Genomic DNA, 57,671 nt, shown 5'->3' on the forward strand with positions numbered 1-57,671 from the left:
GGATAGACGAACACGATTGGCAGCGTTGTGACAACCATGGTTGCCAGCTTGATGGACTGGGAGGTTACCGATCTTGTGGCCGCGCTGCCCTGGACAGCAACCATCATCGTATTCGAGCTGGACTGGGCCACAACCCGGAACAGATAGGTCTGAATCGGCTGCAGGTCCACATTGTTCACATAGATGATGCCGGCAAAATAATCATTCCATTGATACACGCCGTGGAACAGCGCGATGGTGGCAATAACCGGCATGGAGACCGGAAGCACGATCCGCAGTAAGATGGACCAGTCATTGGCTCCGTCAATCCGCGCTGCTTCTTCCAGACCCTCGGGGATCTCCCGGAAGAAGGTCATGAAGATAATAAGATCGAAGAAGCTGAACATGACAGGAATGATAAAGACCATGAAGTTATCGAGTAAATGCAGATCACGCATCAGCAGGAAGGTTGGGATCAGGCCGCCGTTAAAGAATAATGTAATGGTGCCGATCAGAATGTAGAGCTTGCCGCCAACCAGATCCTTGCGGGACAAGGCATAAGCTACCATCGCTGTAAAGAATACATGCAGAGCCACACCAAGGACTGTCTTGAGTACGGTAACCCCCATCGCCAGCATAATCCCCGGACTTGCAAATACTGCATCGAAGTTCTTCAGTGTGAACATCCGCGGCCACCAGTAAATCCCGCCCAGCATGGCGTCATTACCGTCATTGAAAGCGTTGACGAGCACATACCAGATCGGATACAGCGTCAGGAAGCAGACGCAGAGCATAACCAGATTATTGACGATATCGAAAATTGCTTCGCCTTTGGTTTTACGTTTAAGAGCAAACATATATAGGTCCTCCTTGTCCTAGAACAGCGACGTGTCGTTGATTTTTTTGGATACCTGATTGGCAATCAGCAGCAGAATCAGTGCAATGACCGCTTTGACCAGGGTGACCGCCGCAGAATAGGAGAAGCGGTTGGAGACAATACCTGTCTGATAGATATAGTAATCAATTACATTGGAAGTGCTGTCGTTAAGCGAATTCCGCAGCACCAGAATCTGGTCGAAGTTCGAGTTCAGTACACCGCTGACTGCCAGAACGAACAGGATGCTGATCGTGGCCCGGATAGCCGGCAGAGTAACAAACCACATTTTCTGGAAACGTCCTGCGCCGTCAATCGTTGCTGCTTCATACATTTCCGGAGACACGCCGGCAATCGCCGCGAGGTAGATAATCGCTGACCAGCCAAGCTCCTTCCAAATGTCGGAGGTGATGATTATCGTCCAGAAGTAACTCGGTTCAGCCAGGTAAGTGATCGGTTTGTCAATCAGATTGAGTGCAAGCAGAATATTATTGATAATCCCTATATCCGCGAGCCAGGTGGCCAGAATGCCGCCAAGCACAACCCAGGAGAGGAAATGCGGCAGATAGGAGATCGTCTGAATTGTCTTCTTGAATCTGATGGAACGGACCTCATTGAGGAACAGGGCGAATATGATCGGCAGCGGGAACCCGATAAGCAGCTTGATCAAGCTGATCCCGAGAGTATTGCGGATAACATTCGGCAGATCCTCATCTGCGAACAGTTCCCTGAAATGCTCCAGGCCCACCCAAGGGGCTTCGGCGATCGACTTGACGATATTATATTCCTTGAAAGAAATAATCAAGCCGTAGATCGGGATGTAGTTGAATATGATCATCCACACTACACCAAGCAGTGCCATGGTCTGCAGATGACGCTGGGCTACAAATTTCCTCCAGAGCGTATTTTTGCGAACTGAACCGGTTTCGATTGACGCCGGAATGAGCGGCCCCATTACCGGATTTGGTTTGGTGCTTTGTTTGTTCTCCATCGTATGGACCTCCAAAATCCCCAACTTTAATGTGTGAAGCGTTTTCATCTCTATGTATTTATTGTATGCGTTTTAGTATTTGGGCGTAAGGTCCCAGATTTCGTATTTGGGGGCTCATTTTTCGGCTTGGCTCAAAAACTCAACCGCCATCGGAGATCGGCTGCCGGAAGCCCTGAACTTCCGGCAGCCATTGTCTCTTCCCGATCGAAACCCCTTCCGCGCTTGCATGGGTGAGTGCTACTCTGCCCGTTTGGGACAAATTCAAAGCTGCCAATCCCTCGGGGCTGCTGGTTTTGCCTACTTTTAGAGGAATGAGGGGCACTTCTGCTCCTCATTCCTCCCTATCGCCCACTTCCGGCGGATTCAGGGGCACTTCTGCTCCTCATTTCACCCTATCGCCTACTTCTGGCGGATTCAGGGGCACTTCTGCTCCTCATTTCACCCTATCGCCTACTTCCGGGGGATTTAGAGGGATTTATCCCTTTAATTTGCTCATTCCGCCTACTTCTGGCGGGTTTAGAGGGATTTATCCCTTTAATTTGCTCATTCCGCCTGTTTCCGGCGGATTTAGAGGGATTTATCCCTTTAATTTGCTCATTCCGCCTACTTCCGGGGGATTTAGAGGGATTTATCCCTTTAATTTGCTCATTCCGCCTACTTCCGGGGGATTTAGAGGGATTTATCCCTCTAATTTGCTCATTCCGCCTGCTTCCGGCGGATTTAGAGGGATTTATCCCTTTGATTTGCTCATTCCGCCTACTTCCGGCGGAATCAGAGGGATTTATCCCTCTGATTTGCTCATTCCGCCCACTTACGGCGGATTTAGAGGGATTTATCCCTCTAATTTGCTCATTCCGCCTACTTCCGGCGGAATCAGAGGGCTTAAGAGCTTCTGCTCCTCATTCCCCGTATCGCCGACAACTGGCGGATTCAAGAGTATTCACCTTTAATCCACCTAACCCCGGGCAATTAAAAGGAGGCCCAACCGGGCCTCCTTCCTGTACCTTTATCAACTTGAATGAATATATAGATTGAACTTGTATTTTTGCTATTATGGGATTGCCGTGGCTCCAAAGAATATTTGGCCCTCCAGCCGCTGTTGTCTACAAATTTCTTGAATTTAACCCGCTGTTTCGCGGTGGAAATCCGCCTGATTATTCCATTACCGCACGGATGGCGGCAATCTCTCCGCGCCGCAATGCCTCGGCATCCCCGCCGCGCAGCAGGCCGTCGGCAATCAGGCGTTCCTCGCCGCTGCGGAATTGCAGCGTCAGATTCTGAATGACCGCCTTGCTGCCGCCGAAGGTATCGGCATGACGCGGATTATAATACGTTACTTCCGTACTTCCCAGCAACGTGAAGGATACATGCCCCTGCTCATCGAACAGCCAGCCGGGAAGGGCCGGATTCAGCTGCAGGGTTAACTCGCCGTCTTCCACAGAGAACAGCCGGCTGCCGGCCATCATCGTTCTCCACATGCTCAGGAACTCCGCCGTAGAGCCGCTCAGCCGGGCAACAAACCCCCTGCCATGCGTTGCAGGATCGGGATTGCCGCCTGTTGAGATGAACGAGGAATTCTCCAGTGTACTGCGACCGTAGACCTCAGGGTCAAGGAACGGAATCAGCGAGGTTTTCAGCTCGCTGTAGAATTCTTCGTACAGCCCCGCCTTCAGCAGCTCAAGCAAATATTTGTACGACATGTGCAAGAAGTTGGACTCCCGCTCCTGCCAGCCCGGTGTGAAGGCACGGATGCGGCCGATCTCATGCGATTCTTCTTCCAGCGACACTGAAGTCCGGTACATCGATGTAACCGGATCAAAGAGCCCGCTCTGTTTCACTTTGCTGTAGATTCCCTTGGCGGTTCCCTTGCTGTCCAGCGTTTTGAGCCAGCGGGCAGGGCCTTCCAGGAAATACGGCAGGGCAGCAGCTTCGAACTCTTCGACCAGAGCCTTCGGCAGCCCGTAGCCGCTGATGACCGGCTCTCCGGCTTCATCCGTTACAGGCTGGAAACGTGTTGCCTCGAAGCGGAAATAGGTCGGAACCAGTCCGCCGCCAATCCCTACCGCGCGCTCAATACCCTGATCCACCTTACGCAGCCATTTGCCCAGTGCCTCGCGGATGACCGCAAGGGAGATTTCGGCGGTCTCGCCTGTAATTCCGAAGCGGATCTCTGCCCGGTAAGCCTCGCGCGCCGAAGCTACGCGGTCCCAATACGGGAATTGGGCCAGTGAACCGTCAAGCACTTCAGTTACAGCACGGTTCACCTGCTCAAGCAGCGAAGCCATCTCTAACGGAAGCGCTACTGTTGAAGGAAGATCCGCGCCGCTCTCCAGCGCTTCCAGCATGAACACAAGCATCCGCTTGAGTTCAAAGGTCTCGCTCATTCCGGAGCCGACCAGTCCCGGCAGACCGTTCATAGCATCATTCCAGCCCGGCTTGTTGCCTTCCATCTCTACACCCATCCCGTAAGGATCAAGCGTGGCAAATTTGTTCATGGCAAGCGACAGCATCTTCACAAACAGGCTGGTCCGGTAGATCTCCCCGTGCCCGCCTTGTGTGCGCAGCCACTGGGTATCGCTGGCCTTGCGCTTCAGCTTGTGCAGCTTCTCCTCATCCTCCAGCAGCGCTCCGAATTGCCGCACCTGCCCGCCGCTGATTACATATTTCTCGCTGCGCGGCAGCACATAAGCCGGGCTGTCATAGAACGTATAAGTCTCGTCCCCGAACAGCAGCGCCTCCTGCCGTTCCGGATAAATATCCAGATAACCTTCCACCAGATCAAGATTGTAGGTCCAGTGATCGGACCAGAAGCCTTCTCCGAAGGCGGCTTCAATGTTCTGCTGCGACAGGGCAAGCACACCGCTGAGGAATTCCTGCTCACTGATGTTCAAAGCAAGATTGTGATCCGCAATGTAGTTAATCAGGCTGCCTGGTGTGAAGCGTCCGGCCAGTAGCCGCTCAAATCCGGCATGATGCTCCACAAGCGCCCCGGTAACCCATGCTTTAAGCTTCTCTCCCTCACCCGGCAGAATTTCAAAGCTGGTACCCTGCACGCTAAGCGGATTGTAGCCGTCAGCCTGAATCAGACTGTAGAACATCTTGATGTTGAAGCTGCCCACCTTCGGGTGGAAAAACACATCGCTGCGCCGGTTCTGGTTCATATCTCGGAAATTGCCGTTGCCCTGCGAATAATATTCAGGCGCCAGCGAGAAGAAGTTGTAATCCCGTTCCATATCACCATGCTTGCGCGAGTATAGATGTACAACAAAGCCTTCACCGCCGTTATCAAAAATAAACGGATAGCCCCCGCGCAGAAAATTGTCGAGATAAGACTGGCGGCAATAAGCATCGAACAGCGGCGAGGAGGTATGCGTAGCAATATCAGCCGTTAAATCCTCGGTCAAACTGGCCGCTTCCTGTGCCTTGGCGGTAAAATAATCTTCCCGGCAGAGCTCAGCCGCCCGATGATTGATTCTGGCAATATCATTTACATGCCCAATGATTGTATTCAGCTTCAGCGAAGTTCCCGGTGCAAGTGTTCTGGATACGCCGCTGAAGCCGCACGGCACCTTGTTGGTTGGGTATTGGGCCTGTGCAAGCAGCTCCGCCAGCGGAAGCTCCGCGAAGCGGTCGGGATACGTCAGCGAAGTATTGCCGCCGAAGATTACTTCATAATCTACGACCGGATACAGCTGTTCTCCTTCCGCTGTGGAGGAGAGATAGAAGTGCCCGCTCTCAATCAGGCTCATTTCCGCATCGTCATTCGTGCTGGAGCGCAGCTTGTAGAACGGAATTCCGTTCTCCAGGTTATACACATCCATCCAGCTGCGCAGCAGGTTGCCCATCTCTTTGTAGCCCCCGTTCGCTACGCCGAAGGGAAGAACCTCCGGAAGACCGTCGAGCAGCTCCAGCTCCAGCTCTGTCCCGCTGATATTCTCGATCTCCACCTGCCGGATCAGCGCGGCATAATCATCACCCGGCAGGTTGAAGTAGTGGACCGTCGTCTTCAGCCCATGTCCTGCATGTGACTCCTCAATGGTCAGTCCGTTCGGCAGGATCGTCATGATCCGCTTGGCCGCCGGGTCAGGGCGTGCCGACTGGAACGGCTCATAGACTTCTGCTGTACCCTTCAGCTTGATGAAGGTGCGGAATCCGGTGGAGGCTACATTCTTATACGAAATATTGGCCGGAGAGAACTCCATAATCGGCGAATTTTTGTCCCGTACTCCGAAGCTGCTGATTCCTTGACCCCGGTTCACGTAGAACGTCCACATCGGGATCCCCTTCAATCCGGCAAGTCCGGGCAGGAAGCTGGCGAACGGTTTGCCTTCGTGGAACTGCTCTATGACAAATTTACCTGAATCGAAATAATAATGGTTCATGCTTAAGTCCTCCTAAAAGTTTGTTGATATATGCTTTTGTTGCTCTGTTGCGGCAAGTTTGCTCAAGGCAGCCTCTGCTTCCTATGCAGTTCCTGAATGATTGCACTTCCTGCATTAGAAATTGCTTTATTATGCCCTGAACATCATTCTGTTGTATTTCATACATTTGATTTCCGTTTTTTTGCGGCGGATTTAGGCGACATCTGCTGTAGATAGTACAATAGACGGCCTCAAGCAAGAGTGTCTCAACTCGCGCTGAATCAGCCTTTGAATCGATCCCATCCGCTTCGTTTCTGTTCATCTTCTTCATGTCTGCTGCCAGCTGGCTTAACCTTGCGAAATCAGATGTGTGGCAATGGAATGTGCAGGCAATGTGCACTCAGCGATTTCGCCGCCGAGGCCAAGCGTCAGGGAGCGTTCTGCTTCGCCTTCGTTCATCAATACAACAGCGATGCTGCCGTCCGGATTGCGGAACGCCGCTGACAGCACGCCTTCCGCAGCCGACTGCAGCCCGATCCGCACAGCACCCGGTGCAATGAATTTGCTGAAATGCCCGATGTAATAATACGAGCTGTTATAGTGAACCTCGTCCGTAGCCGTATCCGCAATCACCGGAGCATCGCAGAGATTCCCCACATGATTCGGTCCGCCCGTCTCATCCAGCACCAGATTCCAGTCCAGATAGCCCTCTGTCCAGGCATTCAGATCGCCGATCATATTCCGGCCGTAGCGCTCACCCGTGAACCATTCCCCCAGACGCACGCCGCCTTCCTGGCAGCCTTCGGTGAAGAGCACATGCTTATCCGGGAAAAGCTCATGCACCTTCTCCACCTTGTCGAACTCCTCACCGCCGTACCAGTGGATTCCGGTTCCCCATACATACTGCGCTGCTTCCGGATCGGATAGAATCGGTGTCACGCGTTCGATCATAATATCCCGGTTGTGATCCCAGATGACGATGTTCACATCCTCCATTCCGGCCTCGCGCATCACCGGGCCGAGGTGGTTTTTGACGAAATCGCGTTCTTCTTCAGCAGTGTATACACAGGAGTCCCAAGTCTGGACTGCCGCCGGCTCATTCTGCACCGATACCGCCCAGACCGGAACGCCCTCTTTACGGTAAGCCTCGATGAATTTGGTATAATAGCGCGCCCAGACTGCAGCATATTCCGGCTTCAGCGAACCGCCGTTATTCATCTCCCCGTTCGTTTTCATCCAGGCCGGCGGGCTCCAAGGCGAAGCCAGCATCGTGAAAGGCCCGCCTTTGACCTCCATAGCATCCTTAATGAGCGGCAGGACCCACTGGTGATCATGCGAGATATCAAAGGTCGTAAGCTCCGTATCCTCATCCTGTACATAGGTATAGTTGCCGAGCGCGAAGTCACAGCTATGAATATGCACGCGGCCCATACTGTAATTCAGCCCGTCCACCGGGTGAAAATAACACCGGATGACCTCTGCCCGTTTCTCCGGACTCATCCGGGACAAGGTATACGCAGCCGCTTCAGTGAAAGCGCCGCCAAAACCAATGATTGTTTGATACTCCTGCTCCGGCTGCAGCAGTATATCTGCTGTGGTACCGGGAATTCCCGCCTTGAACTGAATACCTTCCCTGGAGCTCAGACGATCTGCTGTATCTTTGGCGGTTACTACGGTTTGAACGGTTGGCATGTGGGTTCACTCCTTCATCATTTGAATTCGAAATAAAACGAAAGAAATCGAAACCGGTTTCGATTTTGCTGAAAAAAAATGCATTCCCGGTTGAACGCACTTTTATCTCTTGACCGGCGGTGCACAGGAATCTCTGACGATGATCTCTACAGGCAGAACCAGCGCCTCCTGATTTGTACGCGGCCCGTTCATCGAAGCCAGTAAAAGCTCCGCCGCCCGGGTACCCAGCAGCTCCGTGTTCTGGCGGACGGTGGTCAGCGCAGGGGTAACATATCCCGCAAGCTCAATATCATCATAACCCATGACTGAAATATCCTCCGGTACAGACAGGCCCTGATCCTTGGCAGCCATTACGGCACCCAGTGCAAGCAAGTCACCTGAAGCAAACACGGCAGTTGGCCGTTCCGGCAGCTCCAGCAAAGACTTCATTGCGCCGTAACCGTTCTCCAGAGAGTAGAATGCTCCCTCGGCAACATATTCGTCCGGCACCTCAAGACCCTGCTGCTCCATCGCCGCTCTGTACCCCAGCTCCCGCTGTTGTCCCGGATACGTATTCCCGCCTCCCGAAATATGGGCAATTCTGCGGTGTCCGAGCGATACCAGATATTCCACTGCCTGCAGTGCACCGGTCATATTATCCGAGCAGACCGTATGCGACAACGCCGTTTCGAAATCGAGAACCACTGTAGGAATATCACTCTCCAGAAGCTCCCGGAAATAAGGATCCTCATAATCGGAAAGGAACACTACAACCCCATCGACTCCGCGAATCCGGCAGTTCTCCAGATATCCGCTCTGCTTGCCGCCGACATCCTTCGAGATAAACATGAGGGCGTAACCCTTGGCTACGGCAACCTGCTTGAAGCTCTCAATAACCGCACTGAAGAAAGGATGGCGGATACCCGCTCCCGTGTTCTCCACAAACAGCACACCGATCGTCCAGGATTTCTTGGTCGTTAGTGTACGCGCATGCGCATTAGGAAGATATCCCATTTCCTGGGCGGTACGCAGTATTTCCTGCCGCGTCTTCTCCCGCACGTCAGAGTAGTTATTGAACGCCTTGGATACCGTGGTTGGTGAATAGCCGGTTCTTTTGGCAATATCGTATATGGTAGTCACTTCCGGTTCACTCCCGCGGCCCAAATGAAAGCCCTTTTATGTTCACTGTCATTCTAACTTCTTTCAGAACGGCCGTCCAGCATAAAATATCTCTGTACCGCAGGCAGCAGCGTAACGATCTGAACCAGCATGCCCAGAGACATGTAGAAAACATGAACAATACTGACTGTATCCATCATATACGTCTGCACCATAATCCAGATAATCTGGCCAAAGCCGATATAAAGCGAGAAGCTCCATGCTGCATGCAGCGCCTTAAACGGAGTGAGCGCATAGCCCCAAGACCACTCAGGCTGCTTAAAAAGACCATAGAGCACCATTAGCGGCAGCAGCCCAAAAATGACCAGCAGCAGAATGCCGGGAATTGCATAACTGTCAAAGGGCGATCTTTCCAGTATGGACGCCGGCATTCCAATCATTTCACCACTGGGATCGGCGAGCAGGACCAGCCCTCCGGCGACAGCTCCAAGGCCTAAGAATGCCTGAAGCACAAATAGCAGTCTTACGGCCCCGGGCTTTTTTTCACTAACGGTCATTCAGCTTCCTCCTCTCTGGTTCATAATTATTGTATTCCTATACAAGCCTCATCATCGATTTACGGCCTTACTTTGCGAGTTTACGGGTTTTTCCTCAAGACTGCGAAGAAGGATGTCACAGCCCTGGAGATTTGCGGCTTTTGGCGCATGCTGTGTGAATACCTGTGCTTTACGCTATACTATTATCAAATCAATGAAATCACATGGCGGTATACCGTAAATAAGTTTCTATTTCAAAATACAGAAGGGATTGGACAGTTGCGGCTGAGGGCCGTCCTGCCAAGTATACTTATGACTGAAACTATTCTTACTCCATCCAAACAATGTGCCTATTGCCATCAGCTTAAGCCGCTCTCCGAATTCCGCAGACGTACAGGCAAGCGCTCCAAGGGTATCTCCCGGCGCGGAGCCTGCCGGGAATGCCGCAAGCTACGTGAAGCAGGGGCTGCGGCTGCGCCGCCGCGTGCAAGCGCGGCACCCGCACTGCCGGAGCGTCCGCCCGGCACAGGGACTGCCAAGCGGGATAAGACACTGGTCTCGATCTCTGCAGCGGGCTCCGGAGCTGCCAAACCGCCTGCTGCCTTGGGCCGTCAGCCTTCCTTGCCCGAACGTGCCAAGGAAGGCCGCGGCAGCGCGGGTACCTCCGGCCTCAAGGGCAAGTCCCGTCCGCGCAGTGCGGAAACGGGACGCACGATCCCCCAGCAGCGCGGACCGAAGCCCGATCCCCAGGATGCCTCTGCGCTCATCCCTTCAGGCAAGGGTATGATTCTGATGCGCGGGCACAGCGACAAAGGCCGGCGCTGGCATCAGGAGATTGATCTTGCGCTTGCGGTAACGCTTGTCCGGGAGCATGCCGCAGTTGTCGTGAACCGCCGTACAATCCGCCGCTTATACAGCAATAAGGATTTCCGCGCCTATATTCTGACCCGGGACCAGTATATCTGCTATTTCTGCGGCTTATACGGGGATACCATTGACCATCTGCTGCCCCGTGCCAAGGGCGGGCACACTACGCCGGACAACTGTGTCTGCGCCTGCAATTTATGTAATCAGACCAAGGCCGACCAGTATGTAGAGGAGTTCATGGGCCGTTAAGCAGGCTCATGATCCTGTACGCAAATCAAAAGGCGCCTCTTACCCCGGCGGCTGCCCAAGGGACACAGCCGCCCCGGCTCGCGGCGCTTCTTCATTCTTCTGTATACTGCTTAACCTGTAATGTTCTTGACCCGTCCTACCTGTCCGTCAGTCAGCCGCACTTTGATTCCGTGCGGATGGCGGGGCGAATTGGTCAGAATGTCTTTAACCGCGCCATGTGTGAGTTTGCCGGTCGCCTGATCCTGCTTCAGTACAATATCAACCTGAAGTCCGGGGCGGATATCCGCTCTAACTTGCCCGTTCATGTTCTTCTCCCCTTTCCGGAAATATCTTATATTCTTGTATTTAATCAATTCACTATGATCAATAAGGATGATGACAGCTATGGCCTTTGGCATTAACAGAGCAGAACTAGCCCGCTGGAAACAAGCGGTCTCCGCTGGTGAAATCGCGTTCCTTACGCATTACTGGCTGGACAAGCGTTTTCCTGACATCACCACAGTGACCAAGGTCGGGTGCAGTGATCTCCCCCGCCTGAGGGAGTGGTGCAGGAAGAACGGTCTTCCGCCGCAATATATTCATAACCGCCAGCCGTTTCCCCACTTCGACCTGATGGGACCGAAGCAGGAGGAAATCCTCCGGCGTGAGGGGCTGTGGGATCAGCTTGAACGGTTCCGTATGCTATAGCCCCGCAAAAATGGCTGACGTCCGAAAGCTCCCGCAGCTTATTTCTTGTTCCGTAAATCCTTCATAATCCGGCGGCCGGTTGGCGTCTGCGCCAGTCCGCCCCCCGCCGTCTCGCGGTGCTTCTCGGGCATGGCGGAGCCTACCTCCAGCATGACCTTGATCACTTCATCGGACGGTATCACACTGCGGACACCGGCCAGTGCCATATCGGCCGCAGCAAGTGCCGTGACGGCACCGAAGCCGTTACGGACAATACATGGAATCTCCACAAGTCCGCCTACCGGATCACAGATCAGCCCCAGTGTATTCTTCAGTGCCAGCCCTACGGCATGCACGGCTTGCGCCGGTGTGCCGCCGCGCATTTCAGTCAAGGCCCCTGCCGCCATCCCGATGGCTGAGCCGACCTCGGCCTGACAGCCGCCTTCCGCTCCCGATACAAAGGAATTGTTGGCAATAACATACCCGATGGCTCCAGCCGCGAACAGGCCGGTAACCATATAGTCATCATCCCAGCCGAAGCGCTCCTGACAGCTCAGGAACACCCCGGGAATGATTCCGCAGGAGCCTGCGGTCGGCGTAGCGATAATCCGCCCCATGGAAGCATTCACTTCCGAAACCGCAAGAGCATACGCCATGGCCTGGCCGGCAGGACCGCCAAGGCAAGGTTCATCCGCTGCATTGTAAGCAGCCACACGCTGGGCGTCAAGTCCTGTCAGGCCGCTGCGCGAGGTGGTGTCTTCATGCATGCCGCGGTGCACCGCTTCCTTCATTACGCCGTAATACTGGCTCATGGTAGCGAACTCCTGCTCCTTGGAACGTCCAGACTCCGCGCTCTGCTCCTCAAGCATCAGAGCGCCGATTCCCAGACCCCGCTCTTCACATAATACAGCCAGCTGGCTGAGTGTTTGAAAATTCATGATGTAATGTCCTTTCCTTTCTGCTCATGTGCCTGTTCATTCAAATCGACGACTTTCACGGACTTCACAGCCGGCAGCGCCCGCAAATTCCGCAGCAGCTCCGGTGTAGCGGCTTCATCCAGCTCCAGCACCGTCAAGGCTGCTCCGCTGCGGTTCTTGCGGTCCAGCGACATATGTCCAATATTGCACTGGCCCTGCCGCATTACATCCGTAACGCTGGCCAGTACGCCCAGATAGTCCATATGATTAATCAGCACGGTTGGATACATGCCGGTAAGCTTCACGCCAAATCCGTCAATATCAACAATTTCGATATTGCCGCCGCCGATCGAAATCCCGGTAAGCATCAGCTCTGTGCCGCTCTCGCTGCCGGTAAGCCGCAAGCGGACCGTATTGGGATGGGGGAACAAGCCCGTCCCCTGACCGAAGGAAACCTCCATTCCGGCTTCGGCAGCAAGCTCTATGGAATCCGGCAGCCGGTGGTCATCGGTCGTAAAGTCCAGCAGACCTCCGGCGATAGCCCGGTCTGTTCCATGTCCCTGATACGTGGCCGCAAAAGAACCGAAGAACGTGACTTCTGCCGTACGCGGCAATTCACCGAGCACCTGGCGTGCCGCTCTGCCGATCCGCGCCGCCCCCGCTGTATGCGAACTGGAAGGTCCGACCATCGCCGGACCGATAATTGAGAATACATCTTTAAACCGCATCGCTCAGGTCTCCCGCTATCAAAATTCGACATTGCACATAGAATAGTGCAAGTCATTTGTAAAGCTCCTATATATTATACTGCGTCCGGACAAAAGCTACACTATTACATTGTTTGTGACCTATCAGCTGTTCCGCGAGAACAGCACAAGGCCATCCCGCTCCTGCCAGCCGGTGCCTGACCAGAAGCTGCGGCCCAGAGCGTTATGCCCGATGACCATCAGATGGCATTTACTGATGCCTTCCTCCCGCAGTCTCTCCAGGCAGCGTGTGACCATCTCACGCCCAGCACCCTTACCCCGGCTGCTGCTGCTGACAGCCACATGATACATATATCCTCTGCGTCCGTCATGTCCGCACACCGCTGTACCCGCAAGTGTACCGTCCTCATCCACACACACCTGGCTGATTCCCGGATTACGCTCCAGATAACGGATAATTTCCCCGCGCGAGTCCGCTTCACTAAGACCCATCCCGTCCGTATTCTTCCATAATTGATAAGCTGCCTCGTAATCATCGGCTGTCATTGGTCTGTATAGCATTAGTTATTCTCTCCATTTCTAAGTTTTTAGTATGTAAAGTTAAGAGCGTCTTAAGGATCACCCAGAAGAGGACTGCGGCGCACGCTTTTCTGGGCGCATGCATACCAATATACGGAGAGCCAACAGGCAAGGAGGAGTATCACCCGATGAATCCCGTTTACCCCTATTACGGAGAAAAGACGGTATGCCGCGTGCAGCCTATCGCCTTCCCCCCACAGCATCAGGACCGCCAGCCGGGTCTGGAGAGTCTGATGAATCCGCGTCCGATCAGCGAGAGTCCCGAGGGCAGCAGCCGCAGGCTCAAAGGAAAGGTTGCCCTGATTACCGGCGGAGACAGCGGCATTGGAAGAGCAGCCGCCATCGCTTTTGCCAAAGAAGGGGCAGATATTGCCATCGCTTACTTGGACGAAGCTTCTGATGCCGCAGCTACGCAGCACCGGATAGAAGAGCTTGGACGCCGCTGCCTGCGGATTGAGACGGATCTGCGCTATAAAGAGTGCTGCTTCGAAGCGGTGGAGCACACCGTGCGGACCTTCGGCAAGCTCGACATTCTGGTGAATAACCACGCCGTCCAATATCCGCAGAAGAGCATTCTGGATATCACAGAGGAGCAGCTGTACCAGACCTACCGCACCAATATCTTCCCTTTCTTCTTCCTGACCCAGGCCGCACTCCCGCATCTGCACAAAGGAAGCTGCATTATTAACACCGCCTCCATTACCGCTTATCAGGGCAACAAGGAGCTCATTGACTATTCCTCCACCAAAGGCGCCGTTGTCTCGTTCACCCGCTCTCTGGCTCTTTCACTGGCGGACAGCGGCATCCGCGTCAACAGTGTAGCTCCCGGTCCGGTATGGACACCGCTGATTCCTTCCAGCTATTCCGCTGAAGAGGTCAGTGTATTCGGCACAGACACCCCGTTCAAGCGGGCGGCACAGCCCTATGAGCTGGCAGGAGCCTATGTCTATCTGGCCAGCCCTGATGCTTCCTATGTAACAGGCACCTGTATTCATGTTAACGGAAGGGACATGGTTACAAGCTGATTCATGCGCCGGATTCGTCCGGTCATTCCGGCCGTGCTCTTCACCCACCCCGAAAGGATGTTAAGCGATGACCACACATAAGGATTATGATCTGCCTTCTGTCCGCCTGACTGCGGGCATGTACGCACTGACCAAGCTGTCGGCCGCCGGACTGACCTTTATTCTCGTTTCCCTGTTTATGCTCGGCCATGGCTACGAAGGCGGAGTGCCGGATGGCTGGCCGGTATCGGTGCCGTATGCCATCTACGCTTACGGCTTACCGGCAGCGATACTTGCCGATGCCCTGCTGCGCATGTTCCGGTCCACTTCGCTCAGTCCGGCCCTGGTGTTATACGCCGTAGCCGGCTTTGGAGCCGGCCTGTGGCTGGCTTCTGAGCAAGGCGGCGATGCAATGACCAGCGGTCTTGCCGGACTTGTAGTGCTGCTGTTGTTCCGGTTCGCCCAGATTGCCGGCGAACGCTACCCGCTCCTGCTTCCCTTCTTCGCCTTGTTTATTCCGCTGCTCTGCCTGGTCTTGTTCTGATACAGTGCTTCCGCTGGCAGAGCTGTAACACTAATCCATTCAGGGCAGAGCAGTGCTACCCTTAGACTCGCACTGGCGCAGCAGAAGCGGCAGGATCACGGGTATGGTGTATAGATAATGAGCCGCAGCAGCTCCGGAGTTACGGTTCACAGCGCCTCAATAATATCCCCGGCGATCAAGGCCGCCGGGTTATCCCGTTTCCGGGCGGCCCGTTCTCCGGCCAGCCCATGGAGATAGACCCCAAAGGCTACCGCCTGTGCAGCATCCAGGCCCTGGGCCAGCAGGCCGGAGATGATTCCGGTCAGCACATCACCCGCACCGCCGGTTCCCATACCCGGATGACCCGTGATGTTCACATAAGCCTGTCCTTCGGGCGTTGCTATGACTGTATGGGCTCCCTTGAGCACCAGGATTACGCCGTGCGCTGCGGCATAAGACAGCGCCAGTCCGATCCGGTCACGCTGCACCCGGGCTGTAGAAGTCCCTGCCAGCCGGGCCATCTCCCCGGGATGCGGGGTCAGAATTACCGGATGGCGGCGGGTCCAGGACCCGTAATCGGCATCCGCCAGTATATTCAGCGCATCCGCATCGAGAATCAGGGGAGACTCCGTCTCCTCCCAAAGCCTGCGGAGCCAATCCGTATCTCCTTCGAACCGGCCAAGACCGGGGCCGACAGCTATACAATCGCGGCTTCCGCTTAGCTGCAGCACTTCAGCCGCCGTACCGGCATTCCATTCCCCGTCGCCGCCGGATACCGGGGCCAGCATCAGCTCAGGTGCGCAGCCGATCACATAGGGCAGCAGCTTATCCGGCAGCGCCCACGTCACCAGCCCGCAGCCGGCGCGCAGCGCAGCGCGGGCGCACAGCAGGCCGGCGCCGCTCATGCGCAGGCTTCCTGCTGCCAGCAGGACATGCCCGTAAGTGCCCTTGTGGCCTTCGGGCGAACGGCGGCGCGACACGTCGACCTGCAGACGTGTCCGCAGCACTTCCGGCGTCAGCAGGCTGACCGGGACGCCGCTCTCACGCGCCAGGGCAGCGGGGATGCCGATGGAGCGGACCACCACCTGCCCGGCTGCTCCGGCGCCGGGATACTGCAGCAGCCCGCGTTTGAGGAACGCGAGGCAGACGGTTACCGACGCATGAATGCAGGGCTCATGCGTCTCGCCCGTGTCCGCGTCCAGCCCGCTGGGGATGTCCGCGGATACAATAGGCCTGCCGCTGGCGTTCGCAGCGGCAATCAGCTCCGCATAGGCACCGCGCGGGGCGCCCGCGCTGCCTGTGCCGAGCAGCGCATCTACGATGCCGCTGCATGCGGCAAGGTCCACAGCATCCCTGCCGTAGACTGCGGCAGGGATGCCCATGGCTGCAGCGGCATCCCGCTGCAGCGCGGCTTCGCCGGCCAGCGACTCCGGCGCGGCCGCATACACCAGCGTGACGGCGATGCCGGCCTCACGCAGGTGCCTGGCGGCGGCGAGCCCGTCGCCGCCGTTGTTGCCTTTGCCGGCGAGGATGAGCCACTGCTCGCCGCCGGCAGCGGTAAGCGTCAGCGCCGGGTCGGCGCTGACAGAGAAGCCCGGCGGCTGGACCGCCGGCCCGCCGGCCGCATAGCTCCGCGTTCCTTCGCCTCCGCCGCCCACCGCGCCCGCTCCATAGCTCTGCGTTCCTCCTCTTCCACCGCCCGCGCTGCCCACGGATCCTGCCCCGTAGCATCGCCCCTCTGCATCCGTGCTCCCTATGCCGCCGCCCACGCCGGCCGCATAGCTCTGCGTTCCTTCGCTTTCACCACCGGCCAGGCCCGCTCCATAGCTCTGCGTTCCTCTGCCTCCGCCGCCCACCACGCCCGCTCCATAGCTCTGCCTTCCTCCGCCCACGCCGCCCACGGCTCCTGCACCGAAGCTTCGCTCCTCTGCGTCTGCACTCCCTGTGCCACCGCCCGCGCCTGCCCCCCGCCGCCGGCACAATACGATGACCTCCTCGGCAATCGCCCGCCCGGCGTTCTCCATCAGCGCAATTGCCGGAATTCCCAGCCGCTCAATCGTCTCGCGGTCGAATGCCCGCATCTCCTCCGCAGTTACCACATCCATAGCCAAGCCCCCCTTTAGTTGCTTCGATTGTACCCAGTACTATAGAATCAGGCAAATTGCAGACTTTGACACATCCTCATCCGGCTAAGGTGCCCGGAATGACAGCAAAAAGCCCTCCTGAGCGTTCAAGAGGACGGGCTTTAAGCTTACGAAGCCTGCATTCTAGGCCGCTTTATTTCCTGACAAGCTTAATCTGCATCTATTAATACCCCACTGTAAAACGGGTCTTGCTGAAATTGCCTTCCTCCAGCTCATCGATAACCGCTACCGCGAAATCCTGGATGCTGATGCTGCTCCGCCCGTTCTCGTCCACAATCAGCCGGTCCAGACCAATCCGGAACTGGCCGGTCCGGCGTCCGGCGATAATGGCAGCAGGCGGACTCAGGTACGTGTAATCCAGCTCTGACCCTCTGTAGATTTCATAGGCATTGGCGTGAGCCGACGCAAGCGGACGGAAGTTCTCCGGGAAATCAGCCGTGTCCATCAGCCACTCCCCCGTTTCCGTCTTCAGGCTGCCTGCCCCGCCGATAACGATCAGGCGCTGGAGCCCGGCGGCACGCATCCCTGTCAGCAGGGAATCCGCCGCCTGCAGCAGATCATTCTCATGCCCCGGCGCCGGTCCGAATGCGCTGATAACCTCTTCATGTCCGTGCAGAGCTGCCGTTACCGTGGCGGGGTCCAGCAGGTCGGCTGCAACAACCTTAAGCCGGTCATGCTGAATACTGAAGGCTTCCGGTTTGCGGACGGCAGCGGTAACCTCATGTTTTCTTTTTAACGCTTCTTCTACAATCGCACTTCCGATCTTACCCGATGCACCAAATACTACGATATCCATTCTCTTGTTGCCTCACTTTCGTATTTGTTTGCAGCCCTGATCCTCTTTTCATCATGAACGCCGCAGGAACATCCCCTGAGAATCCGGCAGGACCGGTGCGAATCCATATTGGGCATACAGCCTTGAGGCTTCCCCGTCAGCAATGAGACTAATATACGCCTTGTCCGGCACGGTATCCAGAAACCGGCGGATTTCCCGCATAATTATTTTCCCCAGACCCTGCCCCTGAAAGGAAGGCTTCACGGCAATATCGGTCACCTGAAAAAAACAGCCCCCGTCCCCGATTACCCGTCCCATTCCAGCCAATATATCTCCTTCATACAAGGTTACAGCAAACGCGGAGCGGGGCAGCCCGATTCCGGCTCCCTCCACACTCATGGGACTAAGCCCGGCTTCCAGCCGCAGGGCCAGGTATTGCTCCACTGTTGGCAGCTCATGCCGGATATCCGGCTGCAATGTCTTGTCCATACATTATCCCCTCTTGTCATGATTATCCGCCTGCACGCGGACACTCCTGTTAACCTGTTACCAATATATATGACTGCAAGGTTTCGAGGCAAGGCAGCGCCTATCTTATCCGGAAAAATGAAACGTCCCGCCTCCCCCCGGCGTACAATTACTCAGAAATACAAACGGTTCTGCATCTGTTGCCGGCACAGGGTTATTCTTAGCCCGTATCCTTGGGTAAACTGTGGAATAGGATCTTTATAAGACTACTTGGAAGGCTGGTGGAGTTATTATGTCTCCGATAGGGAAATTATTCAAATGGGGAACTTTCGCTTATGAGGCTTTTCTGGCACTGCCGTTCATCGGCGGGGCATTTGTCGTAGCCAATGCCTGGGTACCGCTGGGGGTTGCTTTTCTGCTCCATGCCGTAGCTGTAATTATTCTGCTGAGAGAACGCGGATCTATCATCGGTAACGCAGTTGGTATCGTCACCTCGGTGGTCGGTTTGATTCCTTTTGTCGGCTGGATTATGCATGCCATCACTGCCCTCATCCTGCTGGTGGAGGGAATCAGCGGATCACGGCGCAACACACGCTACTAAAGTAAAGCTTACACTAATGTCCCGGCATACAAAAGGGGTACCTCATTCAGTCATTTCCAGGCTTGTGAGATACCCCTTTTTTCTGTTCACGGAAATGTATGATCATTTATCAGTGCACTACAGATTGCTATCCTCGTCCCGCAGAACGGGAATCGGTCCGCCGGCTTCCGGTTTCTCCACTATAACGTGCATTTGCTGTGCTGTTCTCGAAACGTTTGCGCTCTGTGCGCTCCATCTGTACGATTTGACCTTCATGCACCACAATATGCAATGAGCCGAACTCCATATCGTCGAGAAGTTCCGTTATCCGCGCAAGCCATACCTCATCCACTTTCAGTGGTTTAGCCATTCTCCAGCCTCCCTTTCCCCGGACAGGGGAGTATCTCCGCCTAAATCCCGTTATTCCGTAATTACCACCTTGTATACTATGAATTAACTTAGCACGGACCCCAAGGACTGTCAATGAGCATTTTTACGTAAAAGCAGGCTCTTGACCATCATCGTCACTAGGGCCAGCAGGAGCAACAGGGAGGCAACGGCGAAGGATGCCGAAAATTGATATTCGTTGTACAGAATCTCGACATGAAGCGGCAGGGTATTCGTCTCTCCCCGGATATGCCCGGATACCACGGATACCGCGCCGAACTCCCCCATTGCCCGTGCATTACAGAGAATAATGCCGTACAGCAGACCCCACTTGATATTGGGCAGCGTCACGCGCCAGAAAATCTGCCAGCCGTGCGCACCTAGCGTAATGGCCGCTTCCTCCTCCTGTGTGCCCTGCTCCTCCATCAGCGGAATCAGCTCGCGCGCCACAAAAGGGAAGGTGATAAACAGCGTAGCCAGCACAATACCCGGCAAAGCAAAAACAATCTTGATATCGTGATTGCTCAGCCAAGGACCGAACCAGCCATGCGAGCCGAATACCAGAATAAAGATCAACCCGCCAATTACCGGCGATACGGCAAATGGCAGATCGATCAGCGTAATCAGAAAGCCCTTGCCGCGAAAACGGAACTTGGTCACTGCCCACGCCGCCGTTACACCAAAGATCGTATTCAGCGGAACGGTAATGGCCGCGACCAGCAGGGTCAGCTTCAGCGCCGAGGCGGCATCCGGATCGGTCAGCGCAGCCCAGTAGACATCCAGCCCCCGCTTCAGCGACTCCACCAGCACGATAATCAGCGGCAGGGCAATCAGCCAGAGCAATACAAGTCCGGCAAGGGAAATGAGCACCCATTTCACCGCTTTGGATTCAGTCGTCCGGGGGGACGACACGCTTTTTCGCGGTGCGGGGACATGTAAGGGAACCGTACCGGCCATTTTTATTCCTCCTAAAGTTTTGTTAGCTTAGGCATCCTGAATCTGCTTCGTACAAAACTAACTTCGGAAGCATTCGCTTAGGTTTTATGGAGCCTCCGCTCCTCGATAAACATCGCAATAAAACTCGCTTCGGAAGCATTCACTTAAGTTTTGTTAGCATAGGCATCTTGAATGGCCGCCGTTGTCCAGATTTCCTGAATCCTTAACGCGAGCTCTTCCGCGCCCAGTGCTGGAGGCTGTTGATGACCAGCAGCATCAGGAAGGAGATTAGCAGCAGCAGCAGCGCCACCGCTGTTGCTCCGGCATAATCGAACTGCTCCAGCTTGGACATGATGAGAAGCGGAGCAATCTCCGTACGCATTGGCATATTGCCGGAGATAAATACAACGGAGCCGTATTCGCCGATGCCCCGGGCAAAAGCCAGTGCAAAGCCCGTAAGCAGCGGCGGGAACAGCTCCGGCATAACGATCCGCACGAAGGTCCGCCAGCGTCCCGCTCCCAGTGTGGCCGATGCCTCTTCCATATCCCTGTCCAGATCCTCCAGCACGGGCTGAACCGTGCGGACCACAAAGGGAATGCCGATAAACATCAGCGCCAGCGTAATGCCAAGCGGCGTGAAGGCTACCCGGAGGCCCAGCGGCTCCAGCAGGGAGCCGATCCAGCCGTTCTGGGAATAAAGTGCTGTCAGTGACACACCCGCTACAGCTGTAGGGAGCGCGAACGGCAGATCGATCAGGGCGTCGAATAGCCTTTTGCCCGGAAATTCATAGCGTACCAGCACCCAGGCCAGCAGCAGCCCCAGAACAGCATCGATCAGGGCTGCAGCTGCCGCTGTACTCAGACTGACCCGATAGGAGGCCAGGACACGGGCATCCGTAGCCACATCCCAGAACTTAGCCCAGCTGAGTCCCGTCGAATTGAAGAGCAGCGCTGACAGCGGCAGCAGAACGACAAGACTCAGATACAATACGCTGAACCCCATCGTAATTCCGAAACCCGGCAGAAGCCTGCGCCGTGACACAGCCCCCGCAGCAGCTTTAGTGGTGACATTCATTTGCCCATTCATCCTTTCCTGCCTTCGGCTCGTTGGCCGATCAGCAACCGGGCGGGACCCCGCCTGCAAAATTCGCCTTACCTGTTCTGCTCAGCTCCATCCCGGAACTGGCTATCAGCTGCCCGGCACGTAGATTTTGTCGAAGATTCCGCCATCATTAAAGTGCTTCTCCTGGGTTTCCTTCCAGGTTCCGAATTTGTCCGCCAGTGTGAACAGCTTGATCTCAGGGAATTGGTCCTTGTACTGTTCCTTCACACTTTCCAGAGTCGGGCGGTAATAGTTCTCGGCGGCGATTTCCTGGCCTTCCTCGGTGTACAGGTATTTCAGATAAGCATCTGCGACCTCACGGGTGCCTCTCTTGTCGACAACTTTATCCACCACGGCTACCGGCGGCTCGGCCAGAATGCTCTCCGACGGATTTACAATCTCGAATTTATCCGGACCCAGCTCCTTGATCGACAGGTAGGCTTCATTCTCCCAGGCGATCAGCACGTCACCGATTCCGCGTTCCACGAAGGTAGTTGTAGAGCCGCGCGCCCCGGTGTCCAGTACGGGTACATTTTTGAACAGCTTCTGTACGAACTCCTGAGCCTTGGCTTCATCGTTATTATTCTGGTCAAGCGCATATCCCCAGGCTGCCAGGTAGTTCCAGCGCGCACCGCCGGAAGTCTTAGGGTTCGGAGTGATCACTTCTACATCGTCCTTGAGCAGATCCGGCCAGTCCTTGATGCCTTTCGGGTTGCCTTTACGCACAAGGAATACGATGGTGGAAGTATACGGGGAGCTGTTATGCTCATATTTACTCTGCCAGTCCGCGCCGATAAGACCCGTTTCCTGAAGAGCATCAATGTCATATCCGAGCGCCAGCGTAACTACATCTGCTTCCAGACCGTCGAGTACAGCCCGGCTCTGCTTGCCTGATCCGCCATGCGATTGCTTGATCGTAACCTTCTGGCCTGTCTCCTGCTCCCAGTAAGCGGCGAATGCCTTGTTATAATTCTCATATAGTTCACGTGTAGGGTCGTAGGACACATTCAGCAGCTCGACCGGATCTTTGGCTGGGGCCTTTGTTGCCTCCGGTGTAGCCGCCGTATTCGCAGCCGCCTCTGTTGCTGCCGGAGCTTCTGTTGCCGCGCCTGCACTGTTCCCTCCATTGTTGTTGCCGCAAGCAGTAAGCCCTGCCGTCAATAATAGTGTGAAACCGGCGATAAGCCCCTTCTTGATCCCTTTCTTCATCACAAACCACTCCCCCATAATGTTCTTGTAATTGCATTATCATTGTGAATTTCTTGTTGGTTGGATTTCCGTCAAAAAAAGACGCAGGAAAGCCCACTTGCGGCTGGTCAAACCGGTCCTATGGACGCGTATCTGCGAGCCTGAAGCAGGCGTTCCTCCGTCTGTACGGTAAGAACTTATTTGATTATTCCTACCCATTTAGTAGGTTATACAGACATAATACTGAATGCCCTGCGCGCTGTCAAACCTTTTTTTCAATTTGGATGAAAGATGGCTCTATTCCGCCCGGCGGCAGCAAGTGGCGGCCGTTCCTGTAAGACCCACTTGTTATTGATGTCTTAAAGTAATATTATTGCTACATCTTATAGGTCGAATTACTAGATATAAGTTGAATTACTAGAGATGAGTTCTGCCGGATTTCTGCAGCCTCTATTTGCCACAAATTGTCGGGGGAAACTATTATGGGAATGGATTTGGAGTATGTACCCGCACCGCAGGGACCACGCCTGCACAGGCGCATACTCAGGGAAATGGGAAGACGCAGCTTAGAAACGTACCGGTATGATACAGCATTATGGAGGATTGCACTCTGCGGTCCTTGGATTCTATGCATTCTGGCCTTTACTATAGCGGTTATGGGCATTCCTACAGGGCTTGGGAGCGCAGCGGATATTATACTGGCTGCCGGTGCGGGAACCCTTGTAATGGCGCTGGCCGGCAACCTGCTGGCTCTACTGCTCTCATTAACCGGACTGCGCATTCCGCGGCTGTTCACGGGCTCTTGGCTCAGTGCACTGAGCGCCGTGCTGCTTATTCTGTATTACGCCGATCTGGAGCTTGAGGCTGCAGCAGCCATCGCTGGTATCACAGCTGTGGCCGGGGGGCTGGGAGGTCTTGCAGCCGGTCTGCTGCGGACGCGGAGAACCCTCACCGGCGGGCTTCTGGCAGCGGTTCTTGTCCTGACCCCCTTGGCATTGGCCTATGGGACGGGAAGCAGCCCTGCTCCCTCCCCATCGGTTAAGACATTGGCTGCGGATGGAGAGGTTCTTCCTGCGGCGGCGGCTGATCCCGGACAGCCGGGGGACTATACGTTCCACAGCTTCACCTATGGGAGCGGCCAGGACCTGCACCGTACAGAGTATGGCGCGGATGCCGCGCTCCTCTCTGCTTCTGTGGATGCTACGGAATTCATCAAATCATGGCCTGCGCTGCGTACCTTATTCTGGGGATTCGATCCCGGAGCGCTTCCTCTGAATGCCCGGGTCTGGATGCCTGACGGTGACGGGCCTTATCCCCTCGTGCTTATGGTGCATGGCAACCATATGATGGAGGATTATTCCGAGGGCGGATACGCCTATCTCGGGGAACTGCTGGCCAGCCGGGGATTTATCGCCGTCTCGCTGGATGAGAACTTCCTGAATTATTCTGCGTGGTCCGGCATTCCGGATAATGACTTCCAGGTGCGGACCTGGATGATTCTGAAGCATCTGCAGCAGATCGCAAGCTTCGCGGAGCAATCCGGCACACCCTTCTATCAGAAGGTCGATTATGACCAGACTGCATTGCTGGGCCATAGCCGCGGCGGTCAGGCTGTAGCCATGGCTGCGGATGCCTCGCGCTGGTTCACCGGTGATCCGGCACTGGCGGCAACGAAGCAGTTCAACATCACTTCCGTTATTGCGCTGGCTCCTACGGATAAAGCCATTGACAGCAAACAGGCCAGTCTGGTGGATGTGAACTATCTGACGCTGCAGGGCGCCCGTGACGGCGATGTGCATGACTTCTACGGGGACCGGCAGTATATGCGTGCTTCCTACACCGGCAGCACTCCGGCTTTCAAAAGCTCGCTCTACATTGCCGATGCCAATCACAGCCAGTTCAACACAGACTGGGGGCTGTTTGACCAGGCACTGCCGACGGGGCTGTTCCTGAAACGTACAGATATAATGGATGGTGGTGACCAGCGGCAGATTGCCAAGATCTATGTCTCTGCATTTCTGGAGACTACGCTGCACGGGAAGAAGGAATATCAGCAATTGTTCCGTGATTACCGCAGCGGTGCGCAGTGGCTGCCGGATACCGCCTATTATAACCGGTTCCAGAGCGGGACTTACCTTACGGTAGCGAACTACGAGGAAGACCGCAAAAGAAATACGGTGAAGGGCGGCACTGCCACTGCTGAAGGCCTCACCTGGAGCGAAGAAGCAGCCAAGGACCGCGAGTCCAAGAATAAACCTTCATACGGTATTCTGCTGGAGCGCGGCAGCACCGCTCAGAACCAGGCTGGAGCTGGTGATGCGGATGCTGGTGCGGATGCGGTTGAAGCCTCCTACAAGATTAAGCTTAGTGAATCACTCACCCGTAATCTTGCCGCTTCCGCCGCAGAGGGCTTAGCCTTCTCCTTGGCTAACCTTAATTCCGACGCTGATGACGCAGAGGATGCGGCTGCACCCTCTGCGGGCGCTCTCTCCCCCGATGTGGAGGTGGAGCTGACCGACAGCAATGAGGTCACGGCACGGCTGCCCCTGGATGAGGTAATGGAGATTCTGCCATTGCCCCAGACCGAATTCACGATCAGCCCATGGCTGGAGGAGCGGATCAGCGACGGCAAGTTCGGCGACCGCTCGGAAGCCGTCTTCCAGACCTATGAGCTGCCCTTTGAGCTGTTCCTTGAAGAAGAGCCAGCGCTTGATCCGGACAAGCTGACCGAAATCACCTTCTACCTGCAAGGGGAAGATGACAAGATTATGCTGGATGACATCGGCTTCTATGAGCGGGATGACCAGCTGGGGATGCAGTAAAGAGCATGCTCAGATGATAAAATTACTGTTCCGTGTGACTTGTGCCACAAGGGTATATAATGAGCCCAAACGAAGAACGTCCCAGACTGCCAGCGGGCAGAGGGACGTTCTTTTGGCGTGAACCCGGAAAAGGCAAATCCTTATTCTTATTCTTAAGCCCACTTTCTATAGATAAGTCCATTGGCTTAAATGTTGTATGAATTACAACTTAGATCTACAGATGGCGGCGTAATCCGCTCTATCAAACAGCCACTACACAGACCGGAGACGGAATCTCCAGTTCATTACCTGTAGGAATCAGCCGGCCGCTCTCACTGTCGATCCTGAAGGATACGATATTGCCGCTGTTCTGGTTAGCAGCGAGCAGCATGCCGCTGATAATGGCGAAATTCCGCGGTGTCCGGCCGCCGGAGATGACCCAATCCTCCGCTTCCAGCAGACCTGTCGCATTATCAATATGGAACAGGGCGATGCTGTCATGTCCCCGGTTCGATACGTACAGGTATCTTCCGCATGGGGAGACGTGAATATCCGCCGCTGTATCATCACTTCCGGCCGTGTAATGCTCAGGAAGCGAGCTGACATTCTGCAGGATCTTGAGGTTGCCCTGCTGCTCGTCATCCGCAAATACGGTAACCGTATTATTCAATTCATTCACCAGATAGATCCATTGCCGTGAAGGATGTACAGCCAGATGACGCGGCCCCGAGCCCGGCGGCAGATCCACTTCGCGGTGGGTGACCAGCTTGCCCTCCTCCACGCGGTAGAACACAATCTGATCCAGTCCGAGATCGCAGACCAGCACATGATCCCCGGTTTTATCGGGAATAACGGAATGCGGATGAGGCGCATCCTGACGGTCTGCACGGATTCCTGAACCTTCATGCTTAACCTGGGAGGACATGTCCTGCAGCGAGCCGTCACTGTTCAGCGGGAATACATTCACATTTCCTCCCGTATAATTAGATACGAATATGTAATCTCCTTGCGGAGCCACGGAAACATAACACGGCGCACCGCCTCCGGTAGCTCTGCTGCCCAGCGGGCGCAGCGCTTTGCTGCCGGATTCAATGGCGTAGGCGTGCACCTGGCCTTCATCCTGTTCACTTACCGCATATAATACGGTTCCCGCTGCATTTACAGCCAGATAGGAGGGATTCTCAATTCCGCGGGTGCCGCCCATAATTCTCATTTCGCCCGTTTCCTTATCCAGCGCCCCCAACAGGATGGCTTCTTCCTTCTCACTACTATAGGTTCCGATATAGAACAACACTTCATTAGGCTGGTGCATGGCAACGGCTCCTTTATTGTATAGTGTACAAATATATAACCTGCACAGCGGTGTTTTCACTCAGCTGATCTCCGCAAAATTTACTATAACATGTTTATGTACCCAAGACATTACCAGGCTTAAACAGCATAAATATGGATACAATAGAATACTAATTCTAAGTGTGCAAGCAATATTTGACACTTGGTTTAAACGTCTTGCAGAAGGTTAATAGTAACCATCGAAGATAACAAACACAAAGGAGCTGAAGAATAATGAGTTTATTATGGATGTTGATTGTTGGTGGCGTGATTGGTTGGCTGGCTGGCCTGATTATGGGCAGAGATATTCCGGGTGGCATTATCGGCAACATTATCGCCGGTATTCTGGGTTCATGGCTCGGCGGCATGCTGCTGGGAAGCTGGGGACCTAAGATCAGCGACTACTATGTCTTCCCTTCATTGATTGGTGCCGTAGTTCTGATCTTCATCGTCAGCCTGATCCTGCGTTCGGTTGGCGGACGTAGCCGTTCTTAAGCCCTATGGCAGCATTCATAGCTGAAGCTGCTGAAATACACTTATCAAGCAAACCCGCCAGGGTTAACCCTGGCGGGTTTGCTGTGTGGGCCATCCAGGGGCCGCCTTCACCACGGCCGGTGATCCATTCTGAATTGGATCTTTTTTCTGCTATAATGAAGAAATAAGTGACCCAAATCACAGAGAGGAAAGTGAATCATGGGCAATATCAACCCCTCACTTCTGCATGTGGGCTCCACGCTGGGAGCCGTGTTCATGGCGCTGATGGTTATTTTTATCCGCCTGAAGGCTAGTGCCCGTCCGGTAACCGTCCGCAAAATATGGATTCCGCCGCTTGGCATGTCCACCGGATTCGCCATGTTTGTAGTCCCGGAAGTCAGATTTCCCTGGTGGTGGGCTGTTGCAGCTTTCCTGGTCGGCTGGTTTATCTTCGCCTATCCGCTAATGCGCAGCACCCGGTTCGAGGAACGGGAAGGACAGATTTATGCCCAGCGCTCCAAGAGCTTCGCCTTCATTCTGCTTGGACTGCTGCTGATCCGCACCCTTCTCCATGAGTTTATCAATCAATATGTATCCGTCCCGCAATCCGGCGGATTATTCTTTATTCTGGCCTTTGGCATGATTCTCCACTGGAGAGTGTTCATGTATAAGCACTACACCCGGATGCTGCCTGCAGAGGCCCAAATACCACAGACCAGAGGGTAAGCAGGATACATACATCCTGGACAGCAGGGTGGAAACGGCTTTGCCGTCTTGTTCAAAGAGCGGCCACGTTTCAGCGGGAAGTATAAGGATGATTCGTGGAATGACACTTATACATCCTTATATTCACAAACAGGGGGTGTCCCAAACAGCCATGATCATGACTGCTTGGGACATCCCCTTTCATATTTAATAGGCGCCGGGCTTTCTGCATGGTTCTTAACAGCCCGGATCACATAATAATTATAGCAGTGAAGCAGTATAAGGCTAGACCGCCATATTTCTAACCTCCGATGTCAATTGTGTCGAAAAACGGGCAGGCGACGCATGACTTTTTCAACTTCATGTCAGGTAACTTCCGATAAGATCAGTTAGAATAAAAGCATACTTCTAGAGAGTGGGGACAAGGCAATTGAAAAGTAAATCGAGAAAAGTGGCAATCGTCGGCTCTGGTATGGTAGGTTCCAGCTGCGCCTACTCCATGGTTAATCAGGCCATCTGCGATGAGATCATGATGATCGACCGCACCTACGACCGTGCCATGGCACAAGCGCTTGACCTCTCGCACTGCATGGATTTCACCGGAACACGTACTAAGGTGTACGCAGGCACCTCCAGCGATTGCGCCGGGATGGATGTCGTCATTCTGACGGCAGGCGCCAATCCCAAACCAGGGCAGACCCGGCTGGATGTGCTGGATGCCGCCGCTGTTATTACCAGGGAGATTGTTACCGAAATTATGGCTGGAGGTTTCGACGGTATCTTTGTCGTAGCCGCGAACCCCGTTGATATTGTCACCTATATGGTATGGAAAATATCCGGCCTGCCGCGGCACCGGATCATCGGCACCGGTACCTCGATTGATTCTTCCCGCCTGAAGACGCTGCTGTCCGAGGTATTCACCATCGATCCGCGCAGCGTCAACGGATACGCACTCGGCGAGCACGGGGAATCCCAGTTCGTGGCCTGGTCTCATGTAACGATCGGCGGCAAGCCGCTTCTGCAGATCATGGAACAGCACCGCGAGCGTTTCAGCAGCCTGGACCTTGAGGATATCGCCCGCAAGACGAAGGATGCCGGCTGGGAGATCTTCACCCGCAAAGGCTCCACGCATTTCGGGATCGGCAGTGCACTGGCCTACATCACGCGCTCCATTCTGAATGATGAGCACAAAATCATCGCCGTTTCGGCGATTCTGGACGGCGAGTACGGGCAAAGTGGCGTCTGCGCAGGTGCACCGGCCATTATTGGCAGCGGCGGTATCCAGGAACTGCTGGAGCTGAACCTCAGCGATGCTGAAATGGCGAAATTCGCAGCCTCATGCAGCATTATCCGCGGCGGAATTGAGAGTCTGCAGCTGGAAGAAAAGCTGTAAGCCTGACCTTGCGTCTGCGGATTGATTCATTAAACAGCAAACACCCTTCTGCTTCACACACGGTAACCCGTGCGGCAGAGGGGTGTTTTTTTATTGCAACCAGCCCTTAATGGAACTTCTCAATCTCGCTCCGCAATTCGGACATCAGCCCATTTAGAGATTCAGCCGAGGTTACAACCTTACCCATCAGATTCCGCTGTTCAGTTGAAGCCTCTGCAACCATCTCGGCACTTTCCGCAGAATCCCTTGCAATGATCAGCATATCAGAGATGGAAGCCGTAATCTCTTCCGTCCCGGCCGACATTTGCTCGTTGATGGCAGATACATCCTGAATCTGCAAGGAAACCTCGCGGATGGAAGAACGGATATGGTTGAACGATTCGCCCACATTTTTCATTTTCCCCATACCGTCACCGATTTCAACTACGCTCTTCTCCATAGAGACCGCAGCATTCTTGGTGGATTCTTGAATCTGGCGGATCAGTTCAACAATGTTCACGATGGCTCCGCCCGTGCGCTCAGCCAGCTTCTTCACTTCGTTCGCTACAACTCCGAAGCCGCGCCCGTGCTCGCCTGCTCTGGCAGCTTCAATAGAAGCATTAAGCGATAATAACCCCGTCTGATTGGAGATTTCCGAGATCACATCCACGATCTGTCCAATCTGCTCTGATTGACCGGTCAGGTTGTTGATCAGCTCTGAAGTCTTCCCCGCAGTAGTGCTGATTACTGTCATCTGCTCAAGTGTAGCCTGGATCTCCAGATAACCGTTCTCTACCTCGGTACTGACCGTTTCCGCCTGATCTGATACACTGACCGAGGATTCGGCAATTCTCTGCAGTCCGATAGCCATCTCTTCTGTGGCTCTTGCCGCCTGCTCCGAACCTCTGAATTGCTCCTCCATGCCCCTTGCTACTTCCTGGACCACGGTCTCGATCTCCGCCGAAGTATTGGAGGTCTGATTGGCATACTTCAGCACACCTTCTCCAGAGACAGCCACTTGGGCGACTGTAGCATCGATTTTGCCGACAATTCCGGCCAGGCTTGCAATCATATCATTGATGCTCTGGCTCATCTGGCCAATCTCATCCCCGGAACGCACTGCCACCCGATCACTCAGATGACCCTCTGCCACCCGTCTCATTACACCGGAGATCGCTACTATCGGCTTCACAATCAAGCGGGTAAGATATAGGGAAATACCGATAACAACGAGCATAACTATAACAACGAATATCAGGGAGATGGTCTGGGCCGAAGTTACTTTGGCTGTAATCTCACTCTTTGGAACGCTGATCAGCAGCTTCCAGTCTGTGCTGGGGATCGTACGGAAATAGGTGATGACCTGCTTCCCGTCTTCGCCCTTGTAGGTCTCCGAACCCTTGTCGTTTGCCAGTATATTCTTGTAGGCTTCCTTCATTTCCGGCGTTCCGGCATAGTCCGCAATGTTCTTCCCGATCCGGTCCGGATCCGAAGAGGTATAATAATTACCTTGTCCTGAAATCACATATCCATAACCGGTTTCGGCTACATGGATGTTCTTGCTCATCTCCGTCAGAATATCAGGTGTTACCGAGAAGGCGATGCCTCCGGCGAATTGATTGTCTTTGTCCACTGCCGGAACGAAGACCGGAATGATATTTTTATTCAGCTGCTCCAAAAAAGACATATCGGCTACAGCCGGTGCATGGCTCGTCTTGGCTTCCTGGAAATACGCCTCTCCGCTGACATCGGCGGTAAGATTAAGGGAATTCGACAATATCCCTTCCTTATTAATGACACTGTAGCCTTCGGACTGTCTGTCGCTGTCTTCCAGCACCTTGACTACCGGGAATATAGTGGCCGGCTGTGCAGTGTCGAATTCAGGATGCATGGCCATCAGTTCCTGTACCGCAGATGTTTTGGAGTTTATCCATTCATCGATCCGTGTAGTATTCATCTCCAGGATACTCTCAGCCAGCTCCTCACTGTCCGCCCGGGTCACGCCCCCAAAGTATTGCATGAAAAAGAGGGTCGCTCCCAGCAGAGGTACAATGGCCACTGCTAAAATGACCAACGACCACTTTTTCTGCAGAGAACCAGTTTTTCCATTGTTTGCATTCATTTTCATTTTTGACCACAAGCCTGCCTTCTTCACCGAATGTCCCCCCAGAAAACCGTTGTAATCTTCCATATGCTGTAAATATATAATGATATATCGGCATAAATAGACAAAAAACATTATACATCCAATAAAAAATAAGCCTCAGGACCCAAAATTTAGGATCATGATGACTTATTTTTTCATAATTATTTCGTAATTTATAAATCAGAATCCGGCAATAGTAGTGAATTTATAAATATGGCAGCTGAGCATTATCCTGATTTCGGAGGCTGCAATGCACGCATACTGTTGAGCACGGCAAGCACGGTTACCCCGACATCGGAGAATACGGCCTCCCACATGGTGGCAATTCCGAACGCTCCCAGCAGCAGGAAGACGGCCTTGACCCCCAGCGCAAAAATAATATTCTGCCACACAATGGTCCGCGTGCGCTTGGCAATGCCGATAGCGGCGGCAATCTTCGAGGGTTCATCCGTCATTATTACAATGTCTGCCGCTTCAATGGCCGCATCGGAGCCAAGTCCGCCCATGGCGATCCCGACATCGGCTCTAGCCAGCACCGGAGTATCATTAATCCCGTCTCCGACAAAAATAATCTTCTCCTTCGGTCCCTTCTCCCGCTCCAGCCGTTCAATCGCTTCGACCTTATCTCCGGGCAGCAGCTCCGCATGAATCTCCTGAATGCCCAGCTGTCTGCCGACGGACTCGGCTACAGATGCAGCATCGCCGGTCAGCATGACGGTCTTGCGGATTCCCAGCGCGCTCAGCTCCTGGATGGCCCGCTGTGCATCCTCTTTCACTTCATCCGCAATAACGATATAACCTGCATACTGCTTATCGACAGCAATATGAACCACTGTGCCGCTCTGCTGCGGGATAGGGCTTGCAATCCCCTCCCGTTCCATCAGCCTTGCATTCCCGGCGAGTACTGCCTTGCCTTCGACTGTGACAGCAATGCCGTGGCCGGAAATTTCATTATAGTCCGTGATGGCTTCTCCAGGGATTACCTCCCCGTAAGCAGAGCGGATCGATTCGGCAATCGGATGACTGGAATGGCTCTCGGCATAAGCGGCAATCCGCAGCAATTCCTGCGGGGTGAATCCTTCCGCCGGATAATTCCCGGTCACGCTGAATTGCCCTTTGGTCAAGGTTCCCGTCTTATCAAATACAACAACCTTCACATCATTTAATGCTTCCAGGAAATTGCTGCCCTTGACCAGAATCCCGTTCCGCGAAGCGGCCCCGATACCGCCGAAGAATCCGAGCGGGATCGATACCACAAGCGCACAGGGACAAGAAATAACAAGAAAGACGAGCGCACGGTATATCCAGTCCGAGAACGTGGCTCCGCTGAGTACCAGCGGTGGAACCACCGCCAGCAGCAGGGCTGTTATCACTACTACCGGCGTATAGGCACGGGCGAATTTCGTGATGAAGTTCTCTGTCTTCGCTTTATTATTGGTCGCATTCTGCACCAGCTCCAGAATCTGCGAGACTGCCGATTCGCCGAAATCCTTGGTCACCTCAATGGTAACCACACCATTGCGGTTAATGAATCCGCTCAGCACTTGGCTGCCCGGCTGGGTTGACCGGGGTACGGATTCACCGGTCAGCGCCGAGGTATCCATCATCGCGCTGCCTTCCAGAATGATGCCATCCAGCGGTACCTTCTCGCCCGGCTTAACCACGATGCTGTCTCCAACTGCTACCTCTTCCGGCGAGACCTTGCGCAGATTACCGCCTTCCTTCAAGTAGGCAAATTCCGGCCGGATATCCATCAGCGCTGTAATCGAACGGCGTGAACGGTTCACCGCCATCCCCTGGAACAGCTCACCTACCTGATAGAAGAGCATAACCGCAACGCCTTCCGGATACTCTCCGATGGCAAAAGCCCCGATGGTCGCCAGCGCCATCAGGAAATTCTCATCAAACACCTGGCCGCGGATAATATTCCGCGCGGCAGACCAGACTACCTCACCGCCCACGATAAGATACGCTGCCAGGAAGATTAACAGTTCCGCGATTCCACTGACCGGGAGGAACATCCCGGCAGCAGCCAGAACGGCTCCACCGGCCAAACGCAGCAGGATTCTGCGCGTACCGCCTTCCCCGTGCTCATGGCTGTGGCCGTGACTGTGGTCATGACCGTGCTCAGCGGCAGAGGGATGACTATGGGTATGCTCCGCAGCCGCATGGGCATGACCGTGTATGTCATCCTGGGCATGACTATGCGGCTCTCCGCCCGGATGGTCATGCTCTTGACCCTGAGTAGCTACGCGGCGTACCTGGCCTGGGCTGCCAGCAGCCAGCGGCTTCTTGACCGCCCGCGAAGCGGTGACTTCACGCAGCTTCACATGCGGTTCAAGTGCAGTGACAGTATGCTGCGCCTGTTCAGCTACTTCTTCTGCAGCAGAAGCAGCGGTCTCCAGCGTCATGGTCTTCATCGCAAAGTTCACGGAACAGGAAGATACCCCTTCGATCTTCTTGACCTTATTCTCAATCTTCATGGCGCAATTCGCGCAGTCCAGACCCTCGAGTACCCATTTACGCTTCACATTACCTTGTACCGTATTCAAATGACTCATCTCCCTTGGTAAAACCTATATATGAGTATTTGTTCATATGTTAACTTACACATATTATATTCCCCTGAAACTTACAGTGTCAATGCACCTCGCGCATAGTTTTTGGCTTTTTCATGAAAAATAACAATTCAAACAACGTTAAATAAAACTTATATAGCTTGAATTGGAGAAGATGCGGCATACCTGTAATTGAAGCGATAGGGATTTATTGCGACAACTAGCTCTGAAACGAAAATAAACTTGCTGCAAACCCTTGTAAATTACCTTCAGCCGTCATAATATTAACATATGAGCAATCATTCATATGTTAACTGAAAAGAGGTTTTACCCATGAATCATTCTAAAAATTCCGGCACGACAACGCAGAATGGGGCACCTGATGGTAAGGATGCGGGGCATTCGGGGCATTCGGGGCATTCGGGGCATTCGGGGCATTCGGGGCATTCAACCCACTCAAACTACTCAGATCAATCAGAGCAGCATCAGCACAGTGAGCATGGAAATGGCGGACAGCTGCACAATGGACATCAGCACAGTGAGCATGAGAACGGCGGAGACCTGCACAACGGGCATCAGCACAGCGAGCATGGGAACGGCAAAGACCCGCACAACGGGCACAAGGCTGCGGATCATTCCCATTCACACCCACACTCACACTCACACTCACACTCACACTCACACTCTCATTCTCATGCACCGGATAATAAGAAAGGTCTGCTGATCGCCTTAATTATCACCGGCGGCATTATGTTTCTCGAATTCTTCGGCGGCCTTGTCACCGGCAGTCTGGCCCTGTTATCTGACTCCGGGCATATGCTTAGCGATACCGCCTCGCTGGCACTGAGTCTGGTTGCGATGATTATTGCCGCGAAGCCGCCGTCATCGAAGAACTCCTACGGGTTCTTCCGGTTTGAGATTATGGCAGCCTTGTTCAACGGGGTGACGCTGTTTGTTATCGCCGGCTTTATTATGTGGGAGGCGTACCAGCGCTTCTTCTCGCCTCCGGCTGTTGCCAGCGGAACCATGATGGTGATTGCCGCTGTCGGACTGCTGGCCAATCTCATCAGCGCCTGGTCGCTGATGCGCAAGAGCGAAGCTAAAGACAACATCAATATCCGGAGCGCTTATCTGCATATTATGGGCGATGCCCTCGGCTCCGTCGGCGCCCTGATTGCCGGCCTTATCATGAATCTGTTCTCCTGGTACGTCGCAGATCCTATCATCAGCGTGCTGGTTGCCCTTCTCATCCTGCGCAGCGCCTGGGGCGTTATCAGACAGGCCTTTCATATTCTTATGGAAGGTACTCCGCTCACGGTGAATATACGTGATGTGCAGGAAACATTGCTGGGAATCGAAGGGGTCCTTGATGTGCATGACCTGCATATCTGGACGATTACCTCCGGATTGGATGCACTCAGCGGCCATCTGCTGATCGGGGATCATACTGACCACCAGCAGGTGCTGCAGCAGGCACTTAAGGTTGTGGAAGACAAATTCGGCATTCACCACACTACCCTGCAGATTGAGAATACTTCCTTGAAGCATAGGGAGCTTCCTGTGTAATTGGGAGGCTTTTGCCGGACAGGGCATAATTGTTGTACATATTGCAACTTGGGTTCATAGAGACCAGGGTGTAGGGGACTAATGTTGTATGAAATGCAAGAATATTCCCGCTAATCCGCCTGGAAGAGGAAGAATCCTGCATTATGTACAACAATTTTCAATTAGCGCCGTTTTACTGAGCGGAATGTTGTATTTCATACAGGATTTAGCTCGAAGCAGTTCATTCATTCACCCCGTAATACAAGAAGGGAATGTCACCGAGCAGCATATCACAGCTGCCGGGACATTCCCTTGTTCATGTTCAGGGTCATCTATTCATGCCGGATATGCTCATGGGTCTGCAGGAAGATCTGCTCCACATGTGCATCATTCAGCGAGTAAAATACAGTCTTGCCTTCCTTGCGGCGTTTCACAATCCGCAGATTGCGCAAGTAACGGAGCTGGTGGGAAACAGCGGACTGTCCCATATCCAGGATCGACGACAAGTCATGGACACATAACTCTTGTTGGGATAAAGCGTAAATGAGCCTTACTCTGGTCGGATCGCCGAGTGCCTTGAACATCTCCGCCATCTTGTCTGTAGTCCCGCGGTCAGGCAGGATCAATGCCATAGATTCCGGTTCCAGCTCGGAACCATTGCATGTGTTGTCGCATTCTTCAAGTGCCGCTGGCTCCATGCTCTCGCCCTCCTCCATATGCTTATCCGGCTTCACCGGCCGTTAATAGTTACTTCTACGATTAATTATAGAAAAAACTGCGGTCAATGTCCATGGAGAGAAATGTAGAACAGGAGAGACAGCACATAACTCGTATAAGCAGAAGCAAACTATAAGTTAGAAATATCAGCATACTCACACGCACAAATATTATATCCTACTCCGTAATACCCCGGCCTTTATACCGCTTTACGCCAAAAGAAGAACAACCCCGCTCCCAGAAATAACGCCAGGCTTCCGGACACTACAATCATCAAGCTCTCCAAAGGTAGGTTGAAGGCGCCGAACCGGTCCTCCCCGAAAGGCGACATGGCAAGCATCGGCTGCACCCATGGATAATACGGCCCGTATGCAGCTGAGTTCGCGATCAGGATATTGGGGATGGTGAAGCAGACATTCAGTGCAAGCGGCGCGCCAAAGCTGCTCCAGCCCTGGGATACGGCCAGCTGCAGCGCAGCCAGCGGCAGGCAGGCGAACCAGCCGCCGAACAGGCTGGTCAGCAACAGTTCCCAGGGAATCGCTCCTTCTGCACCGCGGTACAATCCCATCCCTAGCAGAGCTGCAAGAAACAACAGCTGCACAGCAGCCAGGAGCGCCATAACCATTGTATATTTGGCCAGGTATACCGAGGTCCGTCTAACCGGCAAGGCAAGCAGCAGCTTCCAGCCGCCGTCACTATGCTCATTACGGCAGATCAGAGCCGCAAAGATGCCCGAGAGCACCGGAAGGAATAACATGGCGTGAATAACCGACATGGCACTGAGCAACACCTGCCAGGTGAATACCCCGTCCGGCTGCCGGTCTGCGACAGCCCCGACGGCCAAAGCGATCAGCGGGCTGATCAGCACCAGCAGCCAGACCCAGGACCCCGACATCTTCAGCCGCTCCGCAGACATAATCCGCATGAATGGTCTCATCTTCAGGCCACATCCTTTCGGGCGAAATGCAGGGCTCCCGGCAGCAGCACTATGACTCCAAGGAGCAGGCCTGCTCCGCTGAATAACCAAGGGTGCTTAGCATTCCAGGCCAGGGAAGGCCAGGATAACGGAATCCACTCGGAGAGGAATACCGAGAACAGGCTGAGCAGCGACAATGTCATACCCAGAGATACAGGAAGCGTCTGGTTACGGCTGGACAAGGACAGCCACAGCTGCAGCACAATGACAGGCATAGCCGCTGCGTAAGAAGCAAATCCTATCCGCAGGACATCCGTATAAGGAATGGGCTGCATACTGAATCCGAGCAGCAGACCCAGGAAGACGGTCCCTGCCGACAGCAGGAGACAAGACACCACAAGCAGCATCAGGCAGATCAGCAGCTTGGACATGAACACAGCCGTACGCGAGACAGGCAACGCCAGCAGCTGCTTCCACGAACTCGTCTGATGCTCGATATTTGCAATCAGCGAGCAGACCAGTGTCCCGCCGAGATACAAGGCTACCGGTACGAAATCGGAGACATTGCGAAGCAGGCCTCCCCACAAATCCGCCTGGTATTGTTCCCGCAGATAATCATAGCGGAGCCCGAAATTCACTCCCTGCATGGCAATCAGGCCGACCGGTCCGAGGAACACCAGGAACCATAAGCCTTTGCCGCGGATCTTGAGCCAGTCCGCCGACAGCGCACGCCACATCATGATTGCCCTCCCCCCACCACCTGCAGGAAGAATTCCTCCAGCGATTGTCTGTGCTCTTCCACTCTGTAGACCGCATGGCCGTCTTCGACCAGCTCTTTGACCAGGAGCGATACTCTGGCATCACTCATCCGGGGCAGGATCAGCCTTCCCTCCTGCAGCTCACCGCCGCACCCGCGCCGCAGTGCAGTCACCAGCGCAGCTTCCGGCTCCGATACCGCCAGGCTCAGATTGCCTGCCGCCTGCTCCTGCAGATGGGCAATCGTATCCTGATAGACCATCTGCCCCTCACGGATAATGCCGACGGTTCCGGCCATTTGCTCGATTTCGCTCAGCAGATGGCTGGATACCAGGACCGTAATTCCCTGCTCTTCCGGCAACCGCTTAATCAGTGAGCGGATTTCCTGAATGCCCGACGGGTCCAGCCCGTTGGTCGGTTCATCCAGAATCAGCAGCTCCGGACTGCCGAGCAGCGCAGCGGCAATGCCCAGCCGCTGCTTCATGCCCAGCGAGAAGCCTTTGACCGGCCGTTTCTCTTCCCCGGTAAGCGAGACAATATCCAGCACCTCGGCAATGCGCGGCTTCGGCACATCCAGAATCCGGCGGATTGCCTCCAGGTTGTCCAGGGCACTCAGATGCCCGTAATAGGAAGGGGACTCCACCAGAGAGCCTACTTTGCGCAGGATTTGCAGTTTGTTCCGGCGCAGCTCCCGGCCAAAAATTTCGATACTGCCGGAGGTCGGCTTAATCAGACCCAGCAGCATACGGATCGTTGTTGTTTTGCCGGCGCCGTTCGGACCGAGGAATCCATAGATTTCCCCTTGTCTGATATTCAGATTCAGTTCCTTCACGGCCGCACGGCCACGGTATTCCTTAAGCAGAGCTCTTGTTTCTATTACTGTATCCTTCATTCTCTTCACCTCGGTATTCAGCATAACGTCCCAAGGTTAAAAGCGCGGAAGCAGCAAGTTTAAATTTTGTTTAAATTTTCCGGTCCGGCAGCCGCTTCCAGATTGTAATCTCGGTGCCCTGCCCCGTACTCTCCATACTCCATTCCAGCTCCATCCGCTTCAGCAGCAGATCAACAATGGACAGGCCAAGGCCCGCTCCTTTGGAATCGGTACTCCCGTCCAGGCCGCCGCCATGGTCCGAGATTACAAGGACACGGTTACCGCCACGGATTTCCGTAAATATCCCTACATACAGACCGCTGCGCGCATGACGCAGAATATTCTGGAACAGGTTATCCAGCACCCTGCGGAACCAGCTGACATCAACATTCCAGTAGAGCGGCGCTGCCTCCAGATCAATCTCAATCTGATACCCCTCCTTCTCCCAGAGCGGATACCAGGCCGCAGCGCTCTCACGCAGCAGTCTAAGCACATCCTTCTGCTCCAGCTGGAGCGTCATCCGTCCGCTGTTCAGCAGATTATAGGCCAGCAGATTGTCAATCAGCCCTCCGAGACTCTCGATCCGCTGATCCATCAGCTCAAGGGATTCCTGGCCGCGAGCCGATAAATCCTCCTTGCCCAGCACATGCAGGTGGCTGCGGATCACGGTGAGCGGAGTCCGCAGATCATGTGACAGGTCGGCAACCAGGCGCTTGCGCAGGCCCTCTTCTTCCGTCTCTCTGGAGCGGCTGGCGGCAAGCTCTGTCACCATCGTATTGAATGCCTCTTCAAGCCGCCCGATTTCATCAGGCTTGCCCGGAATAACCACCTTAGGAAGACCTTCACGTCCGGTAAAAACCATAGCGGTCTGCAGCCGCAGCAGTCTTCTGCGGATCATAATGAAGAAGAACCAGGAGCTGACGACGAAGACGATCAAGAATACCAGCATCGTAATCGAATACCACCTATCCAGCCCTGGGGCATATTTCCCATTCCTGATTTCTTCCGGAATCTGCATGACCATGAAGCCTTCTCCGGCTTCAGCCTGATCCCCTACAAAAGCAACAATCGCCAGTGGTTTAAGCGCCATGCTGTCCTTCATGAAGGATATTGCCTCGACGGCGCCCCAATAAGCAGGGATATCCCGTGCCGCCTGTCCATCCTGCAGCAGCTGAGGACCCGAGGGCTCTGTAACCAGCTGTGTTCTGCCCTCGTTATCTACCCAGAATATTCTGGCCAGATGGTAGGTTTCACTGAGTGTCCGGAGCCGCTGAGTGATACCCTTAGGCGGCTGGTCAAGGAGCCTGCGCGCTTCCTCATGCCACATGATCTCCAGCTTATCGACACTGGAATACAGCGCATACTCCTTGGGAGGCGCTTCATGGGTGAGTCCGCCAAAGATACTGTACAGCATAACAGTCAATGGAACGATAACGGGGATAAACAACAACGCGGCCAAAAGAATGAGCAGATACCGGAAGAGCAGGGAACGGCGCAGAGATTGGAAACGCCCCGCCCTCTTCATCCTCTCACCCGGTAACCGATACCCCTGACCGTCTCAATAATCTCCGGCGCAGCCGGATCAAGCTCCAGCTTCTCGCGCAGATAACGGATATGTACCATAAGTGTCTTGTCGCCTTCAATATAACTCTCTCCCCAGACCGCTTCATAGATCTGCTCCTTGGTCAGAACCTGCCCAAGATGCCGCAGCAGGTAAGAGAAGATCTGGAACTGCTTGCCTGTAAGCATAATCTCCCGCCCGCTCGCAGCTTCCATAACCACACTGCTGCCCGGCCTGACCACCAGATGCTTAAGCATCATGGGAGCAGGTGCAGCAGTGCCGCTTCTTCTTAACAGGACCTCCATTCTGGCTGCCAGCTCATCGGGATGAAACGGCTTGGTCAGATAATCATCGGCGAAATCCAGTCCTTGTAGCTTATCGTCAATGGAGGTGCGTGCAGAGAGCATCAGGATCGGCGTCTCCGGATAGGCCCGCTTCAGCCGTTGACCGACGGTGAACCCGTCAAGTCCCGGCAGCATCACATCCAGTATCACCAGCTGGCAGCCCTCAGCCGCTTCCAGTGCGCCTTCTCCGCTCTCCAGCCAGCGGACAGCATACTCCCGTTCCCGCAGATCCGCAGATACTGCGTTGCCAATCTCACGGTCATCTTCTACATATAGTACTGTAACACCCATGCAGAGCTTCTCCCCTCTCTCCTTCAAATAACATAACAAATCCCCGGAAACAGGCAGTGTTCAAGGCTGCGCTCCGGGGAGAATGGATCTTGCTGATTCAGGCACTGAATCCGAAATGTGCCGGCGGCTTCTCTTCCGGCTTCCCGAAGAGATACCCCTGCCCCAGATCCATGCCGAGGTCACGGCAGAAGAGAAACTCCTCCCGGCGCTCGATTCCCTCGGCGAGCACCTTTGCACCGAAATCCCCTGCCCGGGAGATAATATCCCGCAGAACGTTCTGCTTGTCCTTATTCTGATCGCAGAAGCTGATCAAATCACGGTCGATTTTGACATAATCGGGCTGCAGGCTGGACATCACTTCTACAGTCGAATACCCCGCTCCGACATCATCCAGCGCAACCAGCATACCCTGCTGGCGGTATTCGGCAAAAATGGCGCGGAGATGCGGCATATCGTTTATTTTTTCCGTTTCCACCACTTCAAATACATAATCCTCCGGATTCTGATCCAGCCGCTGAATCGTCTCGAACGTATGCGTGAGACAATACTTGGGATTATAAATAGAGGAGGGCAGGAAGTTAATGAACCGCTTGATGCCCTTCGGCAGCATTCTTGTACTTGTCTCAATGGCTGAAATCCTGGCTGCGCGGTCAAGAAAGGAATGGAATCCTGTACGCCGGGCAATCTCAAACAGCTCATACGGCTGAAAATGATTCCCTTGCGGCAGCGGCCGCAGCAGCATTTCAAAGCCAATGATCTCTTCGGAGAAATTCACAATCGGCTGCATGTGGCTGCAGAAATCATGGCTCATAATAATCGAAACCAGATTCCCGCTGGAAAAGCGGACCTTCAGCTGCTCAAGAGTCAGCCAGCGCTCCAGAGAAATGCGGGCTCCTCTGCCCTTAATACACAAAGACAAGGAGATCTGCTGCTGCTCCTCGAATACCTCCAGCTGTCCTAACAGCTCCAGCAAATCTTCTTTGCAGCGGTAGGGAATGATACAGGTCCTGCTTGTCCCGAATACTTCATATCCTGCATTCCTTACCGCAGCGGCAAGCGGAACAGAATAGGGGCGCAGCTTCAGCTCCCCTTCATCTTCAATCGGGTCTATGTCAGCGCAGTCAACACAATTCATGGCAATCGCCTCCGCCTCAGGATGTCAAAATACTGAGGCAAGTATAGCATGATTTCCCATGTTCCATCTATTATTTACGGACATGCACAAGTGGAAACGCCTTTGCCGTCCTTTTTAAAGGACGGTACCGTTTCAGCGGGAAATAGAAGGATAAGTTGTCGTGTGAAACCTGTAACTTCTTATATTTGCACAACGCGGCAAGGCCCTTCCCGAACCCTAAGGCTCAGGAAAGGCCTGATCATAAACATTACCTCTATTATTATTAATGGACTGGGTCCTTTCAGTACCGCTGCTTACTTACTTGGATACCGCAGCAGCCCCCTGCCATACTCCGTGTTCCTTATTTTTGCCCATATATTCAATCCGTGTCGGGGAGAGCTCCAGGATTACATAATCGGGATCATCCGGTCCCTTGAACCATTGCTCCAAGGAAGTGTTCCATACTTTCGAACGCAAACCCTCATCTTTGGTGACAGCTACTGTAGCCTCAATCTCCAGCACATCCTTGCCGCCGCCCTGCTCGTAACCCAGCAGCAGACAAGCATTCGGATTATCCTTAAGCTCCTCTACCTTATGGGTCTTGCGGTTCGTAGCCAGATAAATGTTCAATCCGTCATGAAATACCGCCATATAACGCACCTTAGGTTTGTTGCCGGCTTCTATCGTGCCGAAGGACCCGAACTTGTTGTCATCCAGCACCTGTATGATCGTTTTCTCCAGCTCTTTGTTATCCATTGACGAGAAAGCTCCTTTCGAATTCATGTGAATATAAGTTTATATATTCACATCCGCAGTTTGGATTTATTATAAAAACTGTACTTATTATAGTGTACCCGTTCGGTTCATAATGAATCCCGGACTATGTTCATAAATTCACCCAGAAGGAGTCTTCTCCCCTTGAAAAAATTAATCTGGATCGGCTGTCTCTCCTATTTCGTCATCGGCCTTGCCCATGTGGTGCTGGGCTCTATTCTGCCTGTGCTGCTCCAGCATTATGACCGCAGCTACAGTGCCGGGGGCGAGCTGATCTTCAGCCAGTTCGGCGGCTTCCTCGCCGGTGTGCTGGTCTCGCCGCTGCTGAACCGCCGCTTCGGCAAACGCGGCGGCATCCTGATCGCCACCGGGCTGCTGGTCTGCGCCGAAACGGCGTACGCCTTCCTCCCGCCCTGGGGCTGGATGTACGTGATTGCGGTTGCCGCAGGCTTCGGCTTCGGCATGATCGAAGCCGTCATCGGCACGATTATTATCGCCGCGATCACCGAAGGGACGGCAATTGCCATGAGCCGGCTGGAGGTGCTGTTCGGTGTAGGCGCGCTGCTCATGCCACTGGCCGCAAGTCCGCTGATTGCCGCCGGCAGCTGGAGGCTGGCTTTTCTGATCGTTGCCGCCTTTTCTCTGGTTTCACTGCTCTTCTGGGCGAAGAGCAGCTTCGGTCCGCTCCAGCATGTGCTGGATGAGCAGCCGTCTGGCCCTGCCGCTGCCGCGGCCCCCGCAGACGCAACAGCAACCGCAACAGTACCCGCCGCCGGCAAATCCGGACGTCTGCCTTACAAGGGTAAACAGTGGGTATTGCTTGGCCTGTTCATCGTCTTCTTCTTTCTCTATGTAGGTACCGAGATGAGTCTGGTCAATTTCATGCCGGCGATCTTCATCGCCAAGCTCGGCATGAGCGAAGCGGCGGCAGCGCTGACGGTCACCTTCTTCTGGCTGGCTATGTCGGCGGGCAGACTATTCGCCGGTGTGGTTGCCGAGCGGATTTCCTACCGCATCTATGTGCTCATCAGTTGCTTCGCCGCTCTGCTGCTGCTGGTTATTTTCCCGTTCGCAGAGCACCGGATTGCCGCATTCACCGTCATTCTGCTGCTCGGGCTGTTCATGTCCGGCATCTTCTCCATCGCCCTGGTCTTCGCAAGCAAGCTGCTGCCCGGTGCGGAGGAATCCACGCCAAGCATCATGATCGCCTCGGGCGGAATCGGCGGCGCGGTGCTGCCGCTGCTGACCGGCTGGTCCATGGATCATATGCAGGTGGCCCAGACATCGGGGCTTCTGGCCGCTTTTGCCGCCGTATTATTCCTGCTTAGCGTGGCCGCCTGGAAAATCGGGTAATATAGCAACGAGATTAATATCCTGTGAATAAGGACGGAACCCCTATATGGCTGAGCTGCACTCCGAGAGACCCGAACCCACACTGCATACTGCATTACTGCAATTCATTTTCCCCTTCTCCATCAAGGCCGGGCAGGACAAAGAGCTGATCGGGCGTCTGCAGCAGGGCGGATTTACGCGTTTTTTTCTTGATAACAAGGATCTTGAGCATGCTTATTACGGGGAGGGCTACTGCGTGTCTCATGAGAAAATGGAGCGCAGCTACCTGCCGTTTGCCGCTCATGTTCTCTTTCCGCGTGAGAAGGATGCTGATTCCTTCCGCCGCTTTTCCCGGGTGAACAATCTGCAGTGCCAGCTTGAAATGCCGTTTCAATCCGTGAATTTCCGCGTGCTGTCCACGGATGTGTTCCTGTGCCCGTTTGAGCTGGGCTTCCTGACTGTACGAGTAGCCATAGAGGAGGAGCACCTCACCTACAGCACTGCGCTGGAATTCGCTGACCGCTTCCGTACGCTGGAGGATGTGTCTTATCAGGATAAACAGACTTATATCCATTGTCATAAGAAGTCTTTCGGTCAAGTGGAGGATTTCGTGTTTAAGAATCTGGTTGCCGGGCTGGAGCCGTTTCTCGACCCTGCGGAGATCGATGGCGCGTATTTCGAGACCTTGCCTTTTTTCGTGGACGAACGGATGCTGGTCCAGGCTTTCTACGGCTTCAACCGCGGGGAAGAATCGGATGAGATCAGTATCGAGCTGCGCTACCGTGCCTCCCAGCTGGATGGGCTGAATATGGAGGGTAAACCTTATACCAGTGCCAGCGATCCCGAATATATCGAACAGTATACCTCTGAGCATTGCTACAGCCGCTGGGGGCCGGACACCTATTATATGACTAATGAGCAGACCTTCTGCTGCCTGAGCCGGGCCGAATCTGACATCGCCACCCAATTGATTAACCAGATGTACGGAGAGTATTATTACGGGCTGCTGCTGAGTATTTTTCATAAAATCGTGCTGCTGAAGCTGGCCAATCTGCATTCCCGGCTGCGCATCAACCACGATTATGACGAGATCGAGAATCTGATCTTCCTGATTAATAAGTTCTCGGCCAAATTCTACTTTCTGGAGCTGATTTCGCAGTCGCAGGGACGGGAGATCTTCTTCCAGCTGCGCAAGGTTTACGGCAATGACGCCCTGTTCGATGAAGTGAAGATGACCTTGAATGACCTGTTCCAGTATCAGGATAAATTCCAGGCCAAACGCCGGGATACGCTGCTGATGGTTCTGACTGTATTTACGGTAATAAGCGGGATTTACGGGATGAATCAGGTCATTGAGGACTTGAAGGCACCGATCGATTGGAGCAAAATGCTGGAGTACTCTGGGTTTGAGTACCTGGCGCTGTTCCTCACCTTCTCCGGGATCGCAGTCAGTCTGGGCCTGACGCTGAGGGAGGCGTGGAACGGATTACGAAGCCGCCGTAAGAAGCGGTTCTATGATAAGGATTGAGGGGCTGCCGGTGACGGCGGCTTTTTTTATTATTCACTTCACAAATCTTCTGAGTGATCTTCCCGCAGGCATGCGTAGTAATACATATACGACTTATTAGTGGGTAACTCATGAAAAGAAATGCCGGAGGTTCCTATGACGCGTAATGATCATGACAGCCTGGACTGGCCCGGCCGGTTCAGAACTAAAGATAAGCAAGCTCTCGCGGATGCCATCGACTTCTACGGACCCGATGTGCACAGACTGGTCCGGCGTATTCTGGCCGGCTGCGGGAGTGCAGAGGATGCCGAGGAATGTGTCAGCGATGTGTTTCTGGCGGCCTGGAACAATATCGGACGTTACGACCCGTCACGCGCTTCCTTCCGCACCTGGATATTCCTGCTCGCAAAATACAAGGCGCTGGATCTGAGGCGTAAATTGCAGCCGGGACTTGGCAGGACGCTGAACGAAGCAGCACTTAACATGCAGAGCGGGACCAACACCGAACAGGAATTTCTACAACGTGAGGCAACGGGGGAATTGCTCCGCTATATCGGGCAGCTCCGTGAACCGGACCGCAGCCTGTTTCTGCGCAGGTATTACCTATACGAGAGTCTGGATGAACTGGCTGCGGCCTTTGGCTTCAGTAAAAAAGCTGTCGAGAGCCGTCTGTACCGCTGCCGGACAATGCTGAAGCAGGCTATACATCTGACTGGCGAAGATGGAAAGGGGGAACTCGGGTCATGGTAAAGGATATGAACAGCGGCGAGAAAAGCATATTTGATCAGCTCGATCTTCTGGAATTCAGCGAGGCTGAACTTGCACTGGACGGATTACTGTCGGAGCCTGAGTCAAGCCCCGTACCCGGGTCTAAAGAAGAGATTGCTTCGCTTGAGCGGATCAAGAGCCGTACCCTCGACCTTATTCAGACTGAACCGGCGCCTGAACTGCCTGCTGCTGTCCGCAAGCCGCGGCGGCGGGCAGCTATTGGAGCGGCGGCGGCCGCGATCCTTATGGCCGCAGGCCTGCTGGCGTTCTCCCCTGACGTCCAGGCAGGTCTAAAGCAAGCCCTTAGCTTCCTGCCCGGCTTCGGTACGGTTCTGGAGAGCAGCCCGGGCAGTCAGCTTTATGTTCTGGAGAAGCCCTACACTGCTTCCATAGGCAAGGGAAAGCTGACAGTCAATGCCGTACTTCTGCAGGAGAACAGCGGGACCATTACGCTGCGTGGACAGCAGACTCCCGTCATTACTGAATTTCAGGCAGACATTGGAGGGGACCGTTATACCTTTACTTCCAATATGCGGTCTTCTGCATCCGGAGACTGGTATGCAAGCTACAGTGCTGCACTTCCCGGAAATTTGGAGCTTGAAACCGCTGAACCGGTTACTCTGTATATCAATGCAGCAGCAGTCGGGCCACTGGTGCTTCAAGCACCGGTGACCGCCGATGATCTGCAGCATTTAGGCGCAAGCGATGTGCACCAGGATGTGCGGATTACGGCTTTTCCGGTTCGTCTGGATGACGGACTTGTCCGCGTTGAATTAGTTCCGGCCCTTCCAGATTCGTTCTCCGCCGTCCATTCTTATTCACTGGAGCCGCTGGTATCCTGGAATGGCCTGTATGTCGAGAATGCAGAGGGAGTCAAAGCGAAGGTTGAACCTCCTTCAACCATGGTCTACCCGTCGGAGTTCTCGTTCCGGGAATTGGCATCAGCTGAAGAACAGTCTTACAGGGTCGTCATCCCTTACATCGAAATAGCGGAACGGAAGGCACTCTCCCGGGAGGTCGTTCTGCCGCTGCCCGCCAGCGGGGAGAGTGCGCCTCTCCACATTACCGCTGAGATCGCCGGTTACCCGGTAGAATTCACCCGCATTAAGCGCAGCAGCGGGACGGCTGTCAGCGTTGATGTGGATATGAATTTTGATCCCGAAGCGGCAAAGTCACTGACGCATTTCTTCATCCGCTATCCGGGTTCTGGGGACAAATATTCATACGGCTGGCAGGATACCGAGACATTCCCAAGAATCTTGAAGACTCTTCTTCTGGATGCAGAGCCCGGCGCGGATACGCTGCGTTTTAGAATGTCGGAGCCTCTATTCCTGCTCAAAGGCCCCTGGATTCTGCCGCTAAAGCTCGAAGATTAGGACGGGGAGACTGGACAACCGCAAGAGCGGCGTCTATAATACACCGTAAGAACATAGCAATACCCGTGAACTTCATAGAACCAGGGGTGCTGGAATTGGCCGGCTGAGATTGTATCCCACAAGATACTGACCCTTATACCTGATCTGGATAATGCCAGCGTAGGAATCTTCATTCAACCCCGAGCCCCTTCATGGGCCTGAAGTTGAACTCACCTTGCGCAAGTAACTGGCGTCCCGGTCTCCGGGGCGCTTTTTGGTATGGGTTACTCTGAATTTTGGAAGACTAGGGATTGCTGGAAGGAGAGAGAAGAGAAATGGGAGTCAAAAAAGTATTACCGCTGCTGCTCAGCTCTATGCTTGTGCTCGTGATGGCCGGATGCGGCAACGGGAACGTCAACCCGGGCAGCAATGCCGGAGGCAGCACACCTGCCGCCGGGAACAGCACCGCTGCACCTGAAGCAACCGCAGCCGCCAGTACCACCGACGCGCCTAAAGAATTGACCCCGGTTAAGATTGCGCTGGACTGGACGCCGAACACGAATCACACCGGCCTGTATACCGCCAAGGAGCTGGGATATTACGCGGAGGAAGGTCTTGACGTGGAGATCGTGCAGCCGGGTGCTGCCGGATCTGACACCATGGTTACTTCCGGTGAAGCCCAGTTTGGCATCAGTGCACAGGAGGCGCTCACCCTGGCCCGCCTGCAGGATGTGCCGCTCGTCTCCATCGCCGCTATCATTCAGCATAATACCTCCGGCTTTGCCGCTCCGAAGGACCGCAACATTAAGACGCCGAAAGACTTCGAAGGCAAAACCTACGGAGGCTGGGGCTCTCCAGCGGAAGAAGCAGCTATGAAAGCCATCATGGACCCCGATGGCGGAGACGTCTCCAAAGTGAAATTGGTGAATATCGGCGAAGCTGACTTCTTCACTGCGGTGAAACGCGATATCGACTTTGCCTGGATCTTCTACGCCTGGACCGGGATCGAAGCCGAGCTGCGCGGCGAGCCGCTGGATATGCTGTACCTGAAGGATTATGCGCCGCAGCTGGATTACTACACACCGGTGCTGACCACCAGTGAGAAGGAAATCGCCGAGCATCCGGAAGTGGTGAAGGCTTTCCTCAAAGCTACGTCGAAAGGTTACCAATACGCGATCGACCATCCGGAAGAAGCGGCCACGGTCCTGTCTGATGCCGTGCCTGATCTTGATCCCGAGCTGGTGCTGGCCAGCCAGAAATGGCTCAGCCCGAAATACAAGGACGATGCCGCCCGCTGGGGTGAGCAGAAGCTAGAAATCTGGCAGAATTATGCCGAGTGGATGTACGGCCTGAAGCTGCTGGACAAACCGCTCGATGCCGCAAGTACATTTACGAATGAATTTTTGCCGGAAGGCCCATAAACACCGGTTGGAATAGTACTGACACTAACTTACATGAGAGGAATGAATAATAAATGGCTAATACACTGCTTAGCATTCAGGTAATTCCCAAGACTCCAAACAATGAGGATTCGATCCCTTACGTGGACACTGCGATTGAGGTAATTCAGAAGTCGGGGGTTAAACACCAGGTGAATCCGCTTGATACCACCATGGAAGGCGAGCTCACGGAGCTGCTGGAAGTTGTACGTCAGATGCATGAGGCACTGATTGCCTCCGGCAGCCCGAGCGTGATCTCCCAGATCAAGATCGCCCATAATCCCAGCGGCATTAGCATGGACAAGCTGACGGAGAAATACCGGCCGTGAGAAGCACCTGGAGACAAATCTGGCCGCCCCTTGTGGCGGTCATCTTTTTTCTGGGCGCATGGCAAATTGCGGTATCGGTGTTCCATATCCCGGCCTGGCAGCTGCCCAGCCCGTCCGATATCGCGCGTGAATCACGCGGCAATGCCTCCGGGATCTGGGCGCATACGGCCGCAACGCTGCGGCTGACCCTGATCGGCTTCCCGGTCGGCACCGGCATCGGCCTCATTGTGGCTCTGCTGCTCCATCTGCTGCCCTGGCTTAAGCGAGCGCTCTACCCGCTGCTGATCCTCAGCCAGAATGTGCCCTCCATTGCCCTTGGACCGCTGCTGATTATCTGGTTCGGCTTCGGCCTGCTGCCCAAAATCGTCCTGATCACCCTCGTCTGCTTCTTCCCGGTTGCCGTAGCGGCCATGGGCGGGCTGGCGCAAAGCGACAGGGTAATGTTGAACTATATGAAAATGGCCGGTGCAAGCAACTGGCAGATCTTCACCAAGCTGGAGCTACCCGGCTCCCTGCCCTCCCTGTTCTCAGGGCTCAAAATCTCCGCGACCTATGCCGTCATGGGCGCAGTGGTTGCCGAGTGGATTGGCGCGGACAAAGGGATCGGCTATTATATGCTGCTGCAGAAGGCCTCTTACCGCACGGACCGGATGTTCGTGGCCATTGTCATTATTGTGCTGCTGAGTCTGGTGCTGTTTGCACTGATTGCCCTGCTGGAGAAATGGCTCGTGCGCTGGAAACCGCGCAAGGAAGCTTAACACGCACAGGGTAACAATACACGCTATACTGAGCACGTTTGAGATAAAGCCTTAAGTACAAAAATTCTATATAGAAGGAGCTGACCGAAGTGTCTCCACTCACGAATACTGTACAGCTCAAGAAGGACGTCCCCGGCAGCAGCCTTGACGAGCCCAGAAGCGCACCGCCTGCACTTGAAGTCAGCAGCGTATCCAAATCGTTCACGCACCGCCGCCGGGAGACGCCTGTGCTGGATCAGGTGTCGCTGACGGTAGAGCCGCAGGAATTCGTCTCGATTGTCGGTCCTTCCGGCTGCGGCAAAAGCACCCTGTTCCACATTATCGGCGGCCTGACGCTGCCGGACGCCGGAACCGTCAGCATGGACGGCATCCCGGTTACCGGGCAGCGCGGCAAGATCAGCTATATGCCGCAGCAGCCCGCGCTGTTCCCGTGGCGCAGCACACTGGACAATGTCCTGCTCGGCGCCGAGCTGCAGGGCGCGCCGCAAGCGGAGGCGCGCGAAGCCGCGCGCCACTGGCTGGCCAAGGTCGGCCTGGGCGGATTCGAGCGCGCTTATCCGCATATGCTGTCCGGCGGCATGCAGCAGCGGGCCGCCTTCCTGCGGGCCATGCTCGCTCCGCAGGAGCTGATGCTGCTCGACGAGCCGTTCAGCGCGCTCGATGCGCTGACGCGCGAGCAGATGCAGCGCTGGCTGCTGGAGCTGTGGGAGGAGAACCGCCGCTCCGTGCTTTTCATCACCCACAACATCGAAGAAGCGCTGCTGCTCTCCAGCCGCATCTATGTTTTCTCCGGACGTCCCGGCTCCGTCCTGCATACCGTAGATGTGCCGTTCCCGCGTCCGCGCCGCGATGAAATCACAGATGCGCCGGAGTTCCTGCAGCTCAAGCGCCAGCTCTCGCTGTGGATGCGCGAGGAGCAGGCTAAGAGCCTCTGACGTGAGTCGCCGCTATTCGGCCCATATAAGCTGAACCTAGCTATTCACATTTTCCGATGACCTGCCGTTTGCGGTGGGGAGTCACATTTTCGTGGAGTTTGGGAGAAATCCTGCACTAAATACAACATTCCCCTCCTTATCCCGGCCCCTGATCCAAGATTGTTGTACAAAAGGCAACATTTCTCCTTCTCCAAGCCTCTTAGCGGGAGAATTGCTGTATTTCGTACAACAATTCTCCCAAACACCCTATTAAAGGGGTACCAGAGTTGCACTACGTACAACATATTGCCTATTCAGCGTGAGCTTAAGATGCTCAATTGTCCCAGTGATTGCATTTGGTGCAACAGAATTCCCAATATTCTGAGATAAATCCCATTCTGCTGTATTTCGTACAACAGATTTCTGAATATTCGTCCAAAAACTCCATCTTTGCAGAGTTCTGCTGTACAAAGTACAACAGAACTGGCAGTAAATCCGGCTCCACCGTTCATCCAGGACATCTACATTTAACCCGTTACATCCAGTACCTACCTGCACCAGTGCCCCATCCTACATCTAGTACCCACCTACCTCCAGTAACCCGTCCTGCATCCGTTGCCCCCGCCTTCATCCAATGCCCCGGCCTACATCCAGCCCTTCTCCTCAGCCAGCCGCACCGCCTCAATCCGGCTCTTCACTTCCAGCTTGCCGAGAATCTCCGAGATGTAATTGCGGACGGTACCATAGGAGAGATGCAGCGCCGAGGCGATCTCCCCGGCACTCCGGCCCGCGCCGGCCAGCTTCAGAATCTCCCGCTCCCGTTCCGACAGCGGGTTCTCTTCCCGCAGGCTGCCGAAGACCAGCTCGGGGGACACCTCCCGGTGCCCGTCCATCACCCGGCGGATCGCCTCCGCCAGCTTGTCCACCGGCTCATCCTTCAGCAGATAGCCCTGAATCCCGGCCTTCACGCCCCGCTCGAAATAGCCGGGCCGGGCGAAGGTGGTCAGGATGATGATTTTGGTGGCACAGCCCCGCGATTTCAGGATCTCCGCAACCTCCAGACCGCTCATCAGCGGCATCTCAATATCCATCAGACATACATCCGGCTGAAGACGTTCAACCAGCGCCAGTGCCTCTGCCCCGTCTCCGGCTTCCCCGGCCACCTCGATATCATCCTCCAAATCGAGCAGTGAAGCCATCGCTCCGCGCAGCAGCCGCTGATCCTCGGCAATTACGATGCTGATCATGCCGTTTCCCCGTCCTTTCTATCCTTGACTACTCTTGGCGTCACCACAGTTAACAATGTTCCTGCCCCTGTCCCAGTTCCTGTTCCTGACCCTATGCCACTGCCCGTTCCCGGGCCCAGGGTCAGAGAACCGTCAATCAGGGCCAGCCGCTCCGCCATCCCTTTCATTCCGTTGCCGTCCCGGCGCTGCGCCGCCCCCTCAGCTCCCCGGTCCTGCAGCCCGGCGCCAACTCCGTTATCCTCCACCGTGATCCGCACCTCCCCAGCCGTCATCCCGATGCCAATCCGGCACAGGTTCGCACCGCTGTGCTTCACAATATTCGTGATGGCCTCCTTGATGCAGAGGCTGAGAATATTCTGCGTCAGATCAGATACGCCCGGAAGCGCTGCATCTCCGTCCACTTCAAGCCGAATCTCCGCGCTGCGCAGCATCTCCCCGGCCTCGGCCAGCTCTTCGGCAACAGAGACCGCGCGCATCTCCGAGACCAGCTCCCGCACCTGCCGCAGCGCAGCCCGTGAAGTGCGCTGGATCTCCCGCGCTTCCGCCTGCGCCCGTTCGGGATTCTTGACGGCCAGCTTCTCGACCAGCTGGCTTTTCAGCGTAATCAGCGACAGCGTATGCCCCATCGTGTCATGCAGATCACGGGCGATACGCATCCGCTCCTCGCGTTTGACCATCTCCTTGATGACCTCATTCGCCTGGTCCAGCTCCTTCTCCAGCATCCGCCGGCGGTTCATGGAGCGGATGCCAAAGGGGGAGATCAGCATCATCAGCACAAAGGGAAAGAGGAATATGCCTTCCGTACCGTACATTTTGGCCAAAGACAGCAGCGCCAGCCCGATTATCATCACTGTAAACACAATAAAAGCCTGTTTGAACCTGCGCAGCTCGGTATACCAGCCGATAAAGTTGCTGGCGAAGAAGCCCATATATAAGTTGTAAGGACTGTAGACGATGCATAACACGGCAATCAGCAGCATTTGCAATCCCAGCCAGGCCGAGTAGGTCTTGCCCTCCGACCAGTAGAGCTGGCGGTAGGTAACCACAAACAGCCCCACCAGTACATAACCCGCCAACAATTTGTATCCGCTGTATCCCTTAAGATTTAAGATCGGAAATACCAGATAGATCAGCCAAATATACGGGTAGAACCCAAATCTGCGCGGAAATAACCGGAACTGCTCACATGCCATTGTACATTACACCGCTTCCTGTTTTTTTCGGATATAGACCGATAATAGCATAAAAACTGCCAGGTATCCGAGCAATAGCAGCGCGGAATTCCACTGCGGAACCCCTCCGCCCACAATCTCCCAGGCACCGTCTCCGTAATTATAGGAAGGCAGCCAGCGGCCGATCCGCTGCATTACATCCGGCATAATATCCAGGGGCATCCACATCCCTCCGGCCACCGCCAGCGCCATATAGAGCACATTGCTCACCCCGCTCGCCGTATCCACCCGCTTCATTGAGCCGATAATCGTACCCAGCGCCAGAAAAGGCAGCGAGCCTGCGAGCAGCCACAGGCCGCTAAGCAGCCATTGCCCTGACGTCAGCGATACCCCGTTGATCAGATATCCCGCAGCAAAGATACACAGCACCGAGAACAGATGCATCACCGCCATGCCAAACATTTTACCCAGAAAATAAACAGTACCCGGCAGCGGAGTGATACGGATGAACGTATTCCAGCCCTGGGTGCGCTCCTGCACCAGCCGGATGCCGAGGGTCATGATCGCCGAGCCCATTACGCTGAAGGCGGCCATCGACATCAGGTAATGCGCCTGCCACTCCTGCGTATCGTCTGTTCCCGTATTAACCACTCTGGTGAAGATGAAATAGAACATAATCGGCATCAGCAGCGACCAGAACACGTAATAGGGATTGCGGATAATCCGCAGCAGCTCCGCTTTGCACTGGGCCATCATTTGTTTCATCATCATACCGCCGCCTCCTGGCTCATAGTCAACTGCTCGAACGCTTCATCCAGCTTCCCCTGATCAATCACAACATCCTTCACCGCAAGTCCGCCTGTAAAAATAGCCCGCAGCGCCTCATCCGTATTCTCCGTCGTTACATGCAGCCGCCCGTTCTTCTCGTAGCAGGCTTCGACCACAGGCAGCTCCAGCAGTTGACCGCGCAGCACCGCCGGATCGCCGAGCGGCAGGAAGGACACTGACTTACTCACGATTCTGGCCTTAATCTCCTCCGGGCTGCCGTCTGCCACAAGGGCGCCGCGGCTGAACAGCAGAATCCGGTCTGCGGTATCCTCCGCCTCCTGCAGATAGTGGGTGGTGAACAGAATCGTCTTGCCCTGCTCAGCCAGTCCCCGGATCTTCTCCCAGAAATGGCGGCGGGCAGTGATATCGAGCCCCACCGTCGGTTCGTCAAAAAACAGCAGATCGGGGTTACCCGCCAGCGCCAGCGCGAAGCTGAGACTGCGCTTCTGCCCGCCGGAGAGCTTCTCGGCATAGCGGTTCAGATCGGCCGGGGCAAGCCCCGTGGCCTGAAGCAGCACCTCCATCTCCATAGGCCGCGGATAATAGCTGCGGATCAGGGACAGAATCTCTCTGACCTTTAACCGGTCCATCACACTCACCTCCTGCAGCATCGCTCCCGTACGCTCCCGGACTCTGGCGTCTTTGGGCGGAAGCCCAAACACCTGTACACTTCCTTCTGTGGGCTCAAGCAGCCCCAGAAGCATGGACAAGGTAGTTGTTTTACCTGCTCCGTTAGGCCCGAGCACTGCTGTAATGGAACCTCTGTTAATGGTGAAGCTGACGCGATCCACCGCTTTTTTATCCTGGAAGCTTCTGCTGACATTTTTCATTTCGATCACATGATCCATCCTGTATCCCTCCGTATCCATATGCCCTCCGGCTATATTTCTATAGTACAGGAGGCCGAAAGTGAACATCAGTATGGACTGTCATTCGTTCAAGGTGACAACTGTCACCCGGATAAATAACTTTTTGAGGAAATTATTGATTTTTATGGAGGATTGAATTAAGATATTTCTGCCATAAAAGTAAGCGATTACAATTCTGCATAATCGAGAGGAGTATAATGTATGTTCAAAAGAATTGGACTGGCAGCGCTGATCGCCACGCTGCTTGCGGGCAGCGGAGGCATTGCATCGCAACCGGTTTCGGCTGCAGGGGAAACGGCAGAGGTATGGATATCCACCTCGGATCCGAATACGGAGCCGGCTGTCGGATTAAGCACTGGTGCCCGCTTGACCCGCATCGGAGACAAGAGCTTCAGCTCCGCCACCGGAAGCAGCGATTATACAATTACCGTTAACGAAGGCACCAGCTATCAGCAAATGGACGGATTCGGCGTTTCCCTGACCGACTCCTCCGCCTGGCTGCTCAATTACAAGCTGAATGCCGCCAAGCGGGCTGAGGTGATGGAGAAGCTGTTTGGCAACACCGGTATTGGCTTGAGTGTGCTGCGGCAGCCGATGGGCAGCTCGGACTTCACCTGGTCGGCCTACACGTATGATGACACGGCTGGGGACACCTCACTCGGCCAGTTCACGATCAGCCGTGATCTGCCTTATATCGTTCCAATGGTCAAAGCGGCGATTGCCAAGAACCCCGGCATTAAGGTATTTGCTTCACCGTGGAGCGCCCCGGCCTGGATGAAGTACTCCGGGACCCTGAACGGCGGCAAGCTCAAAGCTGAGTACTATCAGACCTACGCCGATTATTTTAAAAAATACATTCAGGCCTATCAGGCCCAGGGGATTCCCATTTATGCCGTCACCGTACAGAACGAGCCTATGTATGAAACCGGAGCGTACCCCTCGATGGGCATGAACGAGCAGGATGAGACCGGCTTCATCGGAGACTACCTGGGCCCAACCTTGCAGAATGCCGGGATTAATACCAAGATCATTGCTTTTGACCATAATTATCTGAACTGGAGCTTCCCGAATACGGTCGTTCAGAATCTGAAAAACTCCGGCAAAGCAAGCTATATCGCCGGCAGCGCCTTCCATCACTACGACAGCGGTGACGGCTCGCAGATGACCTCCATGCATAATGCCCATCCCGATAAAGACATCTGGTTCACAGAGGGCGGGTTCGGCACCTGGAATGATCCGCAGAACGGCACAAGCCAGGGCTTCGACAACATGATCACTGAATTCATTAATATTACACGTAACTGGTCCAAATCGGTTATTCTCTGGAACGCCGCACTTGATCAGAAGGACGGTCCTGCCCTGCTGTCCGCCTACAATACCAACCGGGGCATGGTCACCATTCAGAACTCTGACAATTCAAACAGTAATCCGGAGAACAATGTCACTTATACCAAGCAATATTATCTGCTGGGCCACTTCAGCAAATTTGTCGTTCCGGGTGCTTACCGCATCCAGAGCAACACCAGCAATGATCTGAAGAATGTGGCCTTCAAGAATCCCGACGGCTCCAAGGTAGTTGTCGCTTATAATCCGCAGACCTCGGCCAAGAACGTCAAGATACAATGGGGCAGCCAGTCGTTTATCGTAAATGTGCCTGCCAAGTCAGTGATGACATATAAGTGGTACGGCAATCCGTCTTAGAGCGGGCTGAATCCTGTAAACAGCAAGAAGGCTTCGCCCTTTCTTTAAGGGGGAAGCCTTCTTGCTGCTATCCATATAGCTTCAGTTACACACTTTAACGTGTTATCTCTGCATGAACCCTTTGCCCAGCAGGAATTCCTTCATATGCATTCTTGACGGCTGAGCCTGGCGCTTCGCCATGATCTCCGACCACGAGGCCTCACTCTGGCCGCCGGTCCGCTCGCGCATATAATCGCGTGAGATCCCGTCATACACCCCGGCCTGCTGCAATGCGGCTTCGGCATTATAGCCGTTATGATGCAGCACGGCCTGCAGCGGCAGACGCGGCCGCACTCCATTCACGGCGGCGGGATAACCAAGGCACATGCCGAATACCGGATAGACCAGCTCAGGCAGGCCCAGCAGCTCAGACAGCGCGGCAATATTATTGCGGACGCCGCCGATATACACGATGCCTAGACCGAGTGATTCGGCGGCAACCGCAGCATTCTGCGCGGCGAGCGCAACATCGATGGTGGCAACGATCAGATTCTCTGTACTGTCCTCATAGGA

Annotated in this window: 54 protein-coding genes and 1 riboswitch (2 of these 55 cut by a window edge); of the genes, 19 read left to right on the forward strand and 35 right to left on the reverse strand. The window is 54.5% G+C overall.

The features are described 5' to 3' along the window. The 7 genes from NSU14_RS29565 to NSU14_RS29595 form a co-directional block, all read right to left on the reverse strand. Window positions 1-836 carry the 5' portion of a carbohydrate ABC transporter permease gene (locus NSU14_RS29565; protein WP_042133123.1) on the reverse strand. Its footprint begins 55 nt before the window's first position, so 836 of the gene's 891 nt are visible here — the first part of the coding sequence; it begins with the start codon at window positions 834-836; its stop codon lies off the left edge, out of view. Window positions 837-854: 18 nt separating this feature from the next. Further along, a complete protein-coding gene (locus tag NSU14_RS29570; protein ID WP_039309713.1) occupies window positions 855-1,844 on the reverse strand; it encodes an ABC transporter permease in 990 nt (329 codons plus the stop codon). 139 nt (window positions 1,845-1,983) lie between these two features. Continuing rightward, window positions 1,984-2,118, reverse strand: a complete 135-nt coding sequence (locus NSU14_RS29575; protein ID WP_256704074.1) for a hypothetical protein — start codon at window positions 2,116-2,118, stop codon at window positions 1,984-1,986. 880 nt (window positions 2,119-2,998) lie between these two features. Continuing rightward, window positions 2,999-6,226 carry a cellobiose phosphorylase gene (locus NSU14_RS29580; RefSeq protein ID WP_340948181.1) on the reverse strand — a complete coding sequence of 1,076 codons (3,228 nt, stop codon included), beginning with the start codon at window positions 6,224-6,226 and terminating at the stop codon, window positions 2,999-3,001. 327 nt (window positions 6,227-6,553) lie between these two features. Next, window positions 6,554-7,897, reverse strand: a complete 1,344-nt coding sequence (locus NSU14_RS29585) for a glycoside hydrolase family 30 protein (protein ID WP_340948183.1) — start codon at window positions 7,895-7,897, stop codon at window positions 6,554-6,556. A gap of 102 nt (window positions 7,898-7,999) precedes the next feature. Beyond that, a complete protein-coding gene (locus NSU14_RS29590) occupies window positions 8,000-9,016 on the reverse strand; it encodes a LacI family DNA-binding transcriptional regulator (protein ID WP_076243580.1) in 1,017 nt (338 codons plus the stop codon). A 53-nt stretch (window positions 9,017-9,069) separates the two neighbouring features. Continuing rightward, a complete protein-coding gene (locus NSU14_RS29595; protein ID WP_340948186.1) occupies window positions 9,070-9,552 on the reverse strand; it encodes a hypothetical protein in 483 nt (160 codons plus the stop codon). A gap of 291 nt (window positions 9,553-9,843) precedes the next feature. On the opposite strand from NSU14_RS29595, the gene NSU14_RS29600 reads away from it, so the two are divergent. Then, a complete protein-coding gene (locus NSU14_RS29600) occupies window positions 9,844-10,647 on the forward strand; it encodes an HNH endonuclease (RefSeq protein ID WP_340948187.1) in 804 nt (267 codons plus the stop codon). A gap of 110 nt (window positions 10,648-10,757) precedes the next feature. Here the strand turns inward: NSU14_RS29600 and NSU14_RS29605 are convergent, their stop codons facing one another. After that, complete coding sequence (locus NSU14_RS29605; RefSeq protein WP_042133109.1) at window positions 10,758-10,952, reverse strand: YwbE family protein; 195 nt, start codon at window positions 10,950-10,952, stop codon at window positions 10,758-10,760. A 79-nt stretch (window positions 10,953-11,031) separates the two neighbouring features. On the opposite strand from NSU14_RS29605, the gene NSU14_RS29610 reads away from it, so the two are divergent. After that, entirely contained in the window at window positions 11,032-11,334 is a 303-nt protein-coding gene (locus NSU14_RS29610; protein WP_039310552.1) for a hypothetical protein, read from the forward strand. Window positions 11,335-11,372: 38 nt separating this feature from the next. Here the strand turns inward: NSU14_RS29610 and sdaAA are convergent, their stop codons facing one another. The 3 genes from sdaAA to NSU14_RS29625 all read right to left on the reverse strand — a co-directional run bounded on the left by sdaAA (window position 11,373) and on the right by NSU14_RS29625 (window position 13,483). Further along, a complete protein-coding gene (gene sdaAA / locus NSU14_RS29615; RefSeq protein WP_042133107.1) occupies window positions 11,373-12,251 on the reverse strand; it encodes an L-serine ammonia-lyase, iron-sulfur-dependent, subunit alpha in 879 nt (292 codons plus the stop codon). Further along, entirely contained in the window at window positions 12,248-12,958 is a 711-nt protein-coding gene (gene sdaAB, locus NSU14_RS29620) for an L-serine ammonia-lyase, iron-sulfur-dependent subunit beta (RefSeq protein WP_042133105.1), read from the reverse strand. The genes sdaAA and sdaAB overlap by 4 nt, the downstream gene beginning before the upstream one ends. Window positions 12,959-13,081: 123 nt before the next feature. Beyond that, window positions 13,082-13,483, reverse strand: a complete 402-nt coding sequence (locus NSU14_RS29625) for a GNAT family N-acetyltransferase (RefSeq protein ID WP_340948189.1) — start codon at window positions 13,481-13,483, stop codon at window positions 13,082-13,084. Between the two features lie 161 nt (window positions 13,484-13,644). Here NSU14_RS29625 and NSU14_RS29630 point away from each other — a divergent pair, with 161 nt between their 5' ends. Together NSU14_RS29630 and NSU14_RS29635 are read left to right on the forward strand one after the other, a co-directional pair. Continuing rightward, window positions 13,645-14,541 (forward strand): SDR family oxidoreductase, encoded by an 897-nt coding sequence (locus NSU14_RS29630; RefSeq protein WP_340948190.1) that lies wholly within the window; start codon window positions 13,645-13,647, stop codon window positions 14,539-14,541. A gap of 67 nt (window positions 14,542-14,608) precedes the next feature. Further along, window positions 14,609-15,064 (forward strand): hypothetical protein, encoded by a 456-nt coding sequence (locus NSU14_RS29635; RefSeq protein WP_039310540.1) that lies wholly within the window; start codon window positions 14,609-14,611, stop codon window positions 15,062-15,064. Window positions 15,065-15,210: 146 nt separating this feature from the next. Here NSU14_RS29635 and NSU14_RS29640 read toward each other — a convergent pair whose 3' ends face one another. The 3 genes from NSU14_RS29640 to NSU14_RS29650 form a co-directional block, all read right to left on the reverse strand. After that, window positions 15,211-17,148 carry an NAD(P)H-hydrate dehydratase gene (locus tag NSU14_RS29640; RefSeq protein ID WP_340948191.1) on the reverse strand — a complete coding sequence of 646 codons (1,938 nt, stop codon included), beginning with the start codon at window positions 17,146-17,148 and terminating at the stop codon, window positions 15,211-15,213. A gap of 202 nt (window positions 17,149-17,350) precedes the next feature. Then, window positions 17,351-17,983, reverse strand: coding sequence for an NAD(P)-dependent oxidoreductase (locus NSU14_RS29645; protein ID WP_039299589.1), 633 nt, complete (start codon window positions 17,981-17,983; stop codon window positions 17,351-17,353). Window positions 17,984-18,034: 51 nt separating this feature from the next. After that, a complete protein-coding gene (locus NSU14_RS29650; protein WP_042133096.1) occupies window positions 18,035-18,451 on the reverse strand; it encodes a GNAT family N-acetyltransferase in 417 nt (138 codons plus the stop codon). Between the two features lie 271 nt (window positions 18,452-18,722). Between NSU14_RS29650 and NSU14_RS29655 the strand changes: the two genes are divergently transcribed. After that, window positions 18,723-19,031 carry a hypothetical protein gene (locus NSU14_RS29655; protein ID WP_042232103.1) on the forward strand — a complete coding sequence of 103 codons (309 nt, stop codon included), beginning with the start codon at window positions 18,723-18,725 and terminating at the stop codon, window positions 19,029-19,031. Window positions 19,032-19,158: 127 nt separating this feature from the next. On the opposite strand, the gene NSU14_RS29660 is transcribed toward NSU14_RS29655, so the two are convergent. The 4 genes from NSU14_RS29660 to NSU14_RS29675 form a co-directional block, all read right to left on the reverse strand. Continuing rightward, on the reverse strand, window positions 19,159-19,380 hold the full coding sequence (locus NSU14_RS29660) for a YezD family protein (protein ID WP_039299580.1): 222 nt from the start codon (window positions 19,378-19,380) through the stop codon (window positions 19,159-19,161). Window positions 19,381-19,490: 110 nt separating this feature from the next. Further along, entirely contained in the window at window positions 19,491-20,354 is an 864-nt protein-coding gene (cysW, locus tag NSU14_RS29665) for a sulfate ABC transporter permease subunit CysW (RefSeq protein WP_076243560.1), read from the reverse strand. Window positions 20,355-20,556: 202 nt separating this feature from the next. Continuing rightward, window positions 20,557-21,408 carry a sulfate ABC transporter permease subunit CysT gene (gene cysT / locus NSU14_RS29670; protein WP_336101227.1) on the reverse strand — a complete coding sequence of 284 codons (852 nt, stop codon included), beginning with the start codon at window positions 21,406-21,408 and terminating at the stop codon, window positions 20,557-20,559. 114 nt (window positions 21,409-21,522) lie between these two features. Then, window positions 21,523-22,644: a sulfate ABC transporter substrate-binding protein gene (locus tag NSU14_RS29675; RefSeq protein WP_042133087.1), complete on the reverse strand. Its 1,122-nt coding sequence runs from the start codon at window positions 22,642-22,644 to the stop codon at window positions 21,523-21,525. Window positions 22,645-23,105: 461 nt separating this feature from the next. Between NSU14_RS29675 and NSU14_RS29680 the strand changes: the two genes are divergently transcribed. Beyond that, window positions 23,106-25,445, forward strand: a complete 2,340-nt coding sequence (locus NSU14_RS29680; RefSeq protein WP_340948195.1) for a poly(ethylene terephthalate) hydrolase family protein — start codon at window positions 23,106-23,108, stop codon at window positions 25,443-25,445. A 241-nt stretch (window positions 25,446-25,686) separates the two neighbouring features. Here NSU14_RS29680 and NSU14_RS29685 read toward each other — a convergent pair whose 3' ends face one another. Further along, on the reverse strand, window positions 25,687-26,736 hold the full coding sequence (locus NSU14_RS29685; RefSeq protein ID WP_076243556.1) for a lactonase family protein: 1,050 nt from the start codon (window positions 26,734-26,736) through the stop codon (window positions 25,687-25,689). Window positions 26,737-26,990: 254 nt separating this feature from the next. Between NSU14_RS29685 and NSU14_RS29690 the strand changes: the two genes are divergently transcribed. The 3 genes from NSU14_RS29690 to NSU14_RS29700 all read left to right on the forward strand — a co-directional run bounded on the left by NSU14_RS29690 (window position 26,991) and on the right by NSU14_RS29700 (window position 29,328). Continuing rightward, entirely contained in the window at window positions 26,991-27,251 is a 261-nt protein-coding gene (locus tag NSU14_RS29690; protein ID WP_036732764.1) for a GlsB/YeaQ/YmgE family stress response membrane protein, read from the forward strand. A gap of 198 nt (window positions 27,252-27,449) precedes the next feature. After that, window positions 27,450-27,956, forward strand: coding sequence for a CcdC family protein (locus NSU14_RS29695; RefSeq protein ID WP_042133080.1), 507 nt, complete (start codon window positions 27,450-27,452; stop codon window positions 27,954-27,956). A gap of 409 nt (window positions 27,957-28,365) precedes the next feature. Next, entirely contained in the window at window positions 28,366-29,328 is a 963-nt protein-coding gene (locus tag NSU14_RS29700; RefSeq protein WP_042133078.1) for an L-lactate dehydrogenase, read from the forward strand. A 106-nt stretch (window positions 29,329-29,434) separates the two neighbouring features. Here the strand turns inward: NSU14_RS29700 and NSU14_RS29705 are convergent, their stop codons facing one another. The 3 genes from NSU14_RS29705 to NSU14_RS29715 all read right to left on the reverse strand — a co-directional run bounded on the left by NSU14_RS29705 (window position 29,435) and on the right by NSU14_RS29715 (window position 34,647). Further along, on the reverse strand, window positions 29,435-31,366 hold the full coding sequence (locus NSU14_RS29705; protein ID WP_256703821.1) for a methyl-accepting chemotaxis protein: 1,932 nt from the start codon (window positions 31,364-31,366) through the stop codon (window positions 29,435-29,437). A 314-nt stretch (window positions 31,367-31,680) separates the two neighbouring features. Further along, window positions 31,681-34,005: a heavy metal translocating P-type ATPase gene (locus NSU14_RS29710; RefSeq protein WP_076243555.1), complete on the reverse strand. Its 2,325-nt coding sequence runs from the start codon at window positions 34,003-34,005 to the stop codon at window positions 31,681-31,683. A gap of 480 nt (window positions 34,006-34,485) precedes the next feature. Further along, window positions 34,486-34,647, reverse strand: a complete 162-nt coding sequence (locus NSU14_RS29715) for a hypothetical protein (RefSeq protein ID WP_340949048.1) — start codon at window positions 34,645-34,647, stop codon at window positions 34,486-34,488. On the opposite strand from NSU14_RS29715, the gene NSU14_RS29720 reads away from it, so the two are divergent. After that, window positions 34,573-35,577, forward strand: a complete 1,005-nt coding sequence (locus tag NSU14_RS29720) for a cation diffusion facilitator family transporter (RefSeq protein ID WP_340949018.1) — start codon at window positions 34,573-34,575, stop codon at window positions 35,575-35,577. The two genes, NSU14_RS29715 and NSU14_RS29720, sit on opposite strands and share 75 nt — an antisense overlap. Window positions 35,578-35,888: 311 nt before the next feature. Here NSU14_RS29720 and NSU14_RS29725 read toward each other — a convergent pair whose 3' ends face one another. The 8 genes from NSU14_RS29725 to NSU14_RS29760 all read right to left on the reverse strand — a co-directional run bounded on the left by NSU14_RS29725 (window position 35,889) and on the right by NSU14_RS29760 (window position 42,882). After that, window positions 35,889-36,254: an ArsR/SmtB family transcription factor gene (locus NSU14_RS29725; protein WP_039299548.1), complete on the reverse strand. Its 366-nt coding sequence runs from the start codon at window positions 36,252-36,254 to the stop codon at window positions 35,889-35,891. 218 nt (window positions 36,255-36,472) lie between these two features. Then, entirely contained in the window at window positions 36,473-37,210 is a 738-nt protein-coding gene (locus tag NSU14_RS29730; protein ID WP_340948197.1) for an ABC transporter permease, read from the reverse strand. 2 nt (window positions 37,211-37,212) lie between these two features. Then, entirely contained in the window at window positions 37,213-37,929 is a 717-nt protein-coding gene (locus tag NSU14_RS29735) for an ABC transporter permease (RefSeq protein ID WP_042133072.1), read from the reverse strand. Continuing rightward, on the reverse strand, window positions 37,926-38,837 hold the full coding sequence (locus NSU14_RS29740; protein ID WP_042133070.1) for an ABC transporter ATP-binding protein: 912 nt from the start codon (window positions 38,835-38,837) through the stop codon (window positions 37,926-37,928). Before NSU14_RS29740 ends, NSU14_RS29735 begins: the two co-directional genes overlap by 4 nt. Before the next feature lie 70 nt (window positions 38,838-38,907). Beyond that, window positions 38,908-40,341, reverse strand: a complete 1,434-nt coding sequence (locus NSU14_RS29745; RefSeq protein ID WP_076243553.1) for a sensor histidine kinase — start codon at window positions 40,339-40,341, stop codon at window positions 38,908-38,910. Beyond that, window positions 40,338-41,012, reverse strand: a complete 675-nt coding sequence (locus NSU14_RS29750; RefSeq protein ID WP_042133066.1) for a response regulator transcription factor — start codon at window positions 41,010-41,012, stop codon at window positions 40,338-40,340. Before NSU14_RS29750 ends, NSU14_RS29745 begins: the two co-directional genes overlap by 4 nt. 97 nt (window positions 41,013-41,109) lie before the next feature. Continuing rightward, window positions 41,110-42,147, reverse strand: a complete 1,038-nt coding sequence (locus NSU14_RS29755) for an EAL domain-containing protein (RefSeq protein ID WP_076243552.1) — start codon at window positions 42,145-42,147, stop codon at window positions 41,110-41,112. A gap of 297 nt (window positions 42,148-42,444) precedes the next feature. Next, window positions 42,445-42,882: a pyridoxamine 5'-phosphate oxidase family protein gene (locus NSU14_RS29760; RefSeq protein ID WP_042133062.1), complete on the reverse strand. Its 438-nt coding sequence runs from the start codon at window positions 42,880-42,882 to the stop codon at window positions 42,445-42,447. Between the two features lie 162 nt (window positions 42,883-43,044). On the opposite strand from NSU14_RS29760, the gene NSU14_RS29765 reads away from it, so the two are divergent. The 8 genes from NSU14_RS29765 to NSU14_RS29800 all read left to right on the forward strand — a co-directional run bounded on the left by NSU14_RS29765 (window position 43,045) and on the right by NSU14_RS29800 (window position 51,323). After that, window positions 43,045-44,253, forward strand: a complete 1,209-nt coding sequence (locus tag NSU14_RS29765) for an MFS transporter (RefSeq protein WP_076243551.1) — start codon at window positions 43,045-43,047, stop codon at window positions 44,251-44,253. 46 nt (window positions 44,254-44,299) lie between these two features. Beyond that, complete coding sequence (locus NSU14_RS29770) at window positions 44,300-45,760, forward strand: hypothetical protein (RefSeq protein ID WP_340948201.1); 1,461 nt, start codon at window positions 44,300-44,302, stop codon at window positions 45,758-45,760. 135 nt (window positions 45,761-45,895) lie between these two features. After that, window positions 45,896-46,489: a sigma-70 family RNA polymerase sigma factor gene (locus NSU14_RS29775; protein ID WP_042133057.1), complete on the forward strand. Its 594-nt coding sequence runs from the start codon at window positions 45,896-45,898 to the stop codon at window positions 46,487-46,489. After that, complete coding sequence (locus tag NSU14_RS29780; RefSeq protein ID WP_340948202.1) at window positions 46,483-47,883, forward strand: hypothetical protein; 1,401 nt, start codon at window positions 46,483-46,485, stop codon at window positions 47,881-47,883. Before NSU14_RS29775 ends, NSU14_RS29780 begins: the two co-directional genes overlap by 7 nt. Before the next feature lie 72 nt (window positions 47,884-47,955). Then, window positions 47,956-48,066: riboswitch (TPP riboswitch) on the forward strand. Between the two features lie 131 nt (window positions 48,067-48,197). Continuing rightward, complete coding sequence (locus NSU14_RS29785; protein WP_042133051.1) at window positions 48,198-49,283, forward strand: ABC transporter substrate-binding protein; 1,086 nt, start codon at window positions 48,198-48,200, stop codon at window positions 49,281-49,283. Window positions 49,284-49,336: 53 nt separating this feature from the next. Beyond that, on the forward strand, window positions 49,337-49,630 hold the full coding sequence (locus NSU14_RS29790; RefSeq protein ID WP_039299512.1) for a thiamine-binding protein: 294 nt from the start codon (window positions 49,337-49,339) through the stop codon (window positions 49,628-49,630). Continuing rightward, window positions 49,627-50,388, forward strand: coding sequence for an ABC transporter permease (locus NSU14_RS29795; RefSeq protein WP_039299509.1), 762 nt, complete (start codon window positions 49,627-49,629; stop codon window positions 50,386-50,388). The genes NSU14_RS29790 and NSU14_RS29795 overlap by 4 nt, the downstream gene beginning before the upstream one ends. A gap of 89 nt (window positions 50,389-50,477) precedes the next feature. After that, window positions 50,478-51,323 (forward strand): ABC transporter ATP-binding protein, encoded by an 846-nt coding sequence (locus NSU14_RS29800; RefSeq protein ID WP_081969800.1) that lies wholly within the window; start codon window positions 50,478-50,480, stop codon window positions 51,321-51,323. A gap of 623 nt (window positions 51,324-51,946) precedes the next feature. Here the strand turns inward: NSU14_RS29800 and NSU14_RS29805 are convergent. Genes NSU14_RS29805 through NSU14_RS29820 form a run of 4 tightly spaced genes read right to left on the reverse strand, consistent with a single transcriptional unit; the run spans window position 51,947 to window position 55,397 of the window. After that, the gene (locus NSU14_RS29805) at window positions 51,947-52,549 is read right to left on the reverse strand and encodes a response regulator transcription factor (protein ID WP_340948203.1); all 603 of its coding nucleotides are present in this window, start codon (window positions 52,547-52,549) and stop codon (window positions 51,947-51,949) included. After that, window positions 52,546-53,742: a sensor histidine kinase gene (locus NSU14_RS29810; RefSeq protein ID WP_076243548.1), complete on the reverse strand. Its 1,197-nt coding sequence runs from the start codon at window positions 53,740-53,742 to the stop codon at window positions 52,546-52,548. Before NSU14_RS29810 ends, NSU14_RS29805 begins: the two co-directional genes overlap by 4 nt. A gap of 6 nt (window positions 53,743-53,748) precedes the next feature. Beyond that, on the reverse strand, window positions 53,749-54,486 hold the full coding sequence (locus NSU14_RS29815) for an ABC transporter permease (RefSeq protein WP_340949019.1): 738 nt from the start codon (window positions 54,484-54,486) through the stop codon (window positions 53,749-53,751). A gap of 2 nt (window positions 54,487-54,488) precedes the next feature. Next, a complete protein-coding gene (locus tag NSU14_RS29820) occupies window positions 54,489-55,397 on the reverse strand; it encodes an ABC transporter ATP-binding protein (RefSeq protein ID WP_340948204.1) in 909 nt (302 codons plus the stop codon). 222 nt (window positions 55,398-55,619) lie between these two features. Here NSU14_RS29820 and NSU14_RS29825 point away from each other — a divergent pair, with 222 nt between their 5' ends. Beyond that, a complete protein-coding gene (locus NSU14_RS29825; protein WP_340948205.1) occupies window positions 55,620-57,119 on the forward strand; it encodes a glycoside hydrolase family 30 protein in 1,500 nt (499 codons plus the stop codon). A gap of 102 nt (window positions 57,120-57,221) precedes the next feature. Here the strand turns inward: NSU14_RS29825 and nfsA are convergent, their stop codons facing one another. After that, on the reverse strand, window positions 57,222-57,671 hold the 3' portion of the coding sequence (gene nfsA, locus NSU14_RS29830) for an oxygen-insensitive NADPH nitroreductase (RefSeq protein ID WP_340948206.1). Its footprint extends 303 nt past the window's final position; only the last 450 of its 753 coding nucleotides appear in the window; its start codon lies off the right edge, out of view; it ends in the stop codon at window positions 57,222-57,224.

The sequence above is a fragment of the Paenibacillus sp. FSL R10-2771 genome, from assembly GCF_038000205.1.
In the GTDB taxonomy this organism is placed as follows: Bacteria; Bacillota; Bacilli; order Paenibacillales; family Paenibacillaceae; genus Paenibacillus_AQ; species Paenibacillus_AQ phytohabitans.

Excerpts from the sequence above, each read along its gene's own strand:
- NSU14_RS29570 (WP_039309713.1), bottom strand. The coding sequence starts at position 1,844 with ATGGAGAACAAACAAAGCACCAAACCAAATCCGGTAATGGGGCCGCTC.
- NSU14_RS29580 (WP_340948181.1), bottom strand. The coding sequence starts at position 6,226 with ATGAACCATTATTATTTCGATTCAGGTAAATTTGTCATAGAGCAGTTC.
- NSU14_RS29585 (WP_340948183.1), bottom strand. The coding sequence starts at position 7,897 with ATGCCAACCGTTCAAACCGTAGTAACCGCCAAAGATACAGCAGATCGT.
- NSU14_RS29595 (WP_340948186.1), bottom strand. The coding sequence starts at position 9,552 with ATGACCGTTAGTGAAAAAAAGCCCGGGGCCGTAAGACTGCTATTTGTG.
- NSU14_RS29600 (WP_340948187.1), top strand. The coding sequence starts at position 9,844 with ATGACTGAAACTATTCTTACTCCATCCAAACAATGTGCCTATTGCCAT.
- NSU14_RS29605 (WP_042133109.1), bottom strand. The coding sequence starts at position 10,952 with ATGAACGGGCAAGTTAGAGCGGATATCCGCCCCGGACTTCAGGTTGAT.
- NSU14_RS29610 (WP_039310552.1), top strand. The coding sequence starts at position 11,032 with ATGGCCTTTGGCATTAACAGAGCAGAACTAGCCCGCTGGAAACAAGCG.
- sdaAA (WP_042133107.1), bottom strand. The coding sequence starts at position 12,251 with ATGAATTTTCAAACACTCAGCCAGCTGGCTGTATTATGTGAAGAGCGG.
- sdaAB (WP_042133105.1), bottom strand. The coding sequence starts at position 12,958 with ATGCGGTTTAAAGATGTATTCTCAATTATCGGTCCGGCGATGGTCGGA.
- NSU14_RS29625 (WP_340948189.1), bottom strand. The coding sequence starts at position 13,483 with ATGACAGCCGATGATTACGAGGCAGCTTATCAATTATGGAAGAATACG.
- NSU14_RS29630 (WP_340948190.1), top strand. The coding sequence starts at position 13,645 with ATGAATCCCGTTTACCCCTATTACGGAGAAAAGACGGTATGCCGCGTG.
- NSU14_RS29635 (WP_039310540.1), top strand. The coding sequence starts at position 14,609 with ATGACCACACATAAGGATTATGATCTGCCTTCTGTCCGCCTGACTGCG.
- NSU14_RS29640 (WP_340948191.1), bottom strand. The coding sequence starts at position 17,148 with ATGGATGTGGTAACTGCGGAGGAGATGCGGGCATTCGACCGCGAGACG.
- NSU14_RS29645 (WP_039299589.1), bottom strand. The coding sequence starts at position 17,983 with ATGGATATCGTAGTATTTGGTGCATCGGGTAAGATCGGAAGTGCGATT.
- NSU14_RS29650 (WP_042133096.1), bottom strand. The coding sequence starts at position 18,451 with ATGGACAAGACATTGCAGCCGGATATCCGGCATGAGCTGCCAACAGTG.
- NSU14_RS29655 (WP_042232103.1), top strand. The coding sequence starts at position 18,723 with ATGTCTCCGATAGGGAAATTATTCAAATGGGGAACTTTCGCTTATGAG.
- NSU14_RS29660 (WP_039299580.1), bottom strand. The coding sequence starts at position 19,380 with ATGGCTAAACCACTGAAAGTGGATGAGGTATGGCTTGCGCGGATAACG.
- cysW (WP_076243560.1), bottom strand. The coding sequence starts at position 20,354 with ATGGCCGGTACGGTTCCCTTACATGTCCCCGCACCGCGAAAAAGCGTG.
- cysT (WP_336101227.1), bottom strand. The coding sequence starts at position 21,408 with ATGAATGTCACCACTAAAGCTGCTGCGGGGGCTGTGTCACGGCGCAGG.
- NSU14_RS29675 (WP_042133087.1), bottom strand. The coding sequence starts at position 22,644 with ATGAAGAAAGGGATCAAGAAGGGGCTTATCGCCGGTTTCACACTATTA.
- NSU14_RS29680 (WP_340948195.1), top strand. The coding sequence starts at position 23,106 with ATGGGAATGGATTTGGAGTATGTACCCGCACCGCAGGGACCACGCCTG.
- NSU14_RS29685 (WP_076243556.1), bottom strand. The coding sequence starts at position 26,736 with ATGCACCAGCCTAATGAAGTGTTGTTCTATATCGGAACCTATAGTAGT.
- NSU14_RS29690 (WP_036732764.1), top strand. The coding sequence starts at position 26,991 with ATGAGTTTATTATGGATGTTGATTGTTGGTGGCGTGATTGGTTGGCTG.
- NSU14_RS29695 (WP_042133080.1), top strand. The coding sequence starts at position 27,450 with ATGGGCAATATCAACCCCTCACTTCTGCATGTGGGCTCCACGCTGGGA.
- NSU14_RS29715 (WP_340949048.1), bottom strand. The coding sequence starts at position 34,647 with ATGATCCGCAGCCTTGTGCCCGTTGTGCGGGTCTTTGCCGTTCCCATG.
- NSU14_RS29725 (WP_039299548.1), bottom strand. The coding sequence starts at position 36,254 with ATGGAGCCAGCGGCACTTGAAGAATGCGACAACACATGCAATGGTTCC.
- NSU14_RS29730 (WP_340948197.1), bottom strand. The coding sequence starts at position 37,210 with ATGAGACCATTCATGCGGATTATGTCTGCGGAGCGGCTGAAGATGTCG.
- NSU14_RS29735 (WP_042133072.1), bottom strand. The coding sequence starts at position 37,929 with ATGATGTGGCGTGCGCTGTCGGCGGACTGGCTCAAGATCCGCGGCAAA.
- NSU14_RS29740 (WP_042133070.1), bottom strand. The coding sequence starts at position 38,837 with ATGAAGGATACAGTAATAGAAACAAGAGCTCTGCTTAAGGAATACCGT.
- NSU14_RS29745 (WP_076243553.1), bottom strand. The coding sequence starts at position 40,341 with ATGAAGAGGGCGGGGCGTTTCCAATCTCTGCGCCGTTCCCTGCTCTTC.
- NSU14_RS29750 (WP_042133066.1), bottom strand. The coding sequence starts at position 41,012 with ATGGGTGTTACAGTACTATATGTAGAAGATGACCGTGAGATTGGCAAC.
- NSU14_RS29755 (WP_076243552.1), bottom strand. The coding sequence starts at position 42,147 with ATGAATTGTGTTGACTGCGCTGACATAGACCCGATTGAAGATGAAGGG.
- NSU14_RS29760 (WP_042133062.1), bottom strand. The coding sequence starts at position 42,882 with ATGGATAACAAAGAGCTGGAGAAAACGATCATACAGGTGCTGGATGAC.
- NSU14_RS29770 (WP_340948201.1), top strand. The coding sequence starts at position 44,300 with ATGGCTGAGCTGCACTCCGAGAGACCCGAACCCACACTGCATACTGCA.
- NSU14_RS29775 (WP_042133057.1), top strand. The coding sequence starts at position 45,896 with ATGACGCGTAATGATCATGACAGCCTGGACTGGCCCGGCCGGTTCAGA.
- NSU14_RS29780 (WP_340948202.1), top strand. The coding sequence starts at position 46,483 with ATGGTAAAGGATATGAACAGCGGCGAGAAAAGCATATTTGATCAGCTC.
- NSU14_RS29785 (WP_042133051.1), top strand. The coding sequence starts at position 48,198 with ATGGGAGTCAAAAAAGTATTACCGCTGCTGCTCAGCTCTATGCTTGTG.
- NSU14_RS29790 (WP_039299512.1), top strand. The coding sequence starts at position 49,337 with ATGGCTAATACACTGCTTAGCATTCAGGTAATTCCCAAGACTCCAAAC.
- NSU14_RS29805 (WP_340948203.1), bottom strand. The coding sequence starts at position 52,549 with ATGATCAGCATCGTAATTGCCGAGGATCAGCGGCTGCTGCGCGGAGCG.
- NSU14_RS29810 (WP_076243548.1), bottom strand. The coding sequence starts at position 53,742 with ATGGCATGTGAGCAGTTCCGGTTATTTCCGCGCAGATTTGGGTTCTAC.
- NSU14_RS29815 (WP_340949019.1), bottom strand. The coding sequence starts at position 54,486 with ATGAAACAAATGATGGCCCAGTGCAAAGCGGAGCTGCTGCGGATTATC.
- NSU14_RS29820 (WP_340948204.1), bottom strand. The coding sequence starts at position 55,397 with ATGGATCATGTGATCGAAATGAAAAATGTCAGCAGAAGCTTCCAGGAT.
- NSU14_RS29825 (WP_340948205.1), top strand. The coding sequence starts at position 55,620 with ATGTTCAAAAGAATTGGACTGGCAGCGCTGATCGCCACGCTGCTTGCG.